Source organism: Streptomyces sp. NPDC037301, from assembly GCF_055602785.1.
The window spans coordinates 56,799-102,541 of sequence record NZ_JBVJWD010000031.1; the positions used below are offsets into that span (position 1 = coordinate 56,799).

General features: G+C 70.0%; 35 protein-coding genes and 4 pseudogenes (1 of these 39 only partly in view). 15 read left to right on the top strand and 24 right to left on the bottom strand.

Annotated elements, in window-relative coordinates; all coding sequences use genetic code 11:
• Positions 1-1,073, top strand: partial view of an aminopeptidase P family protein gene (locus ACZ7IB_RS34435; RefSeq protein ID WP_470917990.1) — the 3' portion only. The gene continues 400 nt to the left of window position 1, outside the view; the window shows 1,073 of its 1,473 coding nt (coding positions 401-1,473); its start codon lies off the left edge, out of view; the stop codon is at positions 1,071-1,073.
• Between the two features lie 99 nt (positions 1,074-1,172).
• Here the strand turns inward: ACZ7IB_RS34435 and ACZ7IB_RS34440 are convergent, their stop codons facing one another.
• The 7 genes from ACZ7IB_RS34440 to ACZ7IB_RS34470 form a co-directional block, all read right to left on the bottom strand.
• Complete coding sequence (locus tag ACZ7IB_RS34440) at positions 1,173-1,907, bottom strand: GntR family transcriptional regulator (protein WP_470917992.1); 735 nt, start codon at positions 1,905-1,907, stop codon at positions 1,173-1,175.
• Positions 1,908-1,995: 88 nt separating this feature from the next.
• Positions 1,996-2,940 (bottom strand): ornithine cyclodeaminase family protein, encoded by a 945-nt coding sequence (locus ACZ7IB_RS34445; RefSeq protein ID WP_470917994.1) that lies wholly within the window; start codon positions 2,938-2,940, stop codon positions 1,996-1,998.
• On the bottom strand, positions 2,937-3,938 hold the full coding sequence (locus tag ACZ7IB_RS34450; RefSeq protein WP_470917996.1) for a proline racemase family protein: 1,002 nt from the start codon (positions 3,936-3,938) through the stop codon (positions 2,937-2,939). The genes ACZ7IB_RS34445 and ACZ7IB_RS34450 overlap by 4 nt, the downstream gene beginning before the upstream one ends.
• 89 nt (positions 3,939-4,027) lie before the next feature.
• Entirely contained in the window at positions 4,028-4,936 is a 909-nt protein-coding gene (locus ACZ7IB_RS34455; RefSeq protein ID WP_470917997.1) for a dihydrodipicolinate synthase family protein, read from the bottom strand.
• 111 nt (positions 4,937-5,047) lie between these two features.
• Entirely contained in the window at positions 5,048-6,526 is a 1,479-nt protein-coding gene (locus tag ACZ7IB_RS34460) for an FAD/NAD(P)-dependent oxidoreductase (protein ID WP_470917999.1), read from the bottom strand.
• Positions 6,507-6,833: a (2Fe-2S)-binding protein gene (locus ACZ7IB_RS34465; protein WP_470918000.1), complete on the bottom strand. Its 327-nt coding sequence runs from the start codon at positions 6,831-6,833 to the stop codon at positions 6,507-6,509. The genes ACZ7IB_RS34460 and ACZ7IB_RS34465 overlap by 20 nt, the downstream gene beginning before the upstream one ends.
• A 37-nt stretch (positions 6,834-6,870) precedes the next feature.
• The gene (locus ACZ7IB_RS34470; protein ID WP_470918002.1) at positions 6,871-8,031 is read right to left on the bottom strand and encodes an NAD(P)/FAD-dependent oxidoreductase; all 1,161 of its coding nucleotides are present in this window, start codon (positions 8,029-8,031) and stop codon (positions 6,871-6,873) included.
• Between the two features lie 161 nt (positions 8,032-8,192).
• On the opposite strand from ACZ7IB_RS34470, the gene ACZ7IB_RS34475 reads away from it, so the two are divergent.
• Positions 8,193-11,306, top strand: a complete 3,114-nt coding sequence (locus ACZ7IB_RS34475) for an alpha-mannosidase (protein ID WP_470918004.1) — start codon at positions 8,193-8,195, stop codon at positions 11,304-11,306.
• Positions 11,307-11,365: 59 nt separating this feature from the next.
• Here ACZ7IB_RS34475 and ACZ7IB_RS34480 read toward each other — a convergent pair whose 3' ends face one another.
• From ACZ7IB_RS34480 to ACZ7IB_RS34490, 3 genes are all read right to left on the bottom strand, one after another.
• Positions 11,366-13,108, bottom strand: coding sequence for a pyruvate dehydrogenase (locus ACZ7IB_RS34480; RefSeq protein ID WP_470918005.1), 1,743 nt, complete (start codon positions 13,106-13,108; stop codon positions 11,366-11,368).
• A gap of 523 nt (positions 13,109-13,631) precedes the next feature.
• A complete protein-coding gene (locus tag ACZ7IB_RS34485) occupies positions 13,632-14,879 on the bottom strand; it encodes a protein phosphatase 2C domain-containing protein (RefSeq protein ID WP_470918007.1) in 1,248 nt (415 codons plus the stop codon).
• Positions 14,880-15,006: 127 nt separating this feature from the next.
• Positions 15,007-18,765 (bottom strand): S8 family peptidase, encoded by a 3,759-nt coding sequence (locus ACZ7IB_RS34490; protein WP_470918009.1) that lies wholly within the window; start codon positions 18,763-18,765, stop codon positions 15,007-15,009.
• A gap of 210 nt (positions 18,766-18,975) precedes the next feature.
• Here ACZ7IB_RS34490 and ACZ7IB_RS34495 point away from each other — a divergent pair, with 210 nt between their 5' ends.
• From ACZ7IB_RS34495 to ACZ7IB_RS34505, 3 genes are all read left to right on the top strand, one after another.
• Positions 18,976-19,965, top strand: a complete 990-nt coding sequence (locus ACZ7IB_RS34495; RefSeq protein WP_470918011.1) for a helix-turn-helix domain-containing protein — start codon at positions 18,976-18,978, stop codon at positions 19,963-19,965.
• A gap of 127 nt (positions 19,966-20,092) precedes the next feature.
• Complete coding sequence (locus ACZ7IB_RS34500; RefSeq protein WP_470918013.1) at positions 20,093-20,575, top strand: DUF456 domain-containing protein; 483 nt, start codon at positions 20,093-20,095, stop codon at positions 20,573-20,575.
• Between the two features lie 169 nt (positions 20,576-20,744).
• On the top strand, positions 20,745-23,132 hold the full coding sequence (locus ACZ7IB_RS34505) for a glycosyl hydrolase family 95 catalytic domain-containing protein (RefSeq protein ID WP_470918014.1): 2,388 nt from the start codon (positions 20,745-20,747) through the stop codon (positions 23,130-23,132).
• 47 nt (positions 23,133-23,179) lie between these two features.
• Here ACZ7IB_RS34505 and ACZ7IB_RS34510 read toward each other — a convergent pair whose 3' ends face one another.
• Both ACZ7IB_RS34510 and rsgA read right to left on the bottom strand, forming a co-directional pair.
• Positions 23,180-24,529, bottom strand: a complete 1,350-nt coding sequence (locus ACZ7IB_RS34510; protein WP_470918047.1) for a DNA-3-methyladenine glycosylase 2 family protein — start codon at positions 24,527-24,529, stop codon at positions 23,180-23,182.
• A 70-nt stretch (positions 24,530-24,599) separates the two neighbouring features.
• Positions 24,600-25,775, bottom strand: coding sequence for a ribosome small subunit-dependent GTPase A (rsgA, locus tag ACZ7IB_RS34515; RefSeq protein WP_470918016.1), 1,176 nt, complete (start codon positions 25,773-25,775; stop codon positions 24,600-24,602).
• Positions 25,776-26,150: 375 nt separating this feature from the next.
• Between rsgA and ACZ7IB_RS34520 the strand changes: the two genes are divergently transcribed.
• Positions 26,151-26,651, top strand: a complete 501-nt coding sequence (locus ACZ7IB_RS34520; protein ID WP_470918018.1) for a DUF5949 family protein — start codon at positions 26,151-26,153, stop codon at positions 26,649-26,651.
• Between the two features lie 156 nt (positions 26,652-26,807).
• Here the strand turns inward: ACZ7IB_RS34520 and ACZ7IB_RS34525 are convergent, their stop codons facing one another.
• The 6 genes from ACZ7IB_RS34525 to ACZ7IB_RS34550 all read right to left on the bottom strand — a co-directional run bounded on the left by ACZ7IB_RS34525 (position 26,808) and on the right by ACZ7IB_RS34550 (position 29,867).
• Complete coding sequence (locus ACZ7IB_RS34525; RefSeq protein WP_470918020.1) at positions 26,808-27,218, bottom strand: rodlin; 411 nt, start codon at positions 27,216-27,218, stop codon at positions 26,808-26,810.
• A 119-nt stretch (positions 27,219-27,337) separates the two neighbouring features.
• Positions 27,338-27,538 (bottom strand): hypothetical protein, encoded by a 201-nt coding sequence (locus ACZ7IB_RS34530; RefSeq protein ID WP_114247398.1) that lies wholly within the window; start codon positions 27,536-27,538, stop codon positions 27,338-27,340.
• 235 nt (positions 27,539-27,773) lie between these two features.
• A complete protein-coding gene (locus tag ACZ7IB_RS34535; protein ID WP_470918021.1) occupies positions 27,774-28,214 on the bottom strand; it encodes a rodlin in 441 nt (146 codons plus the stop codon).
• Between the two features lie 187 nt (positions 28,215-28,401).
• Positions 28,402-28,692 (bottom strand): hypothetical protein, encoded by a 291-nt coding sequence (locus tag ACZ7IB_RS34540; RefSeq protein ID WP_470918022.1) that lies wholly within the window; start codon positions 28,690-28,692, stop codon positions 28,402-28,404.
• Positions 28,693-28,937: 245 nt separating this feature from the next.
• Complete coding sequence (locus ACZ7IB_RS34545; RefSeq protein ID WP_470918024.1) at positions 28,938-29,171, bottom strand: chaplin; 234 nt, start codon at positions 29,169-29,171, stop codon at positions 28,938-28,940.
• 294 nt (positions 29,172-29,465) lie between these two features.
• The gene (locus ACZ7IB_RS34550) at positions 29,466-29,867 is read right to left on the bottom strand and encodes a rodlin (RefSeq protein ID WP_470918025.1); all 402 of its coding nucleotides are present in this window, start codon (positions 29,865-29,867) and stop codon (positions 29,466-29,468) included.
• Between the two features lie 530 nt (positions 29,868-30,397).
• Between ACZ7IB_RS34550 and ACZ7IB_RS34555 the strand changes: the two genes are divergently transcribed.
• The gene (locus ACZ7IB_RS34555) at positions 30,398-31,237 is read left to right on the top strand and encodes a chaplin (protein WP_470918026.1); all 840 of its coding nucleotides are present in this window, start codon (positions 30,398-30,400) and stop codon (positions 31,235-31,237) included.
• 125 nt (positions 31,238-31,362) lie between these two features.
• On the opposite strand, the pseudogene ACZ7IB_RS34560 reads toward ACZ7IB_RS34555, so the two are convergent.
• Together ACZ7IB_RS34560 and ACZ7IB_RS34565 are read right to left on the bottom strand one after the other, a co-directional pair.
• Positions 31,363-31,668, bottom strand: a pseudogene (locus ACZ7IB_RS34560) (dihydrodipicolinate synthase family protein); the annotation flags it as partial.
• A pseudogene (locus ACZ7IB_RS34565) lies at positions 31,665-32,251 on the bottom strand (oligopeptide/dipeptide ABC transporter ATP-binding protein); the annotation flags it as partial. The pseudogenes ACZ7IB_RS34565 and ACZ7IB_RS34560, both read right to left, overlap by 4 nt.
• A 62-nt stretch (positions 32,252-32,313) precedes the next feature.
• Here ACZ7IB_RS34565 and ACZ7IB_RS34570 point away from each other — a divergent pair.
• Both ACZ7IB_RS34570 and ACZ7IB_RS34575 read left to right on the top strand, forming a co-directional pair.
• A pseudogene (locus tag ACZ7IB_RS34570) lies at positions 32,314-32,466 on the top strand (acetylxylan esterase); the annotation flags it as partial.
• 294 nt (positions 32,467-32,760) lie between these two features.
• Entirely contained in the window at positions 32,761-33,957 is a 1,197-nt protein-coding gene (locus tag ACZ7IB_RS34575; RefSeq protein WP_470918048.1) for an FAD-dependent monooxygenase, read from the top strand.
• 199 nt (positions 33,958-34,156) lie between these two features.
• Here the strand turns inward: ACZ7IB_RS34575 and ACZ7IB_RS34580 are convergent, their stop codons facing one another.
• Positions 34,157-35,386 (bottom strand): acetyl-CoA C-acetyltransferase, encoded by a 1,230-nt coding sequence (locus ACZ7IB_RS34580; RefSeq protein WP_470918028.1) that lies wholly within the window; start codon positions 35,384-35,386, stop codon positions 34,157-34,159.
• Positions 35,387-35,489: 103 nt separating this feature from the next.
• The gene (locus ACZ7IB_RS34585) at positions 35,490-36,419 is read right to left on the bottom strand and encodes a LysR family transcriptional regulator (protein ID WP_470918030.1); all 930 of its coding nucleotides are present in this window, start codon (positions 36,417-36,419) and stop codon (positions 35,490-35,492) included.
• A gap of 199 nt (positions 36,420-36,618) precedes the next feature.
• Here ACZ7IB_RS34585 and ACZ7IB_RS34590 point away from each other — a divergent pair, with 199 nt between their 5' ends.
• From ACZ7IB_RS34590 to ACZ7IB_RS34605, 4 genes are all read left to right on the top strand, one after another.
• Positions 36,619-37,536, top strand: a complete 918-nt coding sequence (locus ACZ7IB_RS34590; protein WP_470918050.1) for a CoA transferase subunit A — start codon at positions 36,619-36,621, stop codon at positions 37,534-37,536.
• A gap of 43 nt (positions 37,537-37,579) precedes the next feature.
• Positions 37,580-38,356 (top strand): CoA-transferase subunit beta, encoded by a 777-nt coding sequence (locus ACZ7IB_RS34595; protein ID WP_470918031.1) that lies wholly within the window; start codon positions 37,580-37,582, stop codon positions 38,354-38,356.
• A 40-nt stretch (positions 38,357-38,396) separates the two neighbouring features.
• Positions 38,397-39,956, top strand: coding sequence for a 3-hydroxyacyl-CoA dehydrogenase (locus ACZ7IB_RS34600; protein ID WP_470918032.1), 1,560 nt, complete (start codon positions 38,397-38,399; stop codon positions 39,954-39,956).
• A gap of 141 nt (positions 39,957-40,097) precedes the next feature.
• On the top strand, positions 40,098-40,490 hold the full coding sequence (locus tag ACZ7IB_RS34605; protein WP_470918034.1) for a VOC family protein: 393 nt from the start codon (positions 40,098-40,100) through the stop codon (positions 40,488-40,490).
• Here ACZ7IB_RS34605 and ACZ7IB_RS34610 read toward each other — a convergent pair.
• Together ACZ7IB_RS34610 and ACZ7IB_RS34615 are read right to left on the bottom strand one after the other, a co-directional pair.
• A pseudogene (locus ACZ7IB_RS34610) lies at positions 40,430-41,214 on the bottom strand (DUF6597 domain-containing transcriptional factor). The gene ACZ7IB_RS34605 and the pseudogene ACZ7IB_RS34610 sit on opposite strands and share 61 nt — an antisense overlap.
• 82 nt (positions 41,215-41,296) lie before the next feature.
• The gene (locus ACZ7IB_RS34615) at positions 41,297-42,454 is read right to left on the bottom strand and encodes a YihY/virulence factor BrkB family protein (protein ID WP_470918036.1); all 1,158 of its coding nucleotides are present in this window, start codon (positions 42,452-42,454) and stop codon (positions 41,297-41,299) included.
• A 17-nt stretch (positions 42,455-42,471) separates the two neighbouring features.
• Between ACZ7IB_RS34615 and ACZ7IB_RS34620 the strand changes: the two genes are divergently transcribed.
• Both ACZ7IB_RS34620 and ACZ7IB_RS34625 read left to right on the top strand, forming a co-directional pair.
• Entirely contained in the window at positions 42,472-44,109 is a 1,638-nt protein-coding gene (locus ACZ7IB_RS34620) for an acyl-CoA dehydrogenase family protein (protein ID WP_470918038.1), read from the top strand.
• A 313-nt stretch (positions 44,110-44,422) separates the two neighbouring features.
• Positions 44,423-45,640 carry a helix-turn-helix domain-containing protein gene (locus tag ACZ7IB_RS34625; RefSeq protein ID WP_470918039.1) on the top strand — a complete coding sequence of 406 codons (1,218 nt, stop codon included), beginning with the start codon at positions 44,423-44,425 and terminating at the stop codon, positions 45,638-45,640.
• The last annotated feature ends 103 nt before the right edge of the window (positions 45,641-45,743 follow it).

Consider the following 45,743-nt stretch of genomic DNA (forward strand, 5'->3'; position numbering starts at 1 on the left):
ACCGCAGATACGGGGAGTTCTGGGTCGGGCGCAGACCCGACCTGGAGGAAGCCACCCGGATGACCGGCATCCGCTGTGCACACCTGGACGCCTGGGAGAAGCTGCTGACCGGGCCACAGCCACCGGTACGGGCGCTGGGAGGGGTAGACCCTGCCGTCGACGAACTACTGCGTTCCTGCCGCTCGTTCCAGCGCCGAAGGTCGGCGCCGGCAGGACTGGAAGCAGTGCTCAGCGAGCTCCGACTGGTCAAGGACCCTTGGGAGACCGGCCAGTTGCAGCAAGCCGTCGATGCGACGGTGACAGGATTCGAGGATGTGGTGCGGAGCCTTCCGCAGGCGCTGCGGCACCCGCGCGGTGAGCGTTGGATCGAGGGCGTCTTCGATCTGCGGGCCCGGCTGGAGGGGAATGGTCCGGGGTACTCCACGATAGCCGCAGCCGGGGCGCACGCCTGTGTCCTGCACTGGATCCGCAATGACGGCCCCCTGGAACGCGACCAGTTGCTGCTACTGGACGCCGGGGTGGAGACCGATTCGCTCTACACGGCCGACATCACCCGCACCCTGCCGCTGTCCGGCCGCTTCTCCTCCGCACAACGCAGCGTCTACGAGCTGGTGCTCGCCGCGCAGGAAGCGGGCATCGCGGCCCTGCGCCCTGGGGCACGATTCCGTGACTTCCACCTGGCGGCCATGCGGGTCATCGCCGAAGGGCTGTACGAATGGGGCGTGTTGCAGACGTCCGCCGATGAGGCGCTCGACGCCGACAACGGCTTCTACCGCCGGTACACGCTCTGCAGCAGCGGTCACATGCTCGGCATGGACCTTCACGACTGTGCCCAGGCGCGCGCCGACCGCTATCTGGACGGGCGCCTGGAAGTCGGGCAGGTACTGACCGTGGAACCGGGGCTCTATCTCCAGCCCGACGACGAGACGCTGCCCCGGTCGCTGCGCGGAATCGGGGTGCGGATAGAGGACGACCTCGTGATCACGTCCGACGGCGCACACCTCATGTCGTCCGCACTGCCGCGCACTGCCGACGGAATCGAGGAGTGGATGGCCGCCCTGCTGGACGGTTGAACCGGACGGCCCACTCCACGGGCCGCCCCCCGCGCGGGGGGCGGGGGCGGCCCGTGGAGGACGGAGTGCCGCTTGGGGCTCCGGGACGAAATCGGTGGCTCAGGCCTCTGCGACCGGCAGCGACGCCCTTCTGCCCCGGGTGCCTCCGGCGACGGCGCCGGCGTCGTCGCCGTCCTCCTCGGCCCATATCGACCTGACATGTGACATGTGGGCCAGCATGCAGGCCTCGGCGCGCTGGGCGTCACCGGCGATCACGAGGTCGAGCAGTTGGACATGCTCCTCGGCCGATACGGTCAGCTGCCCCGTTGCGTCAAGCCGGTTCAGCCCGAAGAGGCGCGATCGCTTGCGCAGGTTGCCGACTTCCTCCACCAGCCTGCGGTTGCCCGCCAGACCGAGCAGTTCGAGGTGGAAGCGGCGGTCGGCCTCCAGATAACCGATGATGTCGTGCTCGGCGGCAGCAGCGACGATCGCCAGGGCGAGCGGCCGAAGTGCCTTCAGCTCCCTGACCTTGCCCATCCGGGCAATGCGGCCGACGGTGGGTACCTCGATCATGGCGCGGAGTTCGGTGAAGTCGTCGAGATCCTGGTCGGTCAACTCCGTTATGCGGAAACCCTTGTTGCGGACCGCTTCGACCAGGCCCTCACGCGCCAGGTCGAGCATGGCCTCGCGGACCGGGGTGGCGGACACCCCGAATTCGGCAGCGAGCGCGGGGGCGGAGTAGATCATGCCGGGACGGAGGTCTCCGGCGATCAGGGCCGCCCTGAGAGCGTTCGCCACCTGATCGCGCAAGTGCTCTTGCGCCGAGATGACATTGAGCGTCGACAGGCGGGCCATGTTTGTTCCTCCAACGCCGTACGGGCCCTCAGAATACAATGTCACGTTTCCACTCGGGCCCGTCACTCCTGACCTGTGGACAACTCGGTCAGGGCGCCGACTTCCGGTGCACCGCCGCGGCGACCGCGAGGTCTTCCCACCCCATTCCGACGCTTTTGAAGAACCGGGGGCGCTCGAAGGCAGCTGGCTTCTCACCGAGGATCCGACCGGTCACCAGGTCGGCGAGGTTGCCGGCGATGTCCTCGGCGCTGAAGGCTCCTTCCGCCATCGGGATCAGCAGATCGCCCGCCTCCGACAGGGCCGCCGCCCTCGATTCGACGATCACGGTGGAGCGTGACACCAGAGCCGTGTCGACCTCCCGGGCGTCCGGGGTGTGCGAGCCGACCGCGACGACTGTCGCGCCGTCCGGCACGAGGGTGCCGTCGAACAAGGGAGTGGCGGACGTGGTGCAGCAGAGCACCAGATCGGCGGTGGCGACCTGGTCAATCACGTGCGCCTCACCCGCGCGGGCGTCCACGCCGAGTTGACGGGCGTGCTCGACCAGTGCGGCGACCCGGCGCGGGGTGCGGCCGATCACGGTGACCCGTTCGACGTGCCGTTCCGCGAGCACCGCGGCAAGGTGTCCGTACGCCTGGGGGCCCGTTCCGAAGAGCACCAGATGGCGCAGGACGGGCGGGGTGAGGTGGCGGATCGCGAGTGCCGACACGGCCGGTGTGCGCAGTGTGGTGAGCGCGGCCCCGTCGAGCAGGGCGAGCGGCAGCAGGGTGGGGCCGTCGAGCAGCAGATAGCTTCCAGTGATCCGTGGCAGGCCGCGTGCCGGGTTGCCGGGGGCGACTCCGGCGATCTTCACTCCGGTCACCTGATGGGTGGTGGCGGGCATGATCAGCAATTCTCCGCCGGGCACTGTGACATGGTGCCGGGCCGGGGACGTCTCCGGATCGAGTCCCCCGCTCAGCGCCGCCTCCAGGGCGTCCAAGGCTCCGGTCGGTCCCAGGGCCTCGATGTCGTCGGCGCCGAGCAGGGGCAGGTTCACAGCAGGAATCCTTCGGGGAAGGGGTCGGACGGGTTCAGGAAGAATTGTGCGGTACCGGTGATCCAGGCACGGCCCGTGATGGCCGGGACGACGGCGGGCAGCCCGCCCACGGTGGTCTTCTCGATGAGACGCCCGGTGAACGACGTTCCGATGAAGGACTCGTTCACGAAATCGGTGTCCAGGGGAAGTTCACCGCGTGCGTGCAGTTGGGCCATGCGTGCCGAGGTGCCGGTTCCGCAGGGCGACCGGTCGAACCAGCCGGGGTGGATGGCCATCGCGTGTCGGGAGTGGCGGGCATCGGAACCGGGTGCGATGAACTGCACGTGCTTGAGGCCGTTGATGTCGGAATCTTCCGGGTGAACGGGCCGGTCAGCGGCGTTGACCGCGTCCATCAGGGCGAGTCCGGCCGCCAGGATGTCGCCCTTGCGCGCCCGGTCGAAGGGCAGCCCGAGGTCGGGCAACTGCACCATCGCATAGAAGTTGCCGCCGTAGGCGAGGTCGTAGCGGACCGGTCCGTAGCCGGGTACGTCCACCGTCCGGTCGAGTGCGACGCTGAACGCGGGAACGTTGGTCAGGGTGACAGCGGTGGCCGCGCCGTCCTTCACCCGGACGTCGACGCTGACGAGTCCGGCCGGGGTGTCCAGCCGTACGGTGGTGACGGGTTCGGTGACCTCGACCATGCCGGTCTCCACCAGAACGGTCGCGACCCCGATGGTGCCGTGCCCGCACATCGGCAGATACCCGGAAACCTCTATGAAGAGGACGCCGAAGTCCGCGTCGGGCCGGGTGGGCGGCTGGAGGATCGCACCGCTCATGGAGGCATGGCCGCGCGGTTCGTACATGAGCAGCGTTCGCACGGCGTCCCGGTGTTTCCGGAAGTACGTGCGCCGTTCAGCCATCGTGGCACCGGGAATGGTGCCGATGCCGCCGGTGATGACGCGGGTGGGCATGCCCTCGGTGTGTGAGTCGACTGCGTGGAAGATGTGACGTGTCTGCAAGGCTCCTCCTGGTTCGTCAGTTCGTCATGAACAACACGAAGAACGGGCCGGGTCGGGCGCTGTCCGGACGTACAACGACCGAACCGCGCTCAGCCGAGGCCCCCGGCCAGTACCTTCTCCGTCGCGGCACGTACGGCTGCCTCGTCGTCGGCGGGCAGGGGAAGGCGTGGCGGACGGGTACGGCCACCATGGCGTCCGACAACGTCCATGGATGCCTTGATGGCCTGGACGAACTCCGGCTTCGAGTCCCACCGCAGCAGGGGATGCAGCTCGCGGTACAGCGGCAGGGCAGTTGCCATGTCACCGGTCACAGCGGCCCGGTACAGCTCGGCACAGCAGGACGGCAGCATGTTCGGACAGCCGGCGATCCAGCCGACGGCCCCGGCGAGTGCCAGTTCCAGCAGCACGTCGTCGGCGCCCACGAGCAGGTCGAGGCCGGGCGCCTGTTCGGCGATCTCGTAGGCCCTTCGGACATCGCCGCTGAACTCCTTGACCGCCACGATGCTGCCCTCCTGGTGGAGAGCGGCGAGCAGGCTCGGTGTCAGATCCACCTTGGTGTCGAACGGGTTGTTGTACGCGACGACCGGAACCCCGACTTCGGCCACAGTGGCGTAGTGGGCTCGAACCGCCGCGTCCTCGCAGCGGTATCCGTTGGGCGGCAGGAGCAGCACGGAACCGGCGCCCGCCTCTGCGGCCTGTTCCGCCCAGCGCCGCGACTCCGCGCTGCCGTAGGCGGAGACGCCCGGCATGACGCGGCTGCCGTCGCCTGCCGCCTCGACGGCGACCCGGACCACCTGCTCGCGTTCGCTGTCGGTCAGGGTCTGGTACTCCCCCAGTGACCCGTTGGGCACCACACCGTCGCAACCCTCCGCGATGAGCTGTTGGACATGCGTGGCATAGGCGTCGTAGTCGATCGTGCAGTCATCGCGCAATGTGATCGGGGTGGCGACCATGACCCCGTGCCAGGGGCGGGTGCGCGGGTGGGCGTTCGTCTGCATCGTGACTCCTTGAGTGGTGTGACATTTACGGCGTGGGGGGAAGCATGGGCAACAGCCGGCGGCGCGAAGTACCGAGGCGCGGCCGAGGCGTGTCGGGGAGTGGCTGCGGGTCTATCCGGGGTCGGCCAGGTCGGCGAGCGTGGACAGCCTTACCGGGCAGGCGAGCGGGCGCCGGTCGGGGCCGTCCGGCCCTTCACCGGTGCTGCGTCCGCTGCCGTGCGCGTCGGCCAGTTCACGGGCGGCGAATCCGCAGGTCCGGCCCTGGCACCACCCCATTCCGGCCCGGGTGAGCAGTTTGACGGTCCTGGTGTCACCGGCTCCGAACTCCTCGCACGCGGTACGGATCCGGCCCGCGGTGACTTCTTCGCAACGGCAGACCTCCGTGTCGTCGGTCAGCCATTCGCTCCACCCCGCCCCCGGCCGGTGCACGACACCCATCAACGCGGAAAAGGCCCGCAGACGGCGTCGGGAACGACGCAGGGCGACTGCTCTGCGCGCCGCTGCCCGCTGCACACCGCCCCGCATCTCACGAATGACCGACAGCGCTGCCAACTCTCCTTCGCAGAGAGCAAGTTCGACGCCGCCGATGCCGCCGGCCTCTCCCGCCGCCCAGACCCCCGGCACGGTGGTCCTGAGCTGCTCGTCGAGGGTGACCACATGCGTGCCGTCCGCGCAAGCGCGCGTACCGCAGCCCGCCGCTACGGCGAGTTCCAGCTGAGGAACGAGCCCGTGACCGACGGCGAGCGCATCGCAGGCGATCGTGCGGCCGGTCCCCGGCACAGGGCGCCACCGGCGGTCCACCCGGCTGACGGTCACCGCCTCCACCCGGTCGTCGCCGTGCACGTCGGTCACCGCCCGGTGAGTCAGCATTCGAACTCCGGCGCCGGTCAGTGCCGCCCCGTACCGGACACCTTCCGCCATCTTGCCGGGGTTGGCGGCCAGCACCCGGGGAGCGCGCGCGTACGCCCCGTAACCGGACGCTTCGATGAGTGCGGGAACGCTCGCACCGGCGCGCGTCAGCGAGAGGGCGACGGCCTGCAGAAGCGGGCCGCTCCCCGCGACCACGATCCGCCGGCCGGGCAGCACCAGGCCGGACTTGAGCATCGCCTGGGCGCCGGCCGCGCTCACCACGCCCGGAAGCGTCCAGCCGGGGAAGGGAAGTTGACGTTCATGGGCGCCCGTCGCCAGCAGCAGTCGGCGGGCCCGGACAGCGGAACGCTGTTCCCCTTCGGCTCCGGTGACGGCGTGCAGGATCCAGTCGCCTTCACCGGCTCGTTCGACCGTCCACACCTGATGGTTGGGGAGATGGCGGATCGCGCCGGAGCCGCGGTGCGCGGCAAGTCGTGCGGAGAGTCCGGCGAAGACGGGCCAGCCGTGGTGGAGGGCGCCGGGCCGGGTCGCGCCAAGCCCGGCGGGCGGGCTCCGGTAGTACTGCCCACCGGGCGTAACGGCCGAGTCCAGCAGAACCACGTCGAGCCCGTGATCGGCCGCGGTGACGGCGGCGGCCAGGCCGGCCGGTCCCGCGCCCACCACGGCGAGTCCGGCGCAGTCCGCGTCCCGTGGGCGGCGTTCATCTGTCGAGTGCGGCATGCCCGTCGCCCTCCTGTGTGGTGATGGCGTCGCCGGGGCGGGCGGGAAGCAGGCATGCGCGCTGGTTCGGCCGGCCGTTGACCGTGGCCAGGCAGTCGTAGCAGGCACCGATGCCGCAGAAGGCTCCCCGCGGCCGGCCGTGGACCCGAGTGGTGCGCCAGGTCAGGATGCCCGCCGACCAGAGGGCCGCGGCGATGCTCTGGCCCGGCAGTCCACGAACCGGGCGCCCGTCGAAAGTCAGCTGGAATTCCGGTTCGGGCTGCGCCGCGACGAGCTCGGCAGGGGTACGTGCACGGGTACGTCTCACAGGGTCCTCTCCTGGGGCACACGAGCCCCCTCCGCAGTCATGTGACATGGCACGTGGTGTCGAACCGGTCCGGGGCGAACGGTCCGAGATCGAGTACCGGCCGCTGCCCGGCGATCGCGTCGGCGATCAGCAGTCCGGTCGCAGGGGCCAGCCCGATCCCGGCTCCTTCATGGCCGCAGGCGTGGAAGAGGCCTGGCACCCGGGGGTCCGGGCCGATCGCCGGCAGATGATCGGGCAGGTAGGGGCGGAACCCGTGGTAGGCGCGCATCACCCGCACATCCGCCAATACGGGGAAGAGAGCGGCGGCCTGGGCGGCCAGTCGGGCGATCGCCGGAACCGACAAGGTCCGGTCGAAGCCGACCCGTTCGCGGCTGGCCCCGATCAGCACCGGCCCCGCCGGGGTTCCCTCCACCACGGGCGAGGTCTGCAGCGCCGCGGACCCGCTCGACACATCGGACACGTACTCCGCCGCGTAGACCTTGTGCCGGATCAGCCGCGGCAACGGCTCGGTGACGAGCACGAATCCCCTGCGCGGCAGGACCGGCAGGTCCACCCCGGCCATTGCGGCCAGTTCACCGCCCCAGGTGCCCGCCGCGTTGACGACCACCGGGGCGCGCAGTTCACTCCGTGCGGTGCGCACCCCGCCTACCGCACCATCCCGGTCCCTGAGTATCGCGACGACTTCCTCCCCCGGGCACAGGCGTGCTCCGGAGCGGCCGGCTGCCCGTAACAACTCGGCTGCCGCCAGCGCTGGTTGAACCTGAGCGTCTTGCGGGTAGTGGAAGCCTCCGGCAAGGTGCGGTGCGAGGTGGGGCTCGGCATCGCGGAGCCGGTCGGATGTGACGTGGTACGCCTCGACTCCGGCTCCTCGCTGGTCGGCGGCCGTCGTGGACAGGGTGGTCAGGGATTCCTCGGACGCCGCCACGACCAGGCCGCCCTTGATCTCGTACTCGATGTCCGAAGAAAGTTCTTCCGACAGTTCGCGCCACAAGGAGGCGGAGAGCAGGGCCAGTTCCAGTTCGGGTCCTGGCAATTTGTCGGAGACCAGGAGGTTGCCCTCCCCGGCTCCGGTGGTGCCTCCGGCGACCGGCCCTCGGTCGACGACGGCTACGGACAGTCCGGACCGGGAGGCGTAGTAGGCGCAGGCGGCACCGACCACTCCGGCCCCGACGATGACGACATCCAGGGGCTGTCTCATGAACACGACAGTAATATGTCACATTGTTTTGGAGTCGCCAAGGGTGTGTGCAGGGACAGTTGATCAACCATCACCCCGTCGCGTCGCTCGCAGGGGTGCCGGTTGCGCCGCCGGGGAAGTGGAGCCATGAACGCCCCAAGGCGCCGACCCGAGGAGCCGTGATGCACGACGACCGCACATTGGTGGAGGACCGCCTCGAAAGGGCCCTGCACCAGTTCATCCGCCCGGCCCAGTACCCGGCCCGGACCCCGCTCACCCTCTCCGTCCGGCACATTGCCGGCGAACCCGTACCGGTGGCCGAGGTACTGGAGGGAACCTACGAGCCGTTCAGTGCAGGTACGGAGTGGGGGAAGCCGTGGTCCACCAGCTGGTTCCGGCTTGAGGGGACGGTGCCCGAGGACTGGGCGGGGCGGCGCGTCGAGGTGGTCGTCGACCCCGGCTTCTGTGGCCAGGGGCCCGGATTCCAGGCCGAGGGGATGCTGTACGACACCGCGGGCGTTCCGCTCAAGGGCATCCATCCGCGAAATCGGCATCTGACGGTCACGTCCCAGGCCGTCGGCGGTGAACCGGTCTCATTGCTCCTGGAGGCGGCGGCCAACCCGGCGGTTCTGGAGCACGGATTCGCGCCGACGCCGCTCGGGGACGTGACTACGGCGGGTGACCGGCCCCTCTACCGGTTCGCCTCCGCGGACCTCGCCGTGCTGGACGAGGAGGTCTGGCATCTCGTTCTGGACATCGAGGTGCTCTCCGAGCTGATGCGGGAACTGCCCGTCGACCGGTCTCGGCGGCACGAGATCCTGCGGGCGCTGGAGCGCATGCTCGACGCACTGGATCTGCACGATGTGGCGGGCACGGCGCGAGCCCGCCGGGGCCGGCTCACCGAGGTGCTGTCCCGGCCGGCGTCGGCGAGCGCACACCGGATCTCGGCCGCCGGGCATGCGCACATCGACTCGGCGTGGCTGTGGCCGCTGCGCGAGACGGTGCGCAAGGCCTCGCGCACCTTCGCCAATGTCACCGCGCTGGCCCAGGACTATCCGGAGCTGGTTTTCGCCGCGTCGCAGGCCCAGCAGTACGCCTGGGTGAAGGAGCATCAGCCGCACATCTGGGAACGGATCAAGCAGGCCGTGGCGGACCGACAGTGGGCGCCCGTGGGGTCGATGTGGGTGGAGTCCGATGCAAATATGCCGGGCGGTGAGGCGCTTGCCCGGCAGATCGTGCACGGCAAGCGGTTCTTCGAGCAGGAGCTGGGGGTGGAGACGGAGGAGATCTGGCTGCCGGACTCCTTCGGCTACACGGCCGCTTTCCCGCAACTGGCGCGACTGGCAGGGGTGAAGTGGTTCCTGACGCAAAAACTGTCCTGGAACCAGAGCAATAAAATGCCACATCACACCTTCTGGTGGGAGGGCATCGACGGGACCAGGGTCTTCACCCACTTCCCGCCCGTGGACACCTACAACGCACAGTTCCACGGTCGCGAACTGGCCCATGCGGAAAGGAACTTCGCGGAGAAGGGGCTGGCGACCCGCTCCCTCGTCCCGTTCGGCTGGGGTGACGGCGGGGGCGGTCCGACCCGCGAGATGCTGGAGAAGGCACGCAGGCTCAGGGATCTGGAGGGTTCGCCCAAGGTCGAGATCGAGAGGCCGGCGGCGTTCTTCGCGGCGGCCGAGGAGGAGTACGGGCCGCAGGCACCGGTCTGGTCCGGTGAGCTGTATCTGGAGCTGCACCGGGCCACGTACACCACCCAGGCCAGGACCAAGCAGGGCAACCGGCGCAGCGAACACCTGCTCCGTGAGGCCGAGTTGTGGGCCACCACGGCGGCGCTGCGGACTCCCGGCCACCGTTATCCGTACGAGGCGCTGGACCGGCTGTGGAAGACGGTGCTACTGCATCAGTTCCATGACATCCTGCCGGGCTCGTCGATCGCCTGGGTGCACCGGGAGGCCCACGAGACATACGAACGGGTACGGGAGGAGCTGGCCGATCTGGTGGCGGACGCGGTGGCGGCGCTGGGTGGGGCCGAGGGTCTCGTGGCGCTCAACTCATCGCCGTACCACCGAATTCAGGTGGTCGAGCTCGACGCCGAGGCGAGCGCGGTGCTGCCCTCGGGCGCGCATGTGCAGCCGCTGGGCGACGGGCGTACGGCGGTGCTCGCCGAGACACCCGGGCTGGGCGCGGGTCTGCTGGACGGTTCGGCGGTTGTGGAGCACGCGGTCACGGTGACCGGTTCGGCGGACGAGGGATTCGTGTTCGACAACGGGCTGCTGCGGGTCGTGGTCGACGGCGACGGGTTGATCGCCGCCGTCCGCGATCTCGGCGCGGGGCGGGACGTCCTCGCACCCGGTCACCGGGCCAACCTCCTCCAGTTGCATCCGGATCATCCCAATCACTGGGACGCCTGGGACATCGACCGCCACTACCGCCGCACCCGCACCGATCTCACCGACGCCGACTCCGTGGAACTGATCGAGGAGGGGCCGTTGCGGGCCGCCGTCCGTGTGATGCGGTCGTTCGGGGCGTCGCGCATCGTGCAGGAGATCCGGCTGACCGCGGGCAGTCGGCGGATCGACATCGACACCGAGGTGGACTGGCGGGAGTCGGAAAAGGTCCTCAAGGTGTCGTTCCCGCTCGATGTGCACGCCGAACGGTCGACGGCCGAAATCCAGTTCGGGCACACTCACCGCCCGACACACGACAACACCAGCTGGGACGCGGCCCGTTTCGAGATCTGCGCCCATCGCTGGCTGCGGGTCGCCGAGCCGGGGTACGGCATCACCTTGCTCAATGACTCGACGTACGGGCACGAGGTGACCCGGACCCCGCACGGTTCGGGCCTGGGCACAACCGTACGGCTGACGCTGCTGCGCGCCCCGCACAGCCCGGACCCGGAGACCGACCTCGGCAGGCATCGGTTCAGGTACGCGCTGGCGCCGGGCGGTGAGGTCACGGATGCGGTACGGGAGGGGCTGGCGCTCAATCTCCCGTTACGGGCGGCCGTTGCGCCGTCCCTGCCGTCACTGATCGGCCCCGGACATCCGGCGGTCACGGTGGAGTCGGTCAAGCTCGCCGAGGACCGCAGCGGCGATGTGATCGTGCGGCTGTACGAGTCGGCGGGCGGGCGCGCCGACACGACACTGCGGGTCGGATTCCCCGTCGTACAGGCCCGGATCACCGACCTGCTGGAACGGCCGCTGCACGAGGCGGACACCGATGAGCACGGTCTCGTACTGTCCCTGCGGCCGTTCCAGATCCTGACGGTCCGCCTGACCCCTGCCTGAGGTCCCGGCCGGCCCCGGCGCGAAGTCCCGGCCCGTCCCGCCCCGCTGCTCGGGTTCGTTCAGGGGCGGGGCACGTTCCGCAGGTTGGAGCGGGCCATCTGGACCATCCGGCCGACTCCGCCGTCCAGCACGATCTTGCTGGCGGAGAGCGCGAAACCGGTCACCATCTCCGCGCTGATCTTCGGCGGGATGGAGAGTGCGTTGGGGTCGGTGACGACATCGACGAGCGCCGGGCCCTTGTGCTTGAAGGCGTCCTTGAGGGCGCCTTCAAGCTGCTTGGGCTTTTCCACCCGTACGCCGTACGCCCCGGCGGCCCTGGCGATCGCCGCGAAGTCCGGGTTCTTGTTGGTCGTACCGAACGACGGCAGGCCGGCGACCAGCATCTCCAACTCGACCATGCTGAGCGAGGAGTTGTTGAACAGCACGACCTTCACCGGCAGGTCGTACTGCACCAGGGTGAGGAAGTCGCCCATCAGCATCGTGAATCCGCCGTCGCCGGACATCGACACCACCTGCCGGTTCCGGTCGATGAACTGGGCGCCGATGGCCTGCGGCAGCGCGTTGGCCATCGAGCCGTGGCTGAACGAACCGATGACGCGGCGTTTGCCGTTGGGCGAGAGATAGCGGGCGGCCCAGACATTGCACATACCGGTGTCGACGGTGAACACGGCGTCGTCGTCCGCCAGATCGTCCAGCACCGAGGCGACGTACTCCGGGTGGATCGGGATGTGCTTCTCGACCTTGCGGGTGTACGCCTTGACCACGCCCTCCAGCGCGTCGGCGTGCTTCTTCAGCATCCGGTCGAGGAACTTGCGATCGGTCTTGGTCCTGACCCGCGGGGTAAGACATCGCAGCGTCTCGCGGACATCGCCCCAGACCGCCAGGTCCAGCTTGGAGCGGCGGCCGAGGTGCTCAGGGCGCACATCGACCTGGACGATCTTGACATCGCTGGGAAGGAAGGCGTTGTACGGGAAGTCGGTGCCGAGCAGGATGAGGAGATCGCACTCGTTGGTCGCTTCGTAGGCAGCGCCGTAGCCGAGCAGTCCGCTCATGCCGACGTCGTACGGGTTGTCGTACTGGATCCATTCCTTGCCACGCAGCGCGTGCCCGACCGGGGCCTTCACCCGCTCGGCGAACTCCATCACCTCGGCGTGGGCACCCGCCGTGCCGCTGCCGCAGAACAATGTCACACGTTTCGCCTCGTCGACCATCCGGCAGAGCTTCTCGATCTCCTCGTCACCGGGCCGTACCGTCGGCCGCGTGGTGACGAGGGCGTGCTCGATCGACTTCTCCGGGGCCGGCTGCGATGCAATGTCACCCGGCATCGAGACGACGCTGACGCCGCCTCGGCCGATCGCGTGCTGAATGGCCGTCTGGAGCAGCCGCGGCATCTGCTGCGGGTTGGAGATCATCTCGTTGTAGTGGCTGCACTCCTGGAAGAGCAGCTCCGGATGGGTCTCCTGGAAGTAGCCGAGACCGATCTCGCTCGAAGGGATGTGCGAGGCGAGGGCGAGAACGGGTGCCATGGAGCGGTGGGCGTCGTAGAGGCCGTTGATGAGGTGCAGATTGCCGGGGCCGCAGGATCCGGCGCAGGCCGCCAGCGAGCCGGTGATCTGGGCCTCGGCTCCGGCGGCGAACGCGGCTGTCTCCTCGTGCCTGACCTGGATCCAGTCGATGGCCGAGTTGCGGCGGATGGCGTCGACGACCGGGTTGAGGCTGTCGCCGACGACGCCGTACATTCGCTTGACGCCCGCCCGGGCGAGGATGTCGACGAACTGCTCCGACACGTTCTGCTTGGCCATGGGTGCGTACCCTTTCCGCGCTTCGGCTTCCGGACTCCGCATCCATCAACCCATGGCGCGCGCGGTTACGCCTCCCAGACGCCGACACTCGTACGGTCGTCGGAGTACCGTTCCTGAAGACTGAGCGGGAGTGAGTCCCGACAGCCGCACGCCCCGAACGGTCTTGGGCGCACTGGTCCCCGGCGTACTCAACCCCGGGGCGGCGACACGCATCCCGTGCGTGGTCCGATCTCGGGAGGCCAGTTCCCTGCGCGACCTGGCCATGTGGATACGGCCAGAGGCGACGGGGAGGCCCCGAACCATCACTCCGGTAGAACGGGGGCCCCGCACGCTGGCGCCGCACCCGGCGTCCCAGATCACACGATCACGTTAACCGGGTCGGCCCAAGGCACCGCAAGCCCGCGAGCGGACCATCACACGATTGAGCTAAACCGACGTTATGCGCACTCCCCGGAGAGCAGTTACCAACCCCTTCACCCTGAGCTGGGTGTCCGCGAGGAAAGTGGCGAGCCCGGGTGCCTGGTCAGGAGTCCAGCGTTCGGCGAGCTCCTGGGCGAGCGAGGGCTCCCCGCGCGGGGGTTCGGCGCGGCTGCTGCTGCGCAGCAGCAGGGAGTCCCAGCTCGGCGGCGCGGGCGCGCAGCTTGCCGTAGCTACGGTCGGTGAGGCGGTGCAGGCCGGATTTGAGGTCGCCACGGCGGCCGGCCCTTATGTCCTCGGAGAGCCGGACATGGCTGCGGCCGACGGCACCGCCGATCCAGCGGCAGGCGTCGGCCGCCGCCAGATGCGCCCGCTCGGTGGCGCGGGCCCCGGTGGCGACGGCGACCAGGACGAGCGCGCTCCTGTCGGCGCCGAAGCGGACAGTGAGCAGCGCATCGCGGCGGGGCTCGCCCCGCAACCGTGCGGAGTCCCCGCGCACGGAGGCGGCGCGCAGGGTGTACGTGCCGTATTCGGCGCCGTCGAGCACGGTGTCGGCGACGAGACCGTCGAGCTCTTGGGGGACGGTGGCGGGCAGCGTGGTGGGCTCGGCGTCGTCGGTGGGCGGCCGGTCACCCACATGGCCGATCACAGGGCGGAGCGGGGCGGGTGCGGGTACGGGTGCGGGTGCGGGTGCGGGTGCGCGATCAGGCTCGGGTGCAGGTGCCTGTGCGGTGACCGTGATGGCGGGGGCTTGCGGGGCGGCGGGTCCCTCGCCGCCCGGCCGCCTGGGCAGCGGCGGCGCCGGCGCGGACGCCCCATCGGCGAGGGATGGCTCGGGCGCAAGCTCGGGCCCCGACGGCAAGTCCGGCCCCGACGGCAGGTCAGCGGCGGCCGCAGGACCGGCCGGAACCGGCGGTGCGGCGAAGGTGCGCGGCTGCGACGGGCCGGCCGGGGATGCACCCGGGGCGCGTACGGGCGCAACCGGCGGCTCCCACGGAGCACGCACCCACACCGGCTCAGGCACCACTGGCGCGGACGGCGGCGGCCCGGCCGACGCGACCGGCGGAGGCGGAGGCGTCAGCGGAGGCGTCGGCACGGACGGCGGAGGCGGCAGCGGCGGCCCGGCCGACGTGCCCGGCACCACCGCCGAAGGCGGAAGCAGACACTCAGCCCCCTCCCCCGCTCCGTCAAACCCCCCGGGCCCGCCCGGACTCGCCGCGTCCGACGCCGAGTCGAAGCGGTCGTCGAGGCTGTCGGCCGCGTTGCTCGCCCCGGTGTCCCTGGCGGTCTCGTCGTACAGCCTGCGCCACCAGTCGTCCTCGTGGGCGGCGGGCCTCTCCCCCTGCTGGCTCATGCCCTTATTGTCCACCGCACGGGCCTTACGAGAACGGGTCATCCGGAAAAAGTGGCCATGAAAAAAGGTCCGCCGAGCGGCCCCACCCCCCATGGGAAGGTCGCCCGGCGGACCGGTCAGGACGTGATCAGCGCACGGCGTACGCGTCGTTCACGGTCTGGATGACGGAGTTGCCGCTGGCGTCCGTCAGTTCGGTCTTCAGGGTGACGGGCTTGCCGGCCGCGCCCGCGTGGTTCACGGTCGCGGTCCAGTGGCCGCCCTGCTGTGCGGTGGTGGCCCGGGTCCAGGTCTCGCCGTCGTCGTACGAGTAGGAGACCTCGGCGGCGACCAGCTTGCCGGGCGTGTAGCCCGCGTGGCCGGTGACGCTCAGGCCGATCGTCTGACCGTCCTTCGCCGGGAGGGTCTTGAGTCCGTCGGTCTCCAGGTCGTAGCCCGGGAAGAGCAGCGGGATCCCCTGTGAGTACACGTTCTCGTCCCGCTTCGAGCGGAACTTCCAGGTGGTCTCGGTGTGGGTGGACCGCTGCCACACGGCGGCGGGCTGGCCGAACTTGGCGGTGGTCATGGTGAGTTCGTACGCGGCGTCCCCGGCCGGGACGGTGAAGACCCCGGACGGCCAGCCGGACTCGCCGAGCACCTCGCCACCGCTGGTCAGCCGCATGTTGCCCACATCTCCGAAGGAGCCCTGGAGACCGGCGTGCTCGGTGTCGCTCCAGAAGCCCGGGGCGACGCCGATCACGTTGTCCTGCCGTTCGGCGGCGAGCTGGACCTTGCCCGCGGCGTCACGCGGAGCGGCCGGGGCCGGGATGCCCCGGTACCAGTTCTCCGTACGCTCGGAGCCTGCCGTGTACGTACGGGGCCGGTCGACCATGTACTCGCCAAAGGGGAAGCTGGAGGAGAGGTACCGCTCCCAGCCGGTGTCGCCCGCCGAGTAGTACTCGGTGCGCTTGCCGGGGACGGCGACGGTGTCGAAGCCACCGGAGTAACTCCCGCCGTACGGGCGGTTGATGATCATCGTGTCCATGTAGTCGGCCGCGACGCCCATCGCCTCGTATGTGGCGGTGGATTTGCCGAGCTTGCTGTCACGCACCTTGTACGTACGGTCCGAGGTGACCGGGCCGGTCTCGGGGAAGGCGAGGTTGTAGACGAACGGGCTGGCGGCGGTGGCCTTCCAGCTCAGCTTCACGGGGCCGTCGGCCAGGGCGGCCTTCAGTGCGTCCGCCTCGCTCGACTCGATACCGAGAGAAGGCAGCGGCGCCGGACCATATCCGACGGACGGCGTCCAGGGGCCTGCGGACGGCCGGTACGCGATGACCGCCTTTGCGCCCGCGGACTCGGCGTTCCGCGCCTGAGTGGCCATCGCTCCGTCATCGGCGATCTTGACCAGGGCCATCTTGCCCGAGACACCGGCGGCCTTCAGCTCGTCGGGGGTACCGGTGCCCGCGTCGACGAGTGCGGCCTCCCCGGTACCGTCGAGGTTGACGGAGCCGGTGCTCGCCACCGTCGGGTGCAGTGCGGAGCCGCCGACGACCGACAGCTTCTCGATCTGCGGGGCGTACGCGCGCCAGAGGCTGGCGAACTCGAAGTCGCCGTCACTCGCCTTGCCCTGCACGTCGGCCAGGTAGTTCATGCCGGTGCCGGTGATGGAACCGGAGTGCAGCCAGGCATCGTCCCAGCTGCGGCCGAAGGAGAGTGTCGTGGAGCGGCTCTCGGACGCGCGGTCCTCCGTCTTCACCTGGATCCGGTGGGCCTTGCGGGCGTCCAGTACCAAGGTGGTGTCCTTGGTGACGTTCAGCTGCGGCCTGGCGAGGTAGCCGACGGACTCGACCACCTTGCCGGTGGCGTCCTTCGTGTCGGGAGTGGTGATGAAGCTGGAGACGAAGTACGCACCGGGGCGGACCTGGTAGACCTGGTCGGTGGCGCCGTCGTTGAAGCGTCGCTCACCGCCGGCGGTGTCGGTGCCGATGAGGTCCACCGAGGAGGGGCCCGTGGCGGGCTTGCCGGTGCGGTCGACGAGCTTGACGCGCAGGGTGACGGTCTCCGGTCCGACGTACATCGAGAACGGGGTGGAGACCTTGACGCCGTCGGGCCCGCTGGCGAGCACACGTCCGGTGACATCGCCGTACTGGGATGCCTTCAGCTTCGCGGTCGGGTCGATGTGCAGCGGGACCTTGACGGTGGCTCCGGCCGGCACGGTGACGGTGCTCGCGTCGAGCTTCGCCACCGAGGAGCGGACGTCCGACCCGTCGTTGCCGGTGACGCCCTGGACCTTCAGCGACAGCTTCACCGGCTCGGTGCCGGAGTTGGTGTACGGGACGTCGACCGTGGTGCGGTCGCTCTTGTCCTGCGGCCAGTTGAAGGTGCCGCCCTGGACGGCGGGAGCGCCGACGACGGTGGTGTCGATGGCGGCCTTCACATCGAGGCGCCCGCCGCCGGTCTCGCGTACGTCGCCGGGGATGTCGCTCTTCGCGGACGACACGAGGGCCGCCTTGATCTGCAGAGCGGTCCAGTCCGGGTGACGCTGCTTCACGATGGCTGCGGCGCCCGCGACATGCGGGGTGGCCATCGACGTACCGGACATCGTCCGGTACGCGTACACCCCGCGACCACCGGCCGCAGCGGCCGAGATGTTGACGCCAGGGGCGGAGATCTCGGGCTTGAGGGTGTGCGATCCGATCACGGGTCCGCGGCTGGAGAACTGGGCCGTGGAGTCGTCGCGGTCGACGGCACCGACAGTCAGCACGCTCGGGGCGCAGCCCGGCGAGGAGACGGTGTTCAGCGTCGGTCCCGCGTTTCCGGCCGCGATCACGAACAGGGTGTTCTTGCTCTGGGCGAGTTCCTCGGCTGCGACGCTCATCGGGTCGGTGCAGTCGGTCGGCGACGGGCTGCCGAGGCTCATGGAGACGACGTCGGCCTTCTGGTCGACGGCCCACTGCATGCCGGCGATGATCCAGGACTCGGCGCCGGAGCCGCTGTCGTTGAGGACCTTGCCCGCGAGCAGGTCTGCGCCGGGGGCGACGCCCTTCTTCTTGCCGTCGCCGGCCGCGCCGGAGCCGCCCACGGTGGAGATGGTGTGGGTGCCGTGGCCCTGACGGTCGTCGGTGGTGTCGGAGTCGGTGAAGTTCTCCGAGGCGGCGATCCGGCCCTTGAGGTCGGGGTGTTCGGCGTCGACACCGGTGTCGAGCACGGCGACCTTGGTGCCCTTGCCGTCGTATCCGGCGGCCCAGGCGAGGTCGGCGCCGATCTGCTTGGTCGACTTGTCGAGGGTGGCCTGAACCTTGCGGTCGAGCCAGAGCTTCTTCAGACCGGAGGCCGAGCGGGAACGGGTGTTGGTGACGTCCGACCAGAAGTCGGCGGCCTTCTCCTTGTCCGCCTTGAGCGCAACGCCGTCGATCGCGTCGAGTGCGAGTCCGCGCTTGGCGCCGCGCGGGGTGGCGGGCGCGGAGCGGGCCGTGTCCTTGCCGTAGACGGCGATCAGCGGCAGCGACTTGGTGCTCGCGTCGTCGTAGCCCTGGCGGATGAGTCCGGTGACGTTGAAGAGTTCCTCGTCGACCGTGCCCGCAGCCAGCGCGTCGGCGGCGGTGTCGGGGTAGACGTAGAGGTCCTTGCCGGACTGCCTGGTCTGCACGAGGGGGACGGTGCCGTCCTCGCGCGGCAGTGCGGTGACCGATGCGGTTCCCGAACTGTCCGTGCTCACCAGGACCTTGTCGCCGGTGACCAGGGTGACGGTGACCGGCTTGCCCTCCTTGGCGTCGGCGGCGGCACTGCCGGTCAGTGGTCTCTTCGCGGTCGTCTCGTCCCGCGGCGCTGCCGCGGACGGTGCGATCGCGGTGACGGCCAGGACGGCGGCGGTGGCCGCTCCCAGTGCCGTACGCGATATCGGACGCATCGCTCTCCCCAAGTGAAACCGGAATATCTCTGAACAAACCGCAGCATTCCGGAGGTTGTTGGTACTGCGGTGGCGCCACATTGGCAGAGCGACGGGCGATAAAGGGATGATGTACACGGCGGGTTTACGCCGTGGCCGCTTTCCGCCACGACCGGGCGCCCGAAGACAGCGACATCGTGCGGAATCAATGCGTCCGGGAGGGGTCCGGGGATGCTGGGAGCCATAGGTCTCGACGAGATACAGGAGTCGGCGTACCGCGCGCTCGTGGCGGTGGGAGCCGCGGAGGTCTCCGATCTCGCGCACCGGCTGGCACTTCCCGAGTCGGACACCGAACGGGCATTGCGCCGGCTGGAACAGCATGGACTGGCCGCCCAGTCGTCGGCCCGTACGGGCCGTTGGGTGGCCGCACCACCGGGGGTGGCGCTGGGTGCGCTGCTGACCCAGCAGCGCCATGAGCTGGAGCAGGCGGAGATGGCGGCGGCGCTGCTCGCCGAGGAGTACCGGGCGGAGGCCACCGATTCGGCCGTGCACGATCTGGTCGAGGTGGTCACGGGCGCGAGCGCGGTGGCGCACCGTTTCCACCAGTTGCAGCTGGGTGCGACGAGTGAGGTGTGCGCCCTGGTCACAGGGAAGCCGATCGCGGTGACCGGAATGGAGAACGAGTCCGAGGAGCAGGCCGCCACGCGCGGGGTGTCGTTCCGGGTGGTGGTCGAGCGCGAGGTGCTCGCGCTGCCGTCCGGGATCACGGAGCTGTCGGCCGCGCTGAGCCGTGACGAGCAGTGCCGGGTCGTCGACCGGGTGCCCACCAAGCTGGTCATCGCCGACACGGCCCTGGCGATGGTGCCGTTGACCGGACGGGGCGCCGAGCCTGCGGCACTGGTGGTTCACGCCTCCGGGCTGCTGGAGTCACTGATGGGGCTCTTCGAGGCGGTGTGGCGCGAGGCCATGCCGCTCAGGCTCGGTGAGAACGACCGGCTGGAGGAGGAGTCCACCGCGCCCGATGCGACGGACCTGGAGATTCTTTCGCTGCTGCTGGCCGGGCTGACGGATGCGAGCGTGGCAAAGCAGCTGGAGCTGGGGCTGCGGACCGTTCAGCGACGGGTGAAGGGGCTGATGGAGCTGACCGGGGTGTCGACCCGGCTTCAGCTGGGCTGGCACGCGTACGAGCGGGGCTGGGTGGCCCGGACGCCACGGACCTGAACAAGGCCCCCACCGGATACCCCGGCCCGGTGTCCCCGCCGCTTCGTTACGGCCCTGAGCTGCACCGACGGCCCGCCCCGAGCCGCACTGACAGGCGGGACCGGCCGGACTCCGGCAGGCTGGTCAGATGGGAGTGTGGCAGCTCGTCGCCGTCGGCCTGGTGATGCTTCTCGGCCTGGTCGGCGTGCTGGTGCCGGGGGCGCCGGGGCAGGCGATCGTCTGGGCCGCCGTGCTGTGGTGGGCGCTGACCGACACGACTCCGGCAGCCTGGGGGGTACTCATAGGTGCCACCGCACTGCTTCTGCTGAACCAGGCGCTGAAGCCGTTGCTGCCGCCGCGCCGCCCCCGTGAGTCCGGTGCACCGCGCAAGACTCTGATGCTGGGCGGGGCCGGCGCGATCGTGGGCTTCTTCGTGGTGCCGGTGGTGGGCGGGATCATCGGTTATGTGGGGGCGATCTACGGGGCGGAGCGGCTGCGGCTCGGCAGCCACGGGGCGGGATGGGCATCGGTCCGCTCGGTGATGCGGGCGACGGGCTATTCCGTGCTCGTCGAGCTCTACGCATGTCTGCTGGTGACTGGCGCCTGGCTGAGCGCGGTGATCTGGGCCTGACCTCCGCACCTCCTCCCCCCTGACCATCTGGAGGGATGTTGTCCAGATAGAGGGAAATACATCCGACCTCTCCCGCTCTATTGACGCAATGATGCCTCGTGCCTACTTTCCCCTGAAGGAATAGCTCGGATGAATTGATGTGCCTGCGTACGAGTCGCCAGGAGATGCCTTGCCCACAGCACCGGACCCCTCCCGCCCGTCCCGGAACGAAGCCCCGTCCCCCTCCCGAAGAAGTGTTCTCGCCACCGGCACCGCGATCGGCGGCGCACTCGTGGTGGGCGGCGCGTCCGTCCCCGCCCAGGCAGCCGCCCCGGCCGCCCCTGGACCCACCGCCCCGGCCCCGGTCACCGTGCACTCCCCCGACGACAGCTGGCGCACGGTCCTGGACGACGCCGACCTGCTCTGGCAGAAGCTGCCGAAGACCTGGTACGAGGGCCCGTATCTGGGCAACGGACGCCTCGGCTCCGGCATCTACGCCGAGCCCGGCGCCACCACCACGGCCGTCCGATTCAACGTCCAGCACTCCGAGGTCCAGGACCACCGCCCCGAGTTCGGCTCCCTCTTCGGCCTCGCCCGCCTCCCGATCGGCCACTTCACCCTGGAACCGGCCGGCACCATCACCGGCATCGACTGGTGGATGCGGCTGCGCACCGCCGAACTCGAAGGCACGATCACCACCACCGCGGGCACCTTGAAGCTCCGCGCCTTCGTCCACTCCTCCAGCGACCTGCTCGCCGTGGAGGTAACCCCGAGCGCGGGCGAGCAGGGCTTCCGCTGGGTCTTCCACCCGGCCGACGCGATCAGCCCGCGAGCCGACTTCCAGAAGCTTCCCGCCGGCTACACCGGTAATCCGCCCGCCACCGTCGAGGAGCACGAGGGATCAACGGCCGCCGTCCAGCCGCTGCTGGCGGGCGGCGAGCATGTCACCGCCTGGCGTGAGGTCACCCGCGGTGGGGCACGCACCCTGTACGTCACGGTCACGCACTCGCACCCGAGGGCGACAGCCCGCGACCGTGCGCTGCGCCACGTCAGGACCGCGGCCGACCTCCCGTACGGTCGGCTCGTCAAACCGCATCACATCTGGTGGGACCGGTACTACCGAAAGAGCTTCCTGTCGCTCCCGGACGCCCGGCTGCAGCGCTTCTACTGGATCCAGCTGTACAAGACGGCATCGGCCGCGCGTAAGGACGCGCCCGTGATGGCCACTTCCGGTCCCTGGCTCGAACCCACTCCCTGGCCCAACACCTGGTGGAACCTCAACGCCCAGCTGGAGTACTGGCTGATCCATGGCTCCAACCACCTGGAGCTCGACGCGATCACCCGGTCCCTGAGCGAATTCCGCGACAACCTCTCCAAGGAAGTGGCCACCCCCTACCGAGCCGATTCGGCCGGACTGCCACGCACCACGGACCCGCACCTGATCAACGGCGGTGCCACCGCCCCCGTCCTCGGCTACGGCGTCGGCATTCCGGGCCAGGACCCGCCCACCCCCGAGGTCGGCAATCTGACCTGGGCGCTGCACAACGTCTGGCTCTCCTACCGCCACACCATGGACAAGTCGATCCTGCGCGACACCTTGTTCCCGCTGCTGCGCAAGGCCGTCAACTACTACCTGCACTTCCTGGCGCCCGGTGCGGACGGCAAACTGCATCTCCCGGCCACGTTCTCTCCCGAGTACGGCGTCAACGCGCCGGACTGCAACTACGACCTGATGCTGCTGCGCTGGGGCTGCCGCACCCTGCTCGACTCGGCGAAGGAACTCGGCGTCCGCGACCCGCTGACCGCCCGCTGGCAGGAGGTGCTGTCCAAGCTCACCCCCTATCCGGTCGACGGGAACGGCTTCATGATCGGCGCCGGGGCCCCGTTCGCGAAGTCTCACCGCCACTTCTCGCACCTCCTGGCGGTCTACCCGCTGTACGAGGTCAATGGCTCCACCGCGGACGAACGCGCCCTGATCGAGAAGTCCCTGGCCCACTGGGTCGGTTTCGAGGGCGCCCTGCAGGGCTACACCTTCACGGGTGCCGCCTCCATATCCGCCCTGCTCGGCAAGGGCGAGGACGCGCTGAATTACCTCGGCGAGCTGATGAGCCGCTTCATTCGGGCCAACACGATGTACAAGGAGTCCGGCCCCGTCATCGAGACCCCGCTCGCGGCAGCCCAGTCGCTGCACGACATGGTGTGCCAGTCCTGGGGCGGCACGATCAGGGTCTTCCCGGCGCTGCCCGCCGCCTGGCGGGAGACGACCGTCCATGACTTCCGTACACAGGGGGCGTTCCTGCTCAGTGCGGTACGCGAAGAGGGGCGGACCCGCTGGGTGCGGGTGACCAGCGAGGCGGGCGCGCCCTGCGTCGTACGCCATGGCATCGAGGGTGCCATCGAGATCCGCGACCGGCACGGACGCCCGCTGAGTCACGAGGAGTTGACCGACGGTGCGGTACGCATCCGCCTGCGCAGGGGCGAATCGGCGCTGATCACGGCGAAGGGCGACCGCCCGGACCTGACCGTCCGCCCGGTCACGGCGAACGCGCCCGCGCCACGCTGGGGCCTGCCTGCCTGAGCCCCGGCCCGGACCCCGGCCCACAGCTGGGGCCTCGACAGGGGGATCTAGAGGCTCAGGTGCCGTACGGCGTACGAACGCCAGGGCCGCCACCGCTCCGCCTCGGGCCTCCCGTCCGGATCCACATCGGGGTCGCCGAGCGCACGCATCCTGATGAGCGCCGCGGCTGCCGGACCGATCCCCGGCAGCCGCAGCAGCGCCTGCTCGGCCTCGTCGCGGTCGGCCCCGGCGTCGAGCCGTACGTCCCCGTCGGCGAGCGCGGTCGCCAGAGCCCGCAGCGCCGGGTCGTCCACCGCACCGGCCAGCACTCCCGGCTCGGGAAAGACATGCGTGAGCCCGCCGCAGGGGACGTCGAGGACCTTCCCGTACATTTCGACGAGCCGCTCGGCCCCGGCCCCGCCCACCAGCGTCCGTACGGCGAACTCCTCCGGATCCGCGGCACCCGGCGAGCGCAGCCCCGGGCGGGCGGCGACACTCGTCGCGAGTCGCGGGTCGGTGCCGAGCCGCTCGTCGACGGCGTACGGATCGGCGTCCAGATCGAAGAGGCGCCGCAGCCGCTGCACGGCCGTCGTCAGATCCCGCAGGTCCGTGAGGTGGATCCGGGCGTCCAGCCAGGACCCGGCGGACCGTTCGTCGACGGCCACGATGCCCGTGCCGTACGGGAGCCGCAGGGTGCGCCGGTAGGTACGGGCACCGGGATCCCCGCTGACCTCCTCGATCCGGTCGACCGTCTCGCCTGCCAGGAGATCGAAGACCTCGTGGGCCGCGTACGGCCCCCGGTGGGCGAGCCGCAGCGGGATCCCGGTGGTGCGCGCCTCTCGTACCGCCGCTCCCAGCCCCGTCCCGGCCTCGGCGCGCAGTGCGCTCGGCGTACGGGCATAGATCTGCCGGATCGTGTCATTGAACTGCCGCACGCTGGCGAAGCCGGACGCGAAGGCGATCTCGGTCACGGGCAGCCCGGTCGTCTGGAGCAGCACCCGCGCAGTGTGGGCCCGCTGGGCGCGGGCGAGCGCGACGGGTCCGGCGCCCAGCTCCGCGTTGAGCTGCCGCTGCACCTGCCGTGAGCTGTAGCCGAGCCGGTGTGCGAGACCGGGCACGCCCTCCCGGTCGACCACGCCGTCGCCGATCATCCGCATGGCTCGGCCGACGACATCGGCCCGGACGTTCCAGTCGGCGGAGCCGGGCGCGGCGTCCGGGCGGCAGCGTCGGCACGCCCGGAAGCCGTTGCCCTGGGCGGCGGCCGCGGTCGGGTAGAAGCGGACATTCTTCCGCTTGGGGGTGACGGCGGGGCAGCTCGGCCGGCAGTAGATGCCGGTCGTTTCGACGGCGAAGAAGAACTCCCCGTCAAAACGGGCGTCACGGCTGCTCACCGCCTCGTACCTGGTCTGTTCGTCCATCACACCGCCCAGTGTGCGGCACCTCCGGGTACCGCACTGGCGGTATTCGGACGTCGACCAGGGTTGCGGCCTACCGCAGCCGGCCCCGCTTCGCGTCCATGGCCGCCCGTCCCTCGGCCCCTCTGCGCTTCCATTCGCGCAGCATTTCGGACCGCACCCGGGCATCGGTCTTGGCGACGATGCGCTGGTTCTCACGCAGCAGCTTGCGGAAGCTGTCGAGGCGCCGCTCCGAGAGCGAACCGTCCTCGATCGCGGCGAGTACCGCGCAGCCGGGCTCCGACTCATGGGCGCAGTCGTGGAACCGGCACTGCTCGGCCAGCTCCTCGATCTCGGAGAAGACCTGGCCGACGCCGGTCTCCGCGTCCCAGAGTCCCACCCCGCGCAGTCCGGGGGTGTCGATCAGTACGCCCCCGGAGGGCAGGACCAGCAGATTGCGGGTCGTGGTGGTGTGCCGGCCCTTGCCGTCGACATCGCGGGCAGCCTGCACCTCCATCACATCGCGGCCGAGGAGGGTGTTGGCCAGGGTCGACTTGCCCGCGCCGGACGCCCCGAGCAGCACGCTCGTCCCGCCCGCGACGATGGCGGCGAAGACGTCGAGCCCCTCCCCGGTGGCCGAGCTGACGGGCAGCACCTGTACACCGGGCGCGATGGCCTCGATGTCCTGGACGAGATACGACAGCGTGCCGGTGTCCGGCACCAGATCGGCCTTGGTCAGCACCACGATCGGCTGTGCTGCGCCGTCCGTGGCGGAGGCCCCGTCGCGCAGCAGCGCGTCGCCACTGGAGCTGGACATGGCCAGCGCGAGGAAGCGCTCCACCCGCCCCAGGTCGAGCTCCACGGCGAGCGAGACACAGATGGCGATGTGGTCGACGTTGGTGGCCAGCACCTGCCCCTCGGAGCGCTGCGACGACGTCGAGCGGACGAAGGCCGTACGCCGCGGCAGCAGCGTCCGTACGAACTGCGGATCGCCGTCGGGGTCGACGGCGACCCAGTCGCCCGTGCAGACGATCCGCATCGGATCACGCGGGACGACGAAGGCGGTGTCGGCCCGGAGCGTGCCGTGCGGGGTGACGACATCGCACTGCCCGCGGTCCACCCGCACCACGCGTCCGGGCAGCAGACCCTGTCCGGCGTACGGAGCGAACTCGGCGGCCCAGTCGTCGTCCCAGCCGTATGGGGACAGCGGATGCGACGCGGACGAGCCCTGAAGAGAAGAAGCGAAGGACGAAGAAGACGGGAAAGACAAGGGAAACCCTTCAAAGGGTGGCCCCGGCAACGCGCACACAGGCGCGGAGAGTTACGGAAAGGTCAGCCGGCGACCACGGGGGTGGGAACGATGCTCTTCTGGTTGTGGGCAACGCCCACCGCAGCGACAGTCATCAATGTCCTCACCTCCTGGTTCGAGCACGGGGCCGACACCGGCGGTTCTTGTCCGCCGTCCGGAACGCTGCACACGATAGCCCGCGACCGTCGGGTGACGTCAACACATTTGATCCACGGGATCCGGCAGCCCCGGCCCGGGGCACTTCACGACCGCATTCATCGGAGATATCCGTCGATCTCCCTCGATCAGATGATACGCATACACAACGACCGGTCCTGGGCCGTTTTGGTGCCGAGCATGACCTCACCCCGCACCGCCACCGGCGCTTTCGCACAAGCCCAGTTGGGCACGATCACGCTGATCGGGTGGAGCGGCGAGCACCCCGATGGCGGCCACGACGTCGCCTTCCTCCTCGTCTACTCACTCGGTGACGGGACGGACGGTCCGGCCGCCGGTGAGGCCGCCATGCGCATGGCCCTGGACCGCAGTGGACTGCCGGTCGGCGCCGGTCCGATCCACGCCGCCGAGAGCCCGGGCCTACCGGTGAAGCTGCACGTCCAGGCGGGTCAGGCGGTCCTGACGCTGCCTCATTTCACCGCGCAGTACCCCGCACCGCCCGAGTGGCTGGCCGCGGCCCACGAGCGGGGCGAGGCGCACGCGATGTTCGCCACCCGTCCATGGCCCCAGGGCACGCCGGGCCGGCCGGTCAGCGAGGAGCTGCTGCGATCGTTCGCAGGCGACGAAGAGGTCATCATGACCTCCGCCCACTGCGTCCTTCCGGTACGCAGCCTGGGCTGAGCCGCCCCCGTACGCCAGATGCCCCCCACGTGGAACGGTGGGCGTCATCATGTGTGGAGCCCTGGGGCTGTGCCCCGGATACTGCTCGGTGGTGCCGTACGCCGGAGTGCGGGCGATTGCCGGGCGGATCCCCGAATCGCCCGCACTTCAGGAGTCTCAGCTGTTGCCGACCCCGTTGCCGGAGAGCACCGGGATGTCGTCCACGAGGTGCGACAGCGCCTCGTCGCCCTTGGCCTGAGTGGAGTTCTCCGTGCACTGCTGGTTCTGCGGCGAGGACAGCACGTTGACGTCCTGAGCCGCGACCGGCACCAGCACACCGCCGAGCGAACCGGCGTTGGCCTTGAGCGGCAGGCCGACGCAGGCCTTGTTCAGCGCGCCCTGGACGAGCCGGAACTGCGGGCTGCCGTCACCCTGGGTCATGCTGTTGCCGAACTCGCTCACGGTTTCGTTGCCGTTGACCGACGTGGCCCCCTGGTCATCACCGATCGCCATGGCCGCGGGGGCCGCGGCGGCAGACAGACCGACCAAGGCCACGGCCACTGCTGCGCCGGCCATCATCTTCTTCATCACGCTTCACCTTTCGGAGCGTCCCGTTGCGGAACGCATTGATCAATCTGCTACGGAAGCGTCGGTTCCGCAGTACCACTCAAATGGGTTCGATCCGGCGCGAGTTCGACGCCGCTCCTTCACCCGTCGACGTCTTCTTCGGAGATACGGGCCGCAGGAACGCGACTTCCCGCACAAGGCCGATGGGGCTGCGCGGACGGCGCCGGCTCCGGGCCGCCGCGGGCCGCCTGCCATTCGGCGAGCAGCCGGTCGTAGATGGGTGTGACGTCCTGCGCGTGCCGCTGCCGGCCGCTGGGGCGTTGGCTGTCGTACTGGTCCATGAACAGCCCTTACCCGGTGCGACGGGTGACGTCTGCCGCCACTACGGCAACCGGCCCAGTACGCCCGTCCCTTCGAGGGGTCGGCGGCGCCCCGGACGCACGGCATGGGACCGACACATCCGGGCCGCCGAAAAACGGCTACTGCGTGGATGTGCCGGCCCCACGGGTGTTTCACACACTGCGGGCAGGCGTACTCGAAGCCGCCCGTGACGCCGTCCTCCACGAGTTCGAGGAATCAGCGACGAGCGACCGGAGCCTCACGGTTCCAGTTGTTGCCCGTGCCGTTGCCGGACAGGACCGGAATACCGCTCAGGATGTGCGACAGAGCCTCATCACCCTTCGCCTGGGTGGAGTTCTCCGTGCACTGCTGGTTCTGCGGCGAGGCCAGGACGTTGACGTCCTGGACCGAGACCGGAACGGCGCCGAGGACCGAACCGACGTCGGCCTTGGCCGGCAGGGCGACGCAGGGCTTGTTGAGCGAGCCCTGGATGAGCGCGAACTGCGGGCTCCAGTCACCGTGGGTGGCGGAGTTGCCATACGACTGGACAGCATCGTTGCCGCTGAACGACGTCGTGCCACCGTCGTTGCCGACGGCCATGGCCTGCGGAGCGATCGCGGCGGAGACACCGACGATCGAAGCAGCGACGGCTGCCGAGGCCATAATCTTCTTGACCACGAAATAGCCCTTCTGGGGTCTTCTGTTGCCCGCCCGTCCGGAGCGCTTCGACCAACTCAGTGCGGCGGGGGTGGTTGTACCGATTCACTCGGACGATGCTTTTACTGTCCGGTTGTTCGCCGAATGCACAGCACCGGAGAACTGCGAAATGCCGCCGATGAACGGGGAGCTGCCATGACGCGACGGATCAGCCGCCGAGCGGCAGGCCGCCCATCAGCGGGGCCGCGCCCTTGGCCGCACCGGTGGCCTGGCCGGCCAGCTTGGTGGCGGTGCCGTTCTTCTGCACCGAATCGGCGGCGCCGCCGACCGTGTCGACGATCGGGTCGACAGCCTGCGGGGCACCTTCCACGACCTGGTTGACACCGCCGTCGAGGCTGAAGTTCGGGGCCGTGGCGGCGGTAACGGCGAAGGCGGGAACAGCCGTTCCGAGAGCGACCACGGAACCGGCAACGAACGCAGCGGTCTTCGCGTACTTCACTTTCAGGTTCCCTTCTGCAGCAGCATCTGTTTCGGTCGCATATCCGCGCCGCACAAGCCTTCTTTAGCTGTGCCTTCTGCCGCTTTCGCACCGGGTAACGATGTGGTTGCGACACGGCGACTGGACGGGCCGCCTTTTCTCCGGGACCACTCGATCGACCACCAGGAATGGGGAAAGGCCCCGGCACGCATCGGATGCGTGCCGGGGCCTTCCGGTCATGAGCGTTCGGCTGGGCCGACCAGAGATCAGGAGTTGGCGCAGGGGTTGCCGGCGGCGCCGTTCAGCAGACCGATCACGGTCACGGTGTTGCCACAGAGGTTGACCGGAACCTGGACCGGGACCTGGGCAACGTTGCCGGACACCACGCCCGGGGAGTTGGCGGCGCTGCCGTCGGCACCTGCGTCGGCGAAGGCGGGCGCGGCAGCACCCATCGCCATCAGGGTTCCGGCGGCGATGGCGGCAACCTTGGTGTACTTCACTTTTTTTCCCTTTCCTTGACGGAGTCCGAAGCGGCCACGTCTTTCGTGCCGCACGAGCGCGGTCCTGATCACTCGTAACTCCGCCGCTGCAATTGGTAACGATGTAAGACCGTAGGCGAAACTCTTTGAGAAGAAGATTCCCGAAAAACCGCCCGAATGACGCAGTATCGTTCACTCAATGTCACGGGCGCGATCATCGGACAATCCGATGTACCGGTATTGGGAAAGGCGACACCGGGCCCGAGCCGCACGGAGGAGGAATGCCGACGGCCCGGGCCTGTCATTGCGGCTGGATCAGCTGTTGCCGACACCGTTTCCGGAGAGCACCGGAATGCCGCTCAGGATATGCGACAGCGGCTCGTCACCCTTGGCCTGGATGGAGTTCTCCGTGCACTGCTGGTTCTGCGGCGAGGACAGCACGTTGGCGTCCTGGACCGCGACCGGGACCGCGCCGGGGATCGAGCCGGCGTTGGCCTTGGTCGGCAGGCCGATACACGGCTTGTTCAGGCTGCCCTGGACCAGGCCGAACTGCGGGCTGCCATCACCACGGGTCTCGGAGTTGCCGAACGGCTGCGAGGTTCCACTGCCGTTGACCGAGGTCGTACCGTTGTCGTCGCCGATCGCCATGGCCTGCGTCGCGCCCAGACCGAGGATGGAGGCGGCAACGGCACCCGTAGCCAGAACCTTCTTGATCACGAATAACCCTTCTTGCACCTGATGCCCCGTACCGGAGCCCCCTGCCCAACTTGTGACCGGGCGTTTGGTTCCCTCCGTTCACCCGATTGCCAAGATGCACGGACAGCAGTACGAAGCAACACCACGGGGGCCGCAGGAGCGTTCAGCCGCCCAAGCCTCTTCCTCGAGGTGTCAACGGCCACGCCGTCATGCGGAGTTGAGCACCTGGGCGCAGTGAATGACGTCAGGGTGAGCGCACATTCGCAACCCGTTCGAGTGGTCACAAAATTTCCACGACCTTTCGAGTTTCCTCGACAATTCCTCCTCGTTATTGGTTCTACCAACTGCGCAGCTCGAGTGTTCACCGAGCAGAAATTAGGACTTATCACATGAAGAACGCTTCTTCGTGGTCTCCCCTCCTTTCTGTAACCGCCGCTTGCCGACTCACGTAGGAAGACCCCCGGGGTAGCGTCCCCGGCGCGAGCTGCACTGCCTGATGAATGAACCGCGAGCGTTCCGCTCGCACGGAATGTCCTAAGGAAGGGCAACCAATGCGAAAAGCCTTGAGTAAGAGCGTGCTGGTCATGGCGGCGGCGTCAGGCATCCTGACCGCGGCCGGCGGGTACGCGTTCGCGGATGCGTCGGCCGATGGCACCACCACCGGTTCGCCGGGCATCGGCTCGGGCAATGCCGTGCAGGTGCCGGTGCACGTTCCCGTCAACGTGTGTGGCAACACGGTCAATGTGGTCGGTCTGCTGAACTCCGCGTTCGGCAACAATTGCTCCCACGCGAGCGGCGCCGGGAACAGCAACGGGAGCCAGAGTGCGAGTGCCGAGGGCCTCGCGACCGACTCTCCCGGTGTGCTGTCCGGAAACCTGATCCACGCTCCGGTGGACGTCCCGGTCAACGCCTGTGGCAATAGTGTCACTGTCGTCGGTGCGCTGAACCCGACCTCCGGCAACGAGTGCTCCAACGTCAGCGAGCCGAACACCGTGCCGCCGGTGGTCGAGCCCCCCGTCGAGCCCCCCGTGGTCGAGCCGCCGGTGGTCGAACCCCCCGTGGTCGAGCCGCCGGTGGTCGAACCCCCCGTGGTCGAACCCCCCGTGGTCGAGCCGCCGGTGGTCGAACCCCCCGTGGTCGAACCCCCCGTGGTCGAACCCCCCGTGGTCGAACCCCCGGTAGTCACGCCCCCGGTCACACCCGCCGTGGTCACACCCCCTGCCGGTGAACCGCGGACCAATGAGCCGACGGTCACCTCCGGGGGACCGATCACCAACGCGCAGCTGGCCCACACCGGTGCCGCTGATCTCGGCGTGGCTGCTGGCACGAGCGCCGCGCTGCTGCTCGGTGGCGCGGTACTGATGCGCCGGGTCCGCCGCTCGCAGAGCTGATCCACGAATCAGTCAGCCGGGAGACGAGCAGGTCCGGTCGGACAGCCGATGCTGTCCGACCGGACCTGCTGTGTGTACGGAACTCGACCGGTGGGCCCCGCCGACGGTCCACGCGGTCAGCCGGTGCCGAGGCCCGCGGCGGCACGGGCCCGCTCGGTCGCCCGGTTGGCGGTGGTCTCGACCGCACCGACGAGGACCGGGACCTGTCCGGCGGCCGCGGCCGCGATGACCTTGATGACCTCGTCCTGCTGCCCGGGCGTCAGATAGGCCGTCTCGCCCGAGCTGCCGCGTGCGAACAGACCGCTGACACCGCCGTCGAGCAGATGCCCCACGACCCGCTCCAGGGACGGTCGGTCGATCTCACCGTCCGCGGTAAGCGGGGTGACGACGGGCGGGATCACTCCGGAGTAGCGGGGGCTTCGGGCGGTCATGCGGTGCTCCTTGCGGAGGATACGGAGACTGGGTCCCCGACGGGGGACGCGGGGCTCTGGGGGGTGGACGCAGTGCCGGCGGTGCTCACCCGGGCCGGAGGCCTCCGCCATAAAGACCGTGGCGCAGACCTCGTCCGCCTTCCAGCAGCGGCTACGGAACGGGCAGCCGGAGGGCGGTTGGTCGCCGAGGGCACCGGTCCGGTAGCACGATGCGTTCGGTGGTCTCCAGCAGGCTGGGGGTCGCGGAGAGCAGTGCCTCGGTGCAGGGGTGCACGGGAGCGCCCGCCACATCGGCCGCACGCCCTTCCTCGACGATCCGGCCCAGGTAGAGCACGGCGAGACGGTCGGCGAGGTAACGCACGGTCTGGATGTCGTGCGAGATGAACACCATGCCGAGGCCCAGACGTTCGCGCAGGTCGACCAGGAGTTTGAGGACCTGGGCCCGGACGGAGACGTCGAGGGCGGAGGTCGGTTCGTCGGCAACGATCAGTTCCGGTTCCAGGGCCAGGGCGCGGGCGACGCGCTGGGGCTGGCCGCCGGAGAGCTGTCCGGGCAGTGCGGCGAGGGTGTGGCCGGGCAGGCCGGACGTCTTCTGTCTTGATGTCCGGTGGTCATCACCCCGGTTCGCCCCAGGAAGGCACCTCCATGCCGTTGACGGACCTCTCGCTCGCGGACTGCCACGATTTCAGGCCCGAATTGCCGGTTCCAGCCGGCTTCGACGCCTTCTGGTCGAACCAGCTGAGCGGAGCTCCCGCCGCCGACAACCGGGGCCCGGCGCAGAAGCCGGTGTTCGCGCCCGTGGACACCGGGCTCACCCGGATCCGTACGTACGATGTGACACTGCCCGGATTCGCCGGACGGCCGGGGCCACCGAACCGCTCGGCTGCGTCGTCGAGTTCCTCGGGTACGGAGGCGGGCGCGGCCTCGCCCACGAGAACCTGCTCCGGGCGTCCACCGGTCACCCGTGACTCCGTAACACCCGGACGGCCCCTCCGTGAGGTGCGCGCGTCACCGTCCCACCCGTGCCCGGGTGCGACGATGAGGGCGTTCAGCACCTCCCGGAGCGTCAGAACAGGTGGTAGCACAGTGGCAGTGACGGGCTTACGCATCGGGGTGGTCGGCGGCAGCATCGCCGGCTGCGCCATGGCGATCGCCGGAACCCGAGCCGGGGCGGAGGTCACCGTCCACGAGCGCAGCAGCGGCGAGCTTCAGGACCGGGGGTTCGGCATCGTCATCCCGCCGCCGCTGCATCAGGAGCTGATCACGGGCGGGTACCTGGGCGCGGACATGCCCACGATGCCGGTCGCCACCCGCATCTGGCTCGCGCGGGCGCCGGGGCGGCACTCGGCGCGTGAGCTGGCACGGCAGGCGAGTCCTGTGACGCCGTGCAACTGGGGCCTGTTGTGGCGGGCGTTGCGCTCGAACATCGGGGAGAGCGCGTACCACCGCGGGCTGCCCGTCGGCTCCGTCGGCCGTACGCACGCCGGCCACGCCCTGATCCGCACCGCGGCCGGGGAGCAGGAATACGACATCGTCGTCGGGGCCGACGGGCACCGGTCCGTCACCCGCGAGCTGATCGCACCCGAGGTACGACCTGCTCCCGCCGGATATCTGGTGTGGCGGGGCACGATTGCGCTGAGCGCGCTCCGCGACCATCCCAAGCAACTGGAGCTGCTGAAGACCGCCTGGATCACGCTGGGATTTCCGGGCGGGCACGGTGTGTTCTACCTGATTCCGGGTGCGGATCCGGGATCGCGTCTGCTGGCGTACGCCATCTACGCATCTCCCCCGGCTTCGGCTTCGGCTTCGGCTTCGGCTTCGGAAGTCCCGGTCTCCGCCGCGTATGTGCGGAACATCGCCGATGAGCACTTCCCGGCGGAATGGGCCGACGTCCTCGCCCGGGGAGAGCACACCTCCCAGGCGCTCCATCCGGTTGCCGACTTCGTCGTGCCCCGGGCGGCCGAACCGCCGTTCCTGCTGGCGGGTGACGCGGCGAGCGTCACCAGACCGCACACCGCCAGCGGCGCGGTCAAGGCGCTCCAGGACGCACTTTGTCTGGAGCGGACGCTGCGCGAATCCCCCTCGGCGGCCGCGGCATTGCGCCGGTACGCGGACGAGCGCACTGCCGAGGGGGCCCGTCTGGTCGGGCTGGGACGCAGGCTGGGGCGTGCACTGGTCGAGAACACGCCCGACTGGCCGGCGATGGGGCCCGCCGATGTGGACGCGTGGAACCGCGCCGCATTGAACGGCGCCAGAAGCTATCTCTACGGCAGCGTCCAGCGGCAGTGACGGGCCCCGCCACCGGGCGGGTTCAGCGAGCGGCCGGTGCGGCCGAAGCCGCGGCGGCAGTCAGCCCGGCCATGTCCACGACCCGGTCGGCGGGCTCCGCCACGGCCGGATCGTGCGTCGCCACCACCGTGACGCAGTTGTCCCGGCGCGTGTTACACGTGCAGTGAGACGCTTCGCGTCTCACTGCACGTGGTGTTTCTCAGGGCGCGATGCGCTCGAAGATCGCGGCGAGGCCCTGTCCGCCGCCGATGCACATGGTCTCCAGGCCGTACCGGGCCTCGCGGCGGTGCAGCTCGCGGGTCAGCGTGGCGAGGATCCGGGCGCCCGTGGCGCCGACCGGGTGACCGAGGGAGACACCCGATCCGTTGACGTTGATGCGCTGCTCATGGTCGGTGTCGCCGAGGCCCAACTCACGGGTGCAGGCGAGGACTTGGGCGGCGAAGGCCTCGTTGAGCTCGATCAGGTCGAGGTCGGTGAGGCTGAGTCCGGCGCGGTCGAGGGCGGCCCGGGTCGCCGGGACGGGGCCGATGCCCATCGTCGCGGCGGGCACCCCGGCGCGGGCGAAGGAGACCAGCCGGACCAGCGGGGTGAGGCCGAGCCGTTCGGCGGTGGCCGCGCCGGTCACCAGGCAGGCTGCGGCCGCGTCGTTCTGACCGCTGGCATTGCCCGCGGTGACGGTCGCCCCGGGGTCGGACTTCGCCATGATCGGGCGCAGCGCGGCGAGCTGTTCGGCGGTGGTGTCGGGGCGGGGGTGCTCGTCGGCGGTGACAAGCGTCTCGCCCTTGCGGGTCCGCACCGTGACGGGGACGGTCTCCGCGTCGTACCGTCCCTCCGCCGCTGCCCGGCCGGCGCGCTGCTGCGAGCGCAGGGCGAGGGCGTCCTGCTCTTCGCGGCTGATGCCGTACGCGCGGCGCAGGTTCTCGGCGGTCTCGATCATGCCGCCCGGTACGGGGTGGTTGACGCCGCCGGCGGTGACCCTGCCGCGGGCCAGCGCGTCGTGGAGCTGGAGGCCGGGGCCCTTGATGCCCCAGCGGCCGTCGTGTGTGTAGTACGGGGCGGCGCTCATCACGTCGACGCCGCCCGCGATGACGACCTCGCTGAAGCCGGCCCGGATCTGCATCGCCGCGTCGAGGACGGCCTGGAGGCCGGAGCCGCAGCGGCGGTCGATCTGGGATCCGGTGACGGTCTCGGGCAGTCCGGCGTCGAGGGCTGCGACCCGGCCGATGGCGGGGGCCTCTGCGGACGGGTAGGCGTGTCCGAGGATCACCTCGTCGACCGCGGCGGGGTCGATTCCGGTGCGGGCTACGACCTCGGCGATGACGCGTGCGGCGAGTGCGGCCGGCGTCTGCTGTGCGAACACTCCGCCGAAACGGCCGATGGGGGTGCGCAGCGGTTCACAGATGACGACATCGAGCTGCTGGTCGGGCACGGCGTGACCTTTCGGTGGCGAGGGGCGTATGCCGCCGACCCTTGCACCCGGCGACTGAGTCGGTCCAATATCCAGTTCGCCCTGGTTCAAGACGTGGCGCGTCTCAATGGCGGCTTGCGGTGGTTCGGTCCCCGGCCGGATGCGCCGGCGTGGGCAGGGCTTCCTCCGCCACCGCGAGCACCGCCCGCAGAGCGGCGGAGGGATTGTCGGCCCGCCAGGCCAGCGCCGCCTGGAGACGGATGGGCGGTCCGGACAGGGGCCGGTAGACGAGGCCGTTCTGCTGGATGTGCTGTACGGAGGTGACGGTGAGCGTAACGCCGACGCCGGCGGCGACCAGCGCCAGGATGGTGTACGAGTCGGGCGCCTCCTGCACCACACGCGGGTTGAACCCGGCGGCCTCGCAGGCCCCGACCGTCGCGTCGCGCACCGTGGAGCCGGTGTTGGCGGGGAAGGAGACGAAGGGCTCCTCGGCGAGGACGTCGATGGGGACGCTCTCCAGCCGGGCGAGCCGGTGGTCCGAGGGCAGTGCGCACACCAGCTCCTCCTCGTCGATCACCCGGTATGCCACCCCCGGCCGGGTCACCGGCAGCCGGACGAACCCCAGGTCGAGGGAGCCGTCTGCGACCCGGTCGAGGGCGACATTGGCGTACGTCTGCCCCTTCAAGACCAGTTCGAGGGCGGGGTGGGCGGCGCGCACGGCCCTGGTGAGGAGCGGCAGCGTCTCGTGGCTGGAGGCGCCCGCGAAGCCGATGGTGACCCGTCCGTACTCGCCGCGGCCGGCCGCCTTCGCGGCCCGCACCGCTGTGTCGAGGTCGTCGAGCACGGTCCGTACCGGCTGGAGGAAGGACTCCCCCGCGCTGGTGAGCCGTACCGACCGGGTGTTGCGTTCGAAGAGCTGGACGCCCAGCTCCTTCTCCAGCTGCCGGATCTGCTGACTCAGCGGCGGCTGGGCCATCTGCAGCCGCTTCGCGGCCCGCCCGAAGTGCAGTTCCTCGGCAACCGCGACGAACGCGGACAGATGACGCAGCTCCATGCCCGCTCCTCCGGTCACCGGCCGGTCTCCACCGACCGGATCCATCGATCCGATTCATTAATCAGACGTCTGGATGCGACCTTAATTTGGTATTGGACAGCAATCAATAGCCGCTGACATGGTGGGCCACGCGCATAAACAGGGGCGCACGCAGAGCCGGAGGAGCACCGTGGCCACGACGGACCGGAAAGACAAGACGATGTCGATGAAGGCCGCGGTCGCCGCCTTCGTCCACGACGGTGGCACCGTCTGCCTCGAAGGCTTCACCCATCTCGTCCCCACCGCCGCGGGCCACGAGATCATCCGCCAGGGCCGCCGGGACCTCACCGTCGTCCGGATGACCGCGGACATCGTGGTGGACCAGATGGTCGCCGCGGGCTGTGTCTCGAGACTGGTCTCCTCCTTCGTGGGCAATTCCTCCGCCGGATCGCTCGGCGAGCTGCGCCGTCGCATCGAGAGCGCCGACCCGGCGCCGCTCGCCTTCGAGGAGTACAGCCACTACGGAATGATCTGCCGCTATCTCGCCGGTGCCCAGCGGCTGCCTTTCTACCCGCTGCGCAGCTACGGCGGCAGCGATCTGCCGTCCGTCAACAGCGATCTGCGCAAGGTGACTTCGCCCTACCCGGGCCCGGACGGCGAGGCCGAGCAGATCTATGTCGTGCCGCCCGTCAACCCCGATGTGACGATCATCCACGCCCAGCGCGCCGACCGCAGCGGCAACACCCAGATGTGGGGTCTGACCGGCATCCAGGCCGAGGCGGTTTACGCGGCGGACAAGGCGGTCGTCGTCGTGGAGGAGATCGTCGACGAAGAGGTGATCCGATCGGACCCGAACCGTACGCTCGTCCCCGCCCATGCGGTCGACGCGGTCGTCGTCTGTCCGCGCGGCGCCCATCCCTCCTTCGCACAGGGGTACTACGACCGGGACAACGCCTTCTACCGGGCCTGGTCGCACATCAGCAAGGACCCGCAGCGGCTCCAGGAGTGGCTGAACGAGTGGGTGCGCGGGACGGCCGATCATGCCGAGTACGTCGACAAGCTCGGCGAGGAGTTCTGGGCGGGCCTGGCGGTCGGCGAGGCGCTGAGTCTGCCGGTGAATTACGGACGGCGGCTGTGAGTACGGAAACGGGACACGAGAAGGAACAAAGGCAGGACGGGCCATGACCACCACCGCACCGGACACCATCACCTCATCGGAGCTGCTCTCCGTCGTCGCCTCCCGCGAACTGGCCGCCCGCCGCACCGTTTTCGCCGGGATCGGCCTGCCGACGCTCGCCACCGAGCTGGCGCATCTGACGGTCGCCCCGGAGATCGAGGTCGTGTACGAGTCAGGGGTCTGCGGCGCCCATCCCTCGCATCTGCCGGAGACCATCGCCGACGCCGTCCTGATCACCGGTGCCGAGGCGGTGCTCTCGATGCCCGCACTCTTCGGCTGCGTCCTCCAGGGCGGCCATATCGACGTGGGGTTCCTCGGCGCCGCGCAGATCGACCGGTGGGGCAACCTCAACACGTCCGTGATCGGCGACTGGGACAGCCCCTCGGTCCGGCTGCCCGGTTCCGGCGGCGGCATCGAGGTGATGACCAACTCCCGAGAGGTCTTCGTCGTGATGCGCCGCCACAATCCGCGCTCCTTCACCGAGACCCTCGACTTCTGCACCACCCCCGGCCCCGACCGGGCGCTGGCCGAAGGCATCCGGCCGCTGGGCGCCGGTGTCACCCGGGTCATCACCGAACTGGGCATCCTGGCCCGTGCGGGGATCGGCGAGGAGCTGCGGCTGGTCGCCGTCCACCCGGGCGTCACCGTCGAACAGGTACGAGCGGCCACCGGCTGGGACCTGCTGGTCGCCGACAAGGCCGGGACCGTACCGCCGCCGACCGCGGCCGAACTGCGGCTGCTGCGCGAGGACGTGGACCCGGACCGCGTCTATCTTCGCTGAGACGAATCACATGTCACACCCCGAGAGGACCGCAACCGCCATGCGTATCAGGATCGTCGGCGCCGGGGCCATGGGCCGCGGCATCGCCCAGTGGGCGGCGACCGCCGGACACACCGTCGAGCTGTGCGACGTACGTACGGAGGCGGTGACGACCGCCGTCGACTTCGTACGGTCCATGCTCGAACGGGCCGTGCAGAAGGGCCGGATGTCCGCCGAGGACTCCGCCGCCGCCCTGGAGCGGCTGATCCCGCTGGACGACCCCTGGGTGGAGGGTCCGGACGTCGAGCTGGTCATCGAGGCCGTGCGGGAGGACCTCGACACCAAGACGGAGGTCTTCGGCCGGCTGGAGCAGGTGCTGCCCGCGACGGCCGTCTTCGCGACCAACACCTCGTCCCTGTCGGTCACCCGGATCGCCGCGGCGCTGAAGGACCCGACGCGCCTGGCCGGGCTGCACTTCTTCAACCCGGTACCGCTGATGAGGATCGTCGAGATCGTGCCGGGTGCGGCCACCCGTGCGGAGATCGTGCCGTCCCTCACCGCGCTCGTCGAGAGCTGCGGGCACCATGCGGTCACGGTCGCCGACACCCCCGGATTCCTGGTCAACCACGCCGGCCGCGGTCTGGTGACCGAGGCGCTCGCGCTGCTGGAGGAGACGGTCGGCGACCCGGCGGGCATCGACCGGATCGCCCGTGATGTGCTCGGCCTGCGGATGGGCCCGTTCGAGCTGATGGACCTCACAGGTCTGGATGTGACAGCCGCGGTGATCGACTCGATCTGGCAGGGATTCCGGTACGCGGACCGGCTCCGCCCCTCCTATCTCACCCCGAACCGGGTGGCCGCCGGGCTGCACGGCCGCAAGACCGGGCGCGGCTGGTTCGGCTACGGCCCCGAGGCGCCCGCCCCGGCCCCGGAACCACCGGTCACGGGCGACGCGGACCGCCCGGTGTTCATCCACGGCGCCGCACCGCAGGACCGGGACGCGGCCGCGCTGCGTGCGGCGCTGGCCGCTGCGGGCGCCGTCGTCGAGACGGGCACGGAGCCGTCCGCCGACGCCCTCGTACTGGTCCCGGTCTGGGGCACCACGGTGGCCTCCGCGATCGCCGCACACCGGCTGCCCGCGGGGCGCACCTTCGGCGTGGACCCACTGCCTCCGGCCGGCCGGCGCCGGGTGCTGGCCGTGACGCCGGCGGCGGACCCGGCCGCCGCGCGCGACGCCCGCGCGGTGCTGGCCCGGGCGGCGGACGGCGACGAGCCCTACGCGGTCTCGGTGGTACGGGACACGGCGGGCTCGGTCGCCCAGCGGCTGCTCGCCTCGATCGTCTCGGTCGCGGCATCGATCGCGGAGCGCTCCATCGCCACCCCCGCCGATATCGACCTGGCCGTCACGGCCGGACTCGGCTACCCCGTCGGCCCGCTGGCCTGGGGCGACCGGATCGGCGCCGAACGGATGCTGGAGCTGCACCGGGCGCTGCACCGCACGACGGGCGACCCGCGTCACCGCCCGAGCCGCTGGGTCACCGAACGCGCCCAGCTCGGTCTGGCGCTGACGGACCCGGGGACGTCACTCGCCGACTGCACGGGCGGCACCGCGTCGTCGTGACGGCGCGGCGGGACCTGCCGGGGGCTTGCATTCCCGGCGGGTCCCGCCGTACGCGGTCCGCGTACCCGGAGAAGTCTGAGGATCACGGCCCATGTCCGTTTCGTACAAGTCCCGTCGCGGGGCCCGGCCTACGGTCGGAACATGACTCCACGAATGGACGCGATCGGCATCATCACCGCGGATCTGGCCGCATCGCTCGCCTTCTACCGCCGGCTCGGTCTCGACATCCCCGCCGATGCGGAATCCGCACCTCATGTCGAAGTGACGCTCCCGGGCGGGCAGCGACTGCTGTGGGACACCGAGGGCGTCATCGGCTCGTTCGACCCCGACTGGACCGCGCCGCGCGGCGGGGAACGCCTCGGACTCGCTTTCCTCTGCGACAGCCCGGCGGAGGTGGACGCGGTGTACAACGACCTGACCGGCGCCGGATACCGGGGACATCTGAAGCCGTGGGACGCGGTGTGGGGGCAGCGTTACGCGACGGTACTCGACCCGGACGGCTGCGCGGTGTCGTTGTTCGCCGCCAACGGCTGAGACCGAGTGCCTGTGCCCCGCCCCGTTACGTGGCCGTGAGGTAGGCGGTCAGGGTGGTCCCGGCCAGGTCGCGCATCTCCCGCGCGAGATGGGCCTGGTCGGTGCAGCCCGCCCCGACCGCCACCTCGGCGTACGGCGTTCCGGACCGGGCGAGGGTGAGCGCACGCTGCAGCCGCAGGACCCGGGCGAGCGTCTTGGGCCCGTAGCCGAAGGCCGCGAGTGAGCGGCGGTGCAGCTGGCGGGCGCCGAGGCCGGCCGTCTGCGCGGTGTCCGCGACGGACCGCCCGGCGCCGAGCTGTGCGGCGACGGACCGCATCACAGGGTCCGGCGGTGTCGTGTCGGCCGCCCGCCGCAGGGCGATGGTCTCCAGTGCGGCGGCAGGGTCGGGGGCTTCGGCGAGGCGCTCGTTGAGTACGCGGACCAGCGCGCCCGGCCACAGGTCCGCGAGGTCGACCCGGCGGTCGCGCAGTTCGTGCGCCGGTACGCCGAGGAGCGCGGGGGCCGTGCCGGGCGCGAAGCGGATGCCGGTGAACTGCCCGCCGGTTCCGGCGGCCGACGTCCCGGCACGGGTGTCGGGGCCCGCGACGAGCAGCCGTCCGCCGATCCAGAGCAGGTCCATGCAGCCGTCGGGCAGCACCGGATGGACCGATCCTCCCGGCACACTCAGTGTCCACACGGTCGCACCGTCGAACCGCGACGCCCGCTCTTCGTACCTGTCGGCCATATCCCCACGCTATTCCCGTCGGTGAACGGAATCGGCCTGCCGGGGCGCCGCACCGGCCGTACCCGCCGGGCAGCGGGCGTCCTCAGTCGTCGGACGGCTTGTTCGACTTGTCCGACTCCTTGTCGCGGCTCGGCTGCAGCCTGGACTTCACATCGTCCGGCGGCAGGAATTTCGACCAGCGCTCCGGGAACTCGGACGGCATATAGGGACTGTCACCGTCGTCATCGTCGTCGTCCCAGTCCCGGTTCTCCGCCTGCGTCCGCGCGACGAACTCCGCGGCCTGGGCCGCCCGTACCCGCTCATTGGCCGCGCGTGCCGCGGCCGTCGCCAGCGAGGGCCACACCCGGTCGATCGCGGCATTGACCGCCGCTCCGACCAGCACCGCGAACGCGGAGATACCGATCCACAGCAGGACGGCGATCGGGGCCGCCAACGAGCCGTAGATCGTGGGCCCCTCGACCGTACTGGTGAGGTAGATCCGCAGCAGGAAGCTGCCGAGCACCCACATCGCGAGTGCCACCAGCGCACCCGGCACGTCCTCGATCCACGGTGAACGGACCGGTACGGACACGTGATAGAGCGTCGTCAGGAACGCGATCGACAACAGGATCACCAGCGGCCAGTACAGAACGCTTATGACCTCGGTGCCCCACGGTATGAACTCCACGACCCGGTCGGGGCCGACCACGAGCAGCGGCAGCACGACGGCACCGAGCAGCAGTGCGACGACGTACAGCAGGAAGGAGAGCAGCCGCGTCTTGACGATGCCGCGCTGGCCGTCGAGGCCGTACATCACCGTGATCGTGTCGATGAAGACATTGACCGCGCGGGAGCCGGACCAGAGCGCGATGGCAAAGCCGATGGAGATGACATCGGGCCGGGCGCCGGTGGTGACGTCCGCCAGGAGCGGTTTGGCGAAGTCGTTCACACCCCGCTCGCTGAGCACCGTCTGCGCGGCGTTGAGGATGTTGCGCTCGATGGAGGCGACCGTGGTGGTGTTGGTCCACTCGTCGACGTAACCGAGCAGACCGATCAGGCCGAGGAGCAGCGGAGGCAGGGACAGCAGGGTGAAGAACGCCGCCTCGGCGGCGAGTCCCAGAATGCGGTACTCCATGCACGAGTTGACGGTGTCCTTGAGCAACTGCCAGACCATCTGCCGCTTGGAAACGTTGCGGTAGAGGACTCGGGCCCGGTGGAGCCGACCCGGTGGCTGCTCGGGTGTTTCATTTGCTGCCTGCACGTCCTTACCGTATCGGCATGGCAGCCACCACTCACACAGTGTCCAACCAGGTACCGCCGCTGGTCGGCTACGACGTCTTCGCCGCCGACCGCGCGCTCACGGAGGCGGTGCAACGTCACATGCCTCCCGAGCTCCTCGCCGAGGCCCGGGGCGAGCTCGGCGAGCTGGGCAGATCCGCGGGCTCCGCGCAGGCGCAGGCGTGGGGGGTGCAGGCGAACGAGAATCCGCCGGTGCTGCGTTCCCACGACCGGTACGGGAATCGCATCGACGAGGTGGAGTTCCATCCGGCCTGGCACCGGCTGCTGGGTCATGCGGTCACCGCAGGTCTGACCGACGCCTGGGGCAGGCCGGGCGGTCATGTGCGGCGGGCGGCCGGGTTCCTGGTGTGGACGCAGGCCGAGGCGGGGCACGGCTGCCCGCTGTCGATGACGCACGCGGCGGTGCCCGCGCTGCGGACCGATCCGGCGCTGGCTGCCGACTGGGAGCCGCTGCTGACCTCGAAGGTGTACGAGCAAGGGCTGCGGCCCGCGGCGCAGAAGGCCGGTGTGCTCTTCGGGATGGGCATGACGGAGAAGCAGGGCGGTACGGACGTACGGTCCAATACGACGCGGGCCGAGCCGCTGGCAGCGGAGGGCGAGTATCTGCTCACCGGGCACAAGTGGTTCTGTTCGGCGCCGATGTCCGACGGCTTCCTGGTGCTGGCGCAGGCGCCCGCCGGCCTGACGTGTTTTCTGCTGCCGCGGGTGCTGCCCGACGGCACGCGGAACACGTTCGCGATCCAGCGGCTGAAGGACAAACTGGGCAACCGGTCCAATGCGTCGAGCGAGGTCGAGTTCGACGGGACGTGGGCGCGCCGGGTCGGCGACGAGGGGCGCGGGGTGCGCACCATCATCGAGATGGTGGCTGCGACCCGGCTGGACTGTGTGGTCGGTTCGGCGGCACTGATGCGGCAGGCGGTGGCGCAGGCGATCCACCACTGCACATACCGCAGCGCGTTCGGCGGGGTGCTGATCGAGAAGCCGCTGATGCGCAATGTGCTGGCCGATCTGGCGCTGGAGTCGGAGGCCGCGACGGTGCTGGCGCTTCGGCTGGCGGCGGCGTACGACACAGATACGGAGAGCGAGCGGGCCTTCCTGCGGATCGCGGTACCGACGGCGAAGTACTGGGTGACGAAGCGGTGCACGCCGATGGTGGGTGAGGCGCTGGAGTGTCTCGGCGGCAACGGTTACGTCGAGGAGTCCGGGATGCCGCGGCTGCTGCGCGAGGCGCCGCTCAACTCGATCTGGGAGGGCTCCGGGAATGTGCAGGCGCTGGATGTGCTGCGGGCGCTGCAGCGCGAGCCGCTGGCACTGAACGCGTTCCTCCAGGAGGTCGGCAGGGCGCGCGGCGCCGATCACCGGCTGGACGGGGCGATCAAGGACATGCTGACGGAGCTCGCCGATCTGAACGGGATCGAGGCGCGGGCCCGCAGGCTGGTCGAGCGGATGGCTCTGGTGCTGCAGGGTTCGCTGCTGGTGCGCTGGGCGCCGCCGGAGGTCGCCGACGCGTTCTGTGCGTCACGGCTGGGCGGGGACTGGGGCACGGCATTCGGGACGCTGCCGCACAGCCTCGATCTGGCATCGGTCGTGGAACGGGCACGGCCCGTCGACCGTTAGCCGGAGAGGTACGGCAACGGAGGGTGGTGCTGCGCCGACACGGCACCACCCTCCATGCTGTGCACACCGAACAGCGGGGCACAGGCGCCGCCGTGCGGTGTTCCGTCACTCTCGTACGGACCCGCGCTCCCTCGCCAGAGTTGCAAAGGGTTGCAACCATTGTGCGGAGTGCGCACTGCCGGGACCCTCGCAGCGGGCAGGATGGACCCGGGGGCCGTTTGTCCGGCGCCGGCATCTTGGGGGAATGAGAGTGGACACAAGCGCTGCCGAGGTGACGCGATCGGCTGTACCGCGGTCCGTCCAGGCCCTACGCATGATCCACCGCGCCAGGGAGGCGAAGGTCCTGGGCGAGCGTTCACCGGTTGCCCCGCGCGCGGAGATCGGCGCCTCGTGGGACCGGGTGCTGCGCAGCGGTATCGATCCGGATCAGTCCACCGAGAGTGTGCTGCTGGACATGGACGAGATCGAGCACCGGCGACGGAGCTCGACGCTGGGCGAGGTGATGCCGCTGCTGAGCGAGGGCCTGGTCTCCCTGGCGGATGCCGCACAGCAGATCGTGGTGGTCACCGATGTGGAGGGCCGGGTGCTGTGGCGTCAGGGCAATACGGGGGTGCTGCGCCGGGCTGACGGCATCTGTCTGGCGGAGGGCGCGGCCTGGGCGGAGGCGAGCACGGGGACGAACGCGATCGGTACGGCGCTCGTCTCGCGCACACCGGTCCAGGTTCATTCGTCGGAGCATTTCGTGCGCAGTCTGCACAACTGGACCTGTGCGGCGGCCCCGGTGCGTGATCCGCGGGACAGCCGGCTGATCGGCATCGTCGACATCAGCGGTCCGGCGTCCACGTTCCATCCGACCTCGCTCGCCCTGGTCGGTTCGGTCGCCAGGCTGGCCGAGAGCGAGATCAGGAACCGCCATCTCCAGGCGATCGACCGGCTGCGTTCGGTGGCGGCGCCGCTGCTGTGCCGACTGGGCGGGCGGGCCCTGGCGGTGGACACCCACGGCTGGCTCGCCGCGGTGACCGGGATGCCGCCGGTCGACCGGCTGCCGCTGCCGAAGTCGTTGCAGCCGGGCCGGGTGTGGCTGCCGTCGCTCGGTATGTGTCAGGTCGAGCCGCTGCCCGGCGGCTGGCTGGTGCAGGTCACGGACGGGCCATCGGACGGGCCGCCGCGACGGGTGGTGCTGGACCTGAGCCGGCCGCGCGGGCTCAAGGTCAATGTGGTGAGTGCGGTGGGCACCTTGACGCAGCGGCTCTCGCCGCGCCATGCGGAGCTGCTGTACGCCCTGGCGCTGCACCGCGAAGGGCGTACGGCATCCGAGCTGGCGGAGGACATCTTCGGCGACGCGACCCGGACGGTGACGGTGCGGGCGGAGATCTCGCGGATACGCCGCCATCTCGCGGAGGTGCTCGCACACCGCCCGTACCGCTTCGGCGAGGGGGTCGAGGTGGAGGTGATCCAACCGGATCATCCGGCCGATCTGCTGCCGCGCTCGACGGCTCCGGTGGTGGTCAGGGCACGTAAGGGCCCCTAGACGCTCTAAGCCTCGATCCACCGAGTGACTCGCGTCCTGTGGATGAGGAAACGAGAAGAGGTGCCTGCTGACCTGCGATGATGGGAGTTCTGACGCTTCCAGC

Excerpts from the sequence above, each read along its gene's own strand:
- ACZ7IB_RS34440 (WP_470917992.1), bottom strand. The coding sequence starts at position 1,907 with ATGGCCCGCCTGTCGACGCTCAATGTCATCTCGGCGCAAGAGCACTTG.
- ACZ7IB_RS34455 (WP_470917997.1), bottom strand. The coding sequence starts at position 4,936 with ATGCAGACGAACGCCCACCCGCGCACCCGCCCCTGGCACGGGGTCATG.
- ACZ7IB_RS34460 (WP_470917999.1), bottom strand. The coding sequence starts at position 6,526 with ATGCCGCACTCGACAGATGAACGCCGCCCACGGGACGCGGACTGCGCC.
- ACZ7IB_RS34470 (WP_470918002.1), bottom strand. The coding sequence starts at position 8,031 with ATGAGACAGCCCCTGGATGTCGTCATCGTCGGGGCCGGAGTGGTCGGT.
- ACZ7IB_RS34475 (WP_470918004.1), top strand. The coding sequence starts at position 8,193 with ATGCACGACGACCGCACATTGGTGGAGGACCGCCTCGAAAGGGCCCTG.
- ACZ7IB_RS34480 (WP_470918005.1), bottom strand. The coding sequence starts at position 13,108 with ATGGCCAAGCAGAACGTGTCGGAGCAGTTCGTCGACATCCTCGCCCGG.
- ACZ7IB_RS34485 (WP_470918007.1), bottom strand. The coding sequence starts at position 14,879 with ATGAGCCAGCAGGGGGAGAGGCCCGCCGCCCACGAGGACGACTGGTGG.
- ACZ7IB_RS34490 (WP_470918009.1), bottom strand. The coding sequence starts at position 18,765 with ATGCGTCCGATATCGCGTACGGCACTGGGAGCGGCCACCGCCGCCGTC.
- ACZ7IB_RS34495 (WP_470918011.1), top strand. The coding sequence starts at position 18,976 with ATGCTGGGAGCCATAGGTCTCGACGAGATACAGGAGTCGGCGTACCGC.
- ACZ7IB_RS34500 (WP_470918013.1), top strand. The coding sequence starts at position 20,093 with ATGGGAGTGTGGCAGCTCGTCGCCGTCGGCCTGGTGATGCTTCTCGGC.
- ACZ7IB_RS34510 (WP_470918047.1), bottom strand. The coding sequence starts at position 24,529 with ATGGACGAACAGACCAGGTACGAGGCGGTGAGCAGCCGTGACGCCCGT.
- ACZ7IB_RS34520 (WP_470918018.1), top strand. The coding sequence starts at position 26,151 with ATGACCTCACCCCGCACCGCCACCGGCGCTTTCGCACAAGCCCAGTTG.
- ACZ7IB_RS34525 (WP_470918020.1), bottom strand. The coding sequence starts at position 27,218 with ATGAAGAAGATGATGGCCGGCGCAGCAGTGGCCGTGGCCTTGGTCGGT.
- ACZ7IB_RS34530 (WP_114247398.1), bottom strand. The coding sequence starts at position 27,538 with ATGGACCAGTACGACAGCCAACGCCCCAGCGGCCGGCAGCGGCACGCG.
- ACZ7IB_RS34555 (WP_470918026.1), top strand. The coding sequence starts at position 30,398 with ATGCGAAAAGCCTTGAGTAAGAGCGTGCTGGTCATGGCGGCGGCGTCA.
- ACZ7IB_RS34585 (WP_470918030.1), bottom strand. The coding sequence starts at position 36,419 with ATGGAGCTGCGTCATCTGTCCGCGTTCGTCGCGGTTGCCGAGGAACTG.
- ACZ7IB_RS34590 (WP_470918050.1), top strand. The coding sequence starts at position 36,619 with ATGTCGATGAAGGCCGCGGTCGCCGCCTTCGTCCACGACGGTGGCACC.
- ACZ7IB_RS34595 (WP_470918031.1), top strand. The coding sequence starts at position 37,580 with ATGACCACCACCGCACCGGACACCATCACCTCATCGGAGCTGCTCTCC.
- ACZ7IB_RS34600 (WP_470918032.1), top strand. The coding sequence starts at position 38,397 with ATGCGTATCAGGATCGTCGGCGCCGGGGCCATGGGCCGCGGCATCGCC.
- ACZ7IB_RS34605 (WP_470918034.1), top strand. The coding sequence starts at position 40,098 with ATGACTCCACGAATGGACGCGATCGGCATCATCACCGCGGATCTGGCC.
- ACZ7IB_RS34620 (WP_470918038.1), top strand. The coding sequence starts at position 42,472 with ATGGCAGCCACCACTCACACAGTGTCCAACCAGGTACCGCCGCTGGTC.
- ACZ7IB_RS34625 (WP_470918039.1), top strand. The coding sequence starts at position 44,423 with ATGATCCACCGCGCCAGGGAGGCGAAGGTCCTGGGCGAGCGTTCACCG.